The sequence below is a fragment of the Pseudonocardia adelaidensis genome (genome assembly GCF_039543345.1).
Lineage (GTDB): Bacteria > Actinomycetota > Actinomycetes > Mycobacteriales > Pseudonocardiaceae > Pseudonocardia > Pseudonocardia adelaidensis.
The window spans coordinates 1-57671 of the sequence record NZ_BAABJO010000028.1 but is presented as its reverse complement, the minus strand read 5'-3'; the positions used below and the strand labels follow the sequence as shown (position 1 = coordinate 57671).

General features: G+C 71.8%; 53 protein-coding genes (1 of these 53 running past the window's edge). 28 read left to right on the top strand and 25 right to left on the bottom strand.

What is annotated here, in order from left to right:
- Positions 1-1399, top strand: the 3' portion of a protein-coding gene (locus tag ABEA81_RS30280; RefSeq protein WP_345609707.1) for a DUF2075 domain-containing protein. The gene continues 494 nt to the left of window position 1, outside the view; 1399 of the gene's 1893 nt are visible here — the last part of the coding sequence; its start codon lies beyond the left edge, outside the window; it ends in the stop codon at positions 1397-1399.
- Positions 1400-1413: 14 nt separating this feature from the next.
- Complete coding sequence (locus ABEA81_RS30275; protein ID WP_345609705.1) at positions 1414-1746, top strand: nucleotide pyrophosphohydrolase; 333 nt, start codon at positions 1414-1416, stop codon at positions 1744-1746.
- 383 nt (positions 1747-2129) lie between these two features.
- Here the strand turns inward: ABEA81_RS30275 and ABEA81_RS30270 are convergent, their stop codons facing one another.
- The gene (locus tag ABEA81_RS30270; protein WP_345609703.1) at positions 2130-2897 is read right to left on the bottom strand and encodes a hypothetical protein; all 768 of its coding nucleotides are present in this window, start codon (positions 2895-2897) and stop codon (positions 2130-2132) included.
- Positions 2898-2949: 52 nt separating this feature from the next.
- Here ABEA81_RS30270 and ABEA81_RS30265 point away from each other — a divergent pair, with 52 nt between their 5' ends.
- Positions 2950-3330: a hypothetical protein gene (locus tag ABEA81_RS30265; RefSeq protein WP_345609701.1), complete on the top strand. Its 381-nt coding sequence runs from the start codon at positions 2950-2952 to the stop codon at positions 3328-3330.
- On the opposite strand, the gene ABEA81_RS30260 is transcribed toward ABEA81_RS30265, so the two are convergent.
- From ABEA81_RS30260 to ABEA81_RS30230, 7 genes are all read right to left on the bottom strand, one after another.
- A complete protein-coding gene (locus ABEA81_RS30260; RefSeq protein WP_345609699.1) occupies positions 3302-6502 on the bottom strand; it encodes an ATP-binding protein in 3201 nt (1066 codons plus the stop codon). The genes ABEA81_RS30265 and ABEA81_RS30260 overlap by 29 nt on opposite strands.
- Positions 6499-7107 (bottom strand): hypothetical protein, encoded by a 609-nt coding sequence (locus ABEA81_RS30255; protein WP_345609696.1) that lies wholly within the window; start codon positions 7105-7107, stop codon positions 6499-6501. Before ABEA81_RS30255 ends, ABEA81_RS30260 begins: the two co-directional genes overlap by 4 nt.
- Before the next feature lie 14 nt (positions 7108-7121).
- Positions 7122-8138 (bottom strand): hypothetical protein, encoded by a 1017-nt coding sequence (locus ABEA81_RS30250; protein WP_345609694.1) that lies wholly within the window; start codon positions 8136-8138, stop codon positions 7122-7124.
- The gene (locus ABEA81_RS30245) at positions 8135-8644 is read right to left on the bottom strand and encodes a DUF4365 domain-containing protein (RefSeq protein WP_345609692.1); all 510 of its coding nucleotides are present in this window, start codon (positions 8642-8644) and stop codon (positions 8135-8137) included. Before ABEA81_RS30245 ends, ABEA81_RS30250 begins: the two co-directional genes overlap by 4 nt.
- A 331-nt stretch (positions 8645-8975) precedes the next feature.
- Entirely contained in the window at positions 8976-9311 is a 336-nt protein-coding gene (locus ABEA81_RS30240; protein WP_345609690.1) for a hypothetical protein, read from the bottom strand.
- 122 nt (positions 9312-9433) lie between these two features.
- Positions 9434-10465 carry a hypothetical protein gene (locus ABEA81_RS30235; protein ID WP_345609688.1) on the bottom strand — a complete coding sequence of 344 codons (1032 nt, stop codon included), beginning with the start codon at positions 10463-10465 and terminating at the stop codon, positions 9434-9436.
- A 251-nt stretch (positions 10466-10716) separates the two neighbouring features.
- On the bottom strand, positions 10717-11202 hold the full coding sequence (locus ABEA81_RS30230; protein WP_345609686.1) for a hypothetical protein: 486 nt from the start codon (positions 11200-11202) through the stop codon (positions 10717-10719).
- 773 nt (positions 11203-11975) lie between these two features.
- Here ABEA81_RS30230 and ABEA81_RS30225 point away from each other — a divergent pair.
- From ABEA81_RS30225 to ABEA81_RS30210, 4 genes are read left to right on the top strand one after another with little or no spacing between them, the layout of a single operon-like run.
- Entirely contained in the window at positions 11976-13514 is a 1539-nt protein-coding gene (locus tag ABEA81_RS30225) for a TIGR02677 family protein (protein WP_345609684.1), read from the top strand.
- Positions 13511-14704 carry a TIGR02678 family protein gene (locus ABEA81_RS30220; RefSeq protein ID WP_345609682.1) on the top strand — a complete coding sequence of 398 codons (1194 nt, stop codon included), beginning with the start codon at positions 13511-13513 and terminating at the stop codon, positions 14702-14704. Before ABEA81_RS30225 ends, ABEA81_RS30220 begins: the two co-directional genes overlap by 4 nt.
- Positions 14701-18927, top strand: a complete 4227-nt coding sequence (locus ABEA81_RS30215) for a TIGR02680 family protein (protein ID WP_345609680.1) — start codon at positions 14701-14703, stop codon at positions 18925-18927. Before ABEA81_RS30220 ends, ABEA81_RS30215 begins: the two co-directional genes overlap by 4 nt.
- A complete protein-coding gene (locus ABEA81_RS30210) occupies positions 18924-20162 on the top strand; it encodes a TIGR02679 family protein (protein ID WP_345609765.1) in 1239 nt (412 codons plus the stop codon). The genes ABEA81_RS30215 and ABEA81_RS30210 overlap by 4 nt, the downstream gene beginning before the upstream one ends.
- Before the next feature lie 43 nt (positions 20163-20205).
- Here ABEA81_RS30210 and ABEA81_RS30205 read toward each other — a convergent pair whose 3' ends face one another.
- Positions 20206-20553 (bottom strand): hypothetical protein, encoded by a 348-nt coding sequence (locus ABEA81_RS30205; protein ID WP_345609678.1) that lies wholly within the window; start codon positions 20551-20553, stop codon positions 20206-20208.
- 634 nt (positions 20554-21187) lie between these two features.
- On the opposite strand from ABEA81_RS30205, the gene ABEA81_RS30200 reads away from it, so the two are divergent.
- The gene (locus ABEA81_RS30200; protein WP_345609676.1) at positions 21188-21361 is read left to right on the top strand and encodes a hypothetical protein; all 174 of its coding nucleotides are present in this window, start codon (positions 21188-21190) and stop codon (positions 21359-21361) included.
- Positions 21362-22001: 640 nt separating this feature from the next.
- On the opposite strand, the gene ABEA81_RS30195 is transcribed toward ABEA81_RS30200, so the two are convergent.
- Positions 22002-22268, bottom strand: coding sequence for a hypothetical protein (locus ABEA81_RS30195; RefSeq protein WP_345609674.1), 267 nt, complete (start codon positions 22266-22268; stop codon positions 22002-22004).
- Positions 22269-22807: 539 nt separating this feature from the next.
- Here ABEA81_RS30195 and ABEA81_RS30190 point away from each other — a divergent pair.
- Entirely contained in the window at positions 22808-23908 is a 1101-nt protein-coding gene (locus ABEA81_RS30190) for a thermonuclease family protein (protein ID WP_345609672.1), read from the top strand.
- Positions 23909-24205: 297 nt separating this feature from the next.
- Here the strand turns inward: ABEA81_RS30190 and ABEA81_RS30185 are convergent, their stop codons facing one another.
- Positions 24206-24835 carry a helix-turn-helix domain-containing protein gene (locus ABEA81_RS30185; RefSeq protein WP_345609670.1) on the bottom strand — a complete coding sequence of 210 codons (630 nt, stop codon included), beginning with the start codon at positions 24833-24835 and terminating at the stop codon, positions 24206-24208.
- A 150-nt stretch (positions 24836-24985) separates the two neighbouring features.
- Here ABEA81_RS30185 and ABEA81_RS30180 point away from each other — a divergent pair, with 150 nt between their 5' ends.
- The gene (locus ABEA81_RS30180) at positions 24986-25603 is read left to right on the top strand and encodes a GntR family transcriptional regulator (protein ID WP_345609764.1); all 618 of its coding nucleotides are present in this window, start codon (positions 24986-24988) and stop codon (positions 25601-25603) included.
- Between the two features lie 48 nt (positions 25604-25651).
- Here the strand turns inward: ABEA81_RS30180 and ABEA81_RS30175 are convergent, their stop codons facing one another.
- The gene (locus ABEA81_RS30175; protein WP_345609668.1) at positions 25652-26464 is read right to left on the bottom strand and encodes an SDR family NAD(P)-dependent oxidoreductase; all 813 of its coding nucleotides are present in this window, start codon (positions 26462-26464) and stop codon (positions 25652-25654) included.
- An 82-nt stretch (positions 26465-26546) separates the two neighbouring features.
- Between ABEA81_RS30175 and ABEA81_RS30170 the strand changes: the two genes are divergently transcribed.
- From ABEA81_RS30170 to ABEA81_RS30150, 5 genes are all read left to right on the top strand, one after another.
- Positions 26547-26987 (top strand): MarR family winged helix-turn-helix transcriptional regulator, encoded by a 441-nt coding sequence (locus ABEA81_RS30170; protein WP_345609666.1) that lies wholly within the window; start codon positions 26547-26549, stop codon positions 26985-26987.
- 253 nt (positions 26988-27240) lie between these two features.
- Positions 27241-28518, top strand: coding sequence for an FAD-binding oxidoreductase (locus ABEA81_RS30165; protein WP_345609664.1), 1278 nt, complete (start codon positions 27241-27243; stop codon positions 28516-28518).
- Positions 28519-28527: 9 nt separating this feature from the next.
- Positions 28528-29514 (top strand): ABC transporter substrate-binding protein, encoded by a 987-nt coding sequence (locus tag ABEA81_RS30160; protein ID WP_345609662.1) that lies wholly within the window; start codon positions 28528-28530, stop codon positions 29512-29514.
- A gap of 19 nt (positions 29515-29533) precedes the next feature.
- Positions 29534-30436 carry a TIGR03564 family F420-dependent LLM class oxidoreductase gene (locus ABEA81_RS30155; protein WP_345609660.1) on the top strand — a complete coding sequence of 301 codons (903 nt, stop codon included), beginning with the start codon at positions 29534-29536 and terminating at the stop codon, positions 30434-30436.
- A 10-nt stretch (positions 30437-30446) separates the two neighbouring features.
- Positions 30447-31220, top strand: a complete 774-nt coding sequence (locus ABEA81_RS30150; protein WP_345609658.1) for an aminotransferase class IV — start codon at positions 30447-30449, stop codon at positions 31218-31220.
- 36 nt (positions 31221-31256) lie between these two features.
- Here the strand turns inward: ABEA81_RS30150 and ABEA81_RS30145 are convergent, their stop codons facing one another.
- From ABEA81_RS30145 to ABEA81_RS30125, 5 genes are all read right to left on the bottom strand, one after another.
- Positions 31257-32174: an NAD(P)/FAD-dependent oxidoreductase gene (locus ABEA81_RS30145; protein WP_345609656.1), complete on the bottom strand. Its 918-nt coding sequence runs from the start codon at positions 32172-32174 to the stop codon at positions 31257-31259.
- 42 nt (positions 32175-32216) lie between these two features.
- A complete protein-coding gene (locus tag ABEA81_RS30140; RefSeq protein WP_345609654.1) occupies positions 32217-32585 on the bottom strand; it encodes a TfoX/Sxy family protein in 369 nt (122 codons plus the stop codon).
- Between the two features lie 83 nt (positions 32586-32668).
- Entirely contained in the window at positions 32669-32878 is a 210-nt protein-coding gene (locus ABEA81_RS30135) for a dodecin (RefSeq protein ID WP_345609652.1), read from the bottom strand.
- Between the two features lie 47 nt (positions 32879-32925).
- A complete protein-coding gene (locus tag ABEA81_RS30130) occupies positions 32926-34290 on the bottom strand; it encodes a Rieske 2Fe-2S domain-containing protein (RefSeq protein WP_345609650.1) in 1365 nt (454 codons plus the stop codon).
- A gap of 88 nt (positions 34291-34378) precedes the next feature.
- A complete protein-coding gene (locus tag ABEA81_RS30125) occupies positions 34379-35983 on the bottom strand; it encodes an ABC transporter substrate-binding protein (protein WP_345609648.1) in 1605 nt (534 codons plus the stop codon).
- A 178-nt stretch (positions 35984-36161) separates the two neighbouring features.
- Here ABEA81_RS30125 and ABEA81_RS30120 point away from each other — a divergent pair, with 178 nt between their 5' ends.
- Positions 36162-36605, top strand: a complete 444-nt coding sequence (locus ABEA81_RS30120) for a pyridoxamine 5'-phosphate oxidase family protein (RefSeq protein WP_345609646.1) — start codon at positions 36162-36164, stop codon at positions 36603-36605.
- 12 nt (positions 36606-36617) lie between these two features.
- Here ABEA81_RS30120 and ABEA81_RS30115 read toward each other — a convergent pair whose 3' ends face one another.
- Entirely contained in the window at positions 36618-36833 is a 216-nt protein-coding gene (locus ABEA81_RS30115; RefSeq protein ID WP_345609644.1) for a hypothetical protein, read from the bottom strand.
- A gap of 196 nt (positions 36834-37029) precedes the next feature.
- Here ABEA81_RS30115 and ABEA81_RS30110 point away from each other — a divergent pair, with 196 nt between their 5' ends.
- Together ABEA81_RS30110 and ABEA81_RS30105 are read left to right on the top strand one after the other, a co-directional pair.
- On the top strand, positions 37030-37653 hold the full coding sequence (locus ABEA81_RS30110) for a hypothetical protein (RefSeq protein ID WP_345609642.1): 624 nt from the start codon (positions 37030-37032) through the stop codon (positions 37651-37653).
- A 118-nt stretch (positions 37654-37771) separates the two neighbouring features.
- Positions 37772-38611, top strand: coding sequence for a class I fructose-bisphosphate aldolase (locus ABEA81_RS30105; RefSeq protein ID WP_345609640.1), 840 nt, complete (start codon positions 37772-37774; stop codon positions 38609-38611).
- Here the strand turns inward: ABEA81_RS30105 and ABEA81_RS30100 are convergent.
- Entirely contained in the window at positions 38593-41415 is a 2823-nt protein-coding gene (locus ABEA81_RS30100; protein ID WP_345609638.1) for an SUMF1/EgtB/PvdO family nonheme iron enzyme, read from the bottom strand. The genes ABEA81_RS30105 and ABEA81_RS30100 overlap by 19 nt on opposite strands.
- Positions 41416-41734: 319 nt before the next feature.
- Between ABEA81_RS30100 and ABEA81_RS30095 the strand changes: the two genes are divergently transcribed.
- From ABEA81_RS30095 to asnB, 3 genes are all read left to right on the top strand, one after another.
- Entirely contained in the window at positions 41735-43696 is a 1962-nt protein-coding gene (locus ABEA81_RS30095; protein ID WP_345609636.1) for a M13 family metallopeptidase, read from the top strand.
- Complete coding sequence (locus tag ABEA81_RS30090; RefSeq protein WP_345609634.1) at positions 43693-44067, top strand: hypothetical protein; 375 nt, start codon at positions 43693-43695, stop codon at positions 44065-44067. The genes ABEA81_RS30095 and ABEA81_RS30090 overlap by 4 nt, the downstream gene beginning before the upstream one ends.
- Positions 44068-44147: 80 nt before the next feature.
- The gene (gene asnB, locus ABEA81_RS30085; RefSeq protein ID WP_345609632.1) at positions 44148-45989 is read left to right on the top strand and encodes an asparagine synthase (glutamine-hydrolyzing); all 1842 of its coding nucleotides are present in this window, start codon (positions 44148-44150) and stop codon (positions 45987-45989) included.
- A gap of 7 nt (positions 45990-45996) precedes the next feature.
- Here asnB and ABEA81_RS30080 read toward each other — a convergent pair whose 3' ends face one another.
- Genes ABEA81_RS30080 through ABEA81_RS30060 form a run of 5 tightly spaced genes read right to left on the bottom strand, consistent with a single transcriptional unit; the run spans position 45997 to position 49883 of the window.
- Positions 45997-46485, bottom strand: a complete 489-nt coding sequence (locus ABEA81_RS30080) for a SixA phosphatase family protein (protein WP_345609630.1) — start codon at positions 46483-46485, stop codon at positions 45997-45999.
- A complete protein-coding gene (locus ABEA81_RS30075) occupies positions 46482-46895 on the bottom strand; it encodes a guanyl-specific ribonuclease (protein WP_345609763.1) in 414 nt (137 codons plus the stop codon). The genes ABEA81_RS30080 and ABEA81_RS30075 overlap by 4 nt, the downstream gene beginning before the upstream one ends.
- A 5-nt stretch (positions 46896-46900) precedes the next feature.
- On the bottom strand, positions 46901-47371 hold the full coding sequence (locus tag ABEA81_RS30070; RefSeq protein ID WP_345609628.1) for a barstar family protein: 471 nt from the start codon (positions 47369-47371) through the stop codon (positions 46901-46903).
- A gap of 12 nt (positions 47372-47383) precedes the next feature.
- Positions 47384-48208, bottom strand: a complete 825-nt coding sequence (locus tag ABEA81_RS30065) for an IclR family transcriptional regulator domain-containing protein (RefSeq protein WP_345609626.1) — start codon at positions 48206-48208, stop codon at positions 47384-47386.
- Positions 48209-48227: 19 nt separating this feature from the next.
- A complete protein-coding gene (locus tag ABEA81_RS30060; RefSeq protein ID WP_345609624.1) occupies positions 48228-49883 on the bottom strand; it encodes a flavin-containing monooxygenase in 1656 nt (551 codons plus the stop codon).
- A 207-nt stretch (positions 49884-50090) separates the two neighbouring features.
- On the opposite strand from ABEA81_RS30060, the gene ABEA81_RS30055 reads away from it, so the two are divergent.
- From ABEA81_RS30055 to ABEA81_RS30025, 7 genes are all read left to right on the top strand, one after another.
- Positions 50091-50648, top strand: coding sequence for a flavin reductase family protein (locus ABEA81_RS30055; protein WP_345609622.1), 558 nt, complete (start codon positions 50091-50093; stop codon positions 50646-50648).
- Positions 50649-50678: 30 nt separating this feature from the next.
- Entirely contained in the window at positions 50679-52229 is a 1551-nt protein-coding gene (locus tag ABEA81_RS30050) for a 4-hydroxyphenylacetate 3-hydroxylase family protein (RefSeq protein ID WP_345609621.1), read from the top strand.
- Between the two features lie 10 nt (positions 52230-52239).
- Positions 52240-53094 carry a catechol 1,2-dioxygenase gene (gene catA, locus ABEA81_RS30045; protein WP_345609619.1) on the top strand — a complete coding sequence of 285 codons (855 nt, stop codon included), beginning with the start codon at positions 52240-52242 and terminating at the stop codon, positions 53092-53094.
- A gap of 27 nt (positions 53095-53121) precedes the next feature.
- Positions 53122-54243 (top strand): muconate/chloromuconate family cycloisomerase, encoded by a 1122-nt coding sequence (locus ABEA81_RS30040; protein ID WP_345609617.1) that lies wholly within the window; start codon positions 53122-53124, stop codon positions 54241-54243.
- Between the two features lie 2 nt (positions 54244-54245).
- Positions 54246-54533 (top strand): muconolactone Delta-isomerase, encoded by a 288-nt coding sequence (gene catC / locus ABEA81_RS30035; protein WP_345609615.1) that lies wholly within the window; start codon positions 54246-54248, stop codon positions 54531-54533.
- A complete protein-coding gene (locus ABEA81_RS30030) occupies positions 54530-55276 on the top strand; it encodes a cytidyltransferase (protein ID WP_345609613.1) in 747 nt (248 codons plus the stop codon). Before catC ends, ABEA81_RS30030 begins: the two co-directional genes overlap by 4 nt.
- 319 nt (positions 55277-55595) lie before the next feature.
- Positions 55596-56513 (top strand): NADP-dependent oxidoreductase, encoded by a 918-nt coding sequence (locus ABEA81_RS30025; RefSeq protein WP_345609611.1) that lies wholly within the window; start codon positions 55596-55598, stop codon positions 56511-56513.
- A gap of 85 nt (positions 56514-56598) precedes the next feature.
- On the opposite strand, the gene ABEA81_RS30020 is transcribed toward ABEA81_RS30025, so the two are convergent.
- The coding region (locus ABEA81_RS30020) for an HNH endonuclease signature motif containing protein (RefSeq protein WP_345609609.1) at positions 56599-57671 on the bottom strand (1073 nt) is incomplete at its 5' end.

The following is a 57671-nucleotide window of genomic DNA, read 5'->3' as shown; positions in this document are numbered from 1 at the left end:
AATGCGCCGGTACCAGCTGGACGAGTACGGCCGGCTCTATACGCGGGACGAGCGCCAGGAGCTGCTCGACGAGCTGGTCCGACTGCTCAGCACGGACGCGGATACTCGATCGGACGCCCGGCGGGCAGCGGACGATCTGCTCCGCGCACGCACCGAGCCATCCAAGCAGCTACTCGACCATGTCGCTGATGAGGTCAAGCACCGGCAGCAGTTCGTTCTCCTGGACGAGCAGCAGGTCGCATTCAAGATCGTCGAGCAGGCCGTCGAGCTCGCGGGGGACGAGAACACCAAGACCGTGGTGATCATCCTCGGCGGTCCGGGCTCTGGAAAGAGCGTGGTTGCCCTGAGCCTCCTGGGCGAGCTCTCCCGATCGAGCCGCAGGGTGCTGCACGCTACCGGCTCCAGCTCATTCACGAACACCCTGCGCAAGATCGTTGTCGGGTCGCGCAGCACCCGTGCCCAGGAGATGTTCAAGTATTTCAATAGCTTCATCGGAGAGCGAAAGAACGCGCTCGATGTCCTCATTTGCGACGAGGCGCACCGCATTCGCGAGACCAGCGTCAACCGGTTCACGAGGGCCGACAAGCGAGCAGCGGCGAAACGCCAAGTCGAGGAGCTGATCGATGTCGCCCGCGTGCCGGTCTTCCTCCTCGACGAGCACCAGGTCGTACGACCGGGCGAGATGGGGACCGAGGCGGAGATTCGCTCTGCTGCGGAAGCTGCCGGGTGCCAGGTGCGCGTCGTGCGGCTGCATGGTCAGTACCGCTGCGGCGGTTCCGAGCTCTATGACCAGTGGGTGCTGCGGCTGCTCGGCCTCTCGTCCCTGCCACCGGTTCAGTGGTCGACGCTCATCGCGGATACCGACGAGACGTACCGCGTTGCAGCGCTGCCGTCGCCGGAGGCCCTCGAGTCCTGGCTCACTATGCAGAATCCGGGCGGAGGCGACACTGCGCGCATCGCGGCGGGTTACTGCTGGCCGTGGAGCGATCCCGTCCGGACGGCCACCGGCAAGGCTCTCGTCGACGACGTCGCCATCGGTACCTGGCGTCGACCGTGGAATGCCAAGCCTGAGAAGCCGGTGCCGGACGTCCCAGCGTCGCACTTCTGGGCCAGCGACCCACGCGGCTTCGGCCAAGTCGGCTGCATCTACACCGCACAGGGTTTCGAGTACGACTGGTCGGGCGTGATCTTCGGCGACGACTTCGTCCGCCGTGGCGACGAGTGGGTCGCTCGCCGCGATCGATCACATGACGGCCAAGTCAAGCGGGCGTCGCAGGAGGAGTTCCCAGCGCTGGTGCGCAACACCTACAAGGTGCTGCTCACGCGCGGGATGAAGGCCACGGCGGTGTACTCCACCGATCCGGAGACCCAGCGGTTTCTCGAGCGTATGTGCAGCTGACGTAGCGTGTTCGGGTGTCCGACGTCGATGACCTGGCTGAGCGGCTTCGCACCTTCGCCGACTCGCGCGACTGGCAGCGGTACCACACCCCGAAGAACCTGCTCATGGCGCTCTCCGGCGAGGTCGGCGAACTGGTGTCGGAACTGCAGTGGCTCTCCGACGTCGAAGCTGATCCCGCGGCCTGGGACAACGGGTTACGCGAGCGCGTCGCGGATGAGGTCGCTGATGTGATGATCTACCTCGTCCGATTCGCGGACGTGTGCGCTATCGACCTGGTTGCTGCGGCGAATGCCAAGATCGTTCGGAACGAACAGAGGTTCCCGCCAGCTGCCTCCGGGTCTAGCTGACCAGAACGAGCACAGACGCGCCGTACCGGCACTCTCGGTCACGCCCGCGGCACATGCGAGCGCAGCAATCGCTGCCAGACAAGCGAGTCTCCATCGACGAGGACACGAGCAAATGGGCTCATCCACGAGCCGGCACACCGGCGTTTCAGGTACTCATCACGCACAACACTGCGACCCGCACAACCGTGCGGGTTCGGCCGACGGCAGCGATGACCCATTCCGGATCGAATGCGGCAACGACCTCAGGCCCCGTCCCCGACTGGACGGGCGCCGATCGAGGGCGATGCGCCAGCCGATCGGTTCGGGTCACGGACCGATGCTGGCATACAGAGACGGCCGGTCACAGTCCGGGCGAGATCCAGAATCGGACGGATCACGCCCCTTCAATCCCGGACCTTCTTACGATCGGTCGGAAATCTAACCTCGCGTGGATCAAGGATGTCAACAAGATCAATGAGCGCGTGTTGCAGATGCCGCAAGCGGCCACACATGATGCCGGTGCGGGCGACGCTGGTGGCGTCCTCCTGGAGGTAGGAGAACCAGCTGCTGATCTCACTGCTCGGATCATCGAGTGCCGCGCGAAAGGCGGCAAACCCCATGCAGGACGTCCGGGTGCGCCCTTCCGCGTCGTGCCCCTCGACGATAACGAGTTCACCGAGCGCGCGCTGCTCAGAGCGAAGAACCTGGAAGAGGCCGCTTCCGAAGCTGTCCGTCGAGCAGACATGAGCAACCTTCCCGATCACTGCTTCCAGCTTAGGATTCGGATCGTCTTCTCCGGCGGGAACAAATTGGATCTCCCGTCGCACGATCTCGACCCAGCCGAAATACTGCGCAAACAGCCAGACAGTGCTGTCACGTGCGTACAGCCAGTGGCGGCCCTTCGGATCGCTCGGGTCGAGGAAGCTGCCTCGGAGAATATTCCAAAGCCTCGACTGAAGATCGTAGGCAGCCCTGGCCAGCGGCTCCCGGTAACGCTGCACAAGCGCCCGCTGCCGACCTTCGTCCGCCAGCCTGTGCCGCAACTCCTCCAACTGCTGAGCGCTGCGCTTTTGCGCCTGGTTGTTGAGAATCGCAACAACAAACGCAAGAATTCCCGGAACCGCAGCCAACCCGAGTGGGATCCACATCGCCGCCCCATCTGCCATTGTCACGGCCGGCCTTCTCGTGGTGCAAGCGGCCGCACTTCCTGCAAATGCCCCGGCGGTGCGGATCCACCAGGAGTACGGCCTGGACCTGACGTTCCTCTGGCCCCGGCTGTGGCTGCTGCTGCCCGAGAGCTCCCGCACCCCGCTGGTGGACGCCCGGCAGCAACTGGACGACGCCGCCCGGCTCGGCGGCTGGGCGCTGCTCTACCTGGCGCTCGGCGCGGTGTGGTGGCCGTCGGCGATCATCGGCGTGGTCGCCGGGCTCGTGGGACGGCAACGGTACCGAACCGCAGCGGACGTCTACGCCGGCCTGGTCGAGGCCGCCGTGGACGTGCACCGCGAGGAGCTGGTCGACCGGTTCAGCGACGGTCAGGGGGTACCGCCCACCAGCCGGAACCTGGGCCGGGAGATCACCGAACGGTTCCGCAAAGGGATCTGACGAGGTCGCTGCCACCGGCCGTCCACGGCTCCTGCGAGATCGCCGCGCTATTCCGACCCGCCCTCGCCCGCCGGACCACCTCCTCCTCTGTGAGCGCGCTGGACGGGTGGTGGCTCAGGCACATCGGCATCCGCGCCTTGTCGAACCGCATCCCGTCACTCGCCGCGTAGAACAACCCCGAGGTCAGGCGGGCGATGTCGTCGACCTCGCCACCTTTGCGCCTGGCCAGCTCGGCGGCGGCGTTGATCTGGACACCCGAGTTCAGCCGCCCGAAGAACTGCGTGGCCGCGTTGCCGGGGATTCGGTTGTGCAGCCCGCGAGGGGCCTGGGTGGCGAACATCAGGCCGAGCCCGTACTTGCGGGCCTGGGCCGAGAGCTTGAGCGTGCTCTCGGTGCAGGCCGTCGCCGCGCCGGACGGGGCGAAGTCCTGGGCCTCGTCCATCACCAGCAGGCCACCGAGCGGACGGTCCCCGGCCGGGTTCTTCTTGATCCAGGAGAACAGCGCGAGCTGGAGCTGGTTGACGAACGTCTGCCGCTGCGCGTCGGTCGGCAGGCCGATGAAGCTGATCACCGAGACGCGGGCTCGCTTGCCTGGTGGCGGCGTCAGCAGGGCGCCGGGATCCAGCGGCGTGCCCTCACCGTCGAACAGCGGATCGACGATCATCGCCGCCTTCAGCCGCTCCCCCATGTCGGCGGCGAGCTTGGCGGCGCCGCGGAAGTCGCTGACGTCGTCCGGCAGGTCCAGCAGGAGCTCGACGAAGCCGGCCAGATCGCTGGCGCCGTCCTGCGCGTAGTACGCCAACGACTGCTTGAGGACCGCGGTGCCGACGTCGAGCTTGCCGGCAGTCAGCCTCACCCTCGGCACGAGCCCGGCGACCGCCGCTTCGACCGCCTGCTCGAGCTCCTCGCGGTCGTCGAGCACATCGGCGAACGCGGGCAGCGGACGCAGCACCAGCGGGCGGCCGGCCTGCCTGCGCGGCGTCCACACGACGACGTCGGTGTTCGCGAGGTACTCCTCGGAACGGGCCGCGTCGCCCGGGTTCCAGCCGGCAGGAGGAGTCGGCCACGGGTCGCCGAGGCGGGCCAGGTCGTTGTTCGGGTCGAGCACGATCGACGAGACGCCGTGCAGCGCGCACTCCTCGATCAGCCGGCGCAGGAGCACCGTCTTGCCGGAGCCGGAGCCTGCGAAGACCACCGAGTGCTGGCGCAGGGTCCGCAACGGCACCGCGACCTGCGTGTTCGTCGCGGTGGTGCGGCCGGTCGGCACCATCGGTTCGGTCGGGTCGCCTCGGCCATCGGTCTCAGGTGCCTCGCCCCGCTCGGCCGGGGCATCCGCCACCGGCGCGGGCGCCGGGTCGGCCGGTCGGGGATCAGTCGCCGGGCCGGTCGACCGCCACGTGTCCGGTCCCTCGCCGAACACCTTCCGGAACAGCTCGGTGCTGCCCGCGGGCCTGCGGCTGACCAGCCATGGCAGGAGCGCCGGGTCGTGCTTGTCCAGCATCACCTCGAGGGCGCTGAACGTGCGGATGTCGGCGTCGCTGATCGTCGACGACATCCCGCCTGCTTCCTCGAAGTCGGCGACCGTCCGGGTCGTCACCTTCCCCGCGGACATCTGGATGTTGCGCAGCAGCCAGAGCTTGCGCTTGTCGACCCCCGCGAGCCCGGCCTCCGTGCGCGCGCTGCGGAGGCGGCTCAGGACCGCGTTGGGGTGGGTCGCCGCGATGGCCCGGAAGCTCCAGTGGACCTGGTCCTCGGTCCGCTCGTCGAGGGTCAGCCGCAGTCGCGCGTGCAACGCGGGCTTCGCTCCCGGAGGCGGATCCAGCTCGACGCCCTGGGCGCGGCTGCCGAGTTCGAAGAGGTATGCCTTGAGCCCGGCGGCGAGGATGCGGGGCATCACCTCGTCCTCCGTGCCGGCCGACACCGGAGCCGTCACGTCCGCCGCTGCGCGCAGTTCCTCGAACGTCTCGTCGAGTGCCGCGAGCTCGCCGTCGGCTGCGGGTCGCGGTGGGACAGGTGGGGCCGCGTCCTCGTCGAACGACGGCAGCTCGACGACCTGGCCGGACTCGAGGCACATCCGCACGTGGTCGCCGACCTTCGCGAGCAAGCGGCGAGGCGTGTGGTGCCGGGCGCTCCCGAAGGCGGACGGCAGAACGGGCCAGGTCGGGTACGGCGGGGTGAACCCGATCTCGTCGTAGCGGCTGGCCAGGTGCATGCCGACCAGCTGCTCGGCGATCTCCGCCCCGGGAAGGGACCCCTTCATCTGGACCTGGCTGAACCGGTCTGCGGCGGAGGCGGCGGCGCGGGTCGAGATCAGCTGCCACGTGGCCGGCAGGCAGGCCACGACGGTGAGGGTCCTGCGGGTCAGCTCGCGCATCTCCATCAGCCCGTCCGCAACCTGGTTCACCAGGCTGATCGGCACGTCATCCGCCGGCCGGGACTGCACCATCAGGGAGTCGAGCTGGTCGACGGCCAGGACCGATGGCCCGGCGAGGGCGATGAGCCGGGAGAGGTCCCGGAAGATCTCCTGCGGGAGGCGAGCCCCGCGGCGGAGCCCCCACGCGGTGCGCTGATCGGGTTCGAGATCGCCGTCGAGGTCGAAGAACGTCCGCCCCGCATCCCCGGCCGCACCACGCGACCGGTACAGCACGAGCGCTCGCGCGGTGTCCTCGCACTCGATCGCCACCTGCCGATTGGCCTCGAACAGGCCGTCGACGAAGGCATCGAGGTCGGACCGGGCCACCGGGATCGTTCCGCACAACCGCTGGCGCCGTTCGCTGTCCATGCCGGCCAGCTCGCACAGGCTCCGCAGAATGGGGGTCAACTGGTCGTTCTGCCCGCGGAAGAAGCCCTGGACGACGCTGTGCAGGACGCCGTGCCAGAACTCGCCACCCTCGAGGAACTTGACCAGGAAGAAGAACCCGCCGCGGCCCTGCACCTCCTGGCGGACCCAGCGGAGCATGTGTGTCTTGCCGACACCCTTCTCGCCTTCGAGGACGACGCCGATCGGCTTCTCCCGGCCGCGCTCGGCAACGTCGAACCGCGCCAGCACCTCGCGCGCGACGTTCGCGTGCAGCTCGGAGACGTGGTGTTCGAGCGGGCTCCACACGTCGTCATCGCTGACGGCCAGGTTCAGCTGCACCCGGCTGAGGGCGAGCCGTTCCTCCTCGGTCACAGCGCCTCGATCTGCACGTTGTGCCGATCCTCACCGCCAAGGCGCACTGCGGCCTCGCGATCGGCGTCGGTCAGGGTCTGCTGGTTCATCTCGGCCCGCAGGTGCACATCGGGCAGGTCGGCCATCCGGACCAGCTCCGCGTCGAGTTCCTTGCGGCTCAGCTGCCCGTCGACCCGCTCCCGCAACGCGCTGAGCCGCACGGGCGCCGCCGGGCCGCTGGCGAGGTTCGCGTACGCCTGCCGGACCAGCAGCTCGGCGTCCGGCTTGAACAGCTCGGACGGCTGGGGCCCGCCGCGGTCCATCGAGCGGCGCACAGAGGCCAGGACGGCGTGCAGGACCCCGCCGTACGCCCCGGCCCGCGGGGGACGGGGGGCGGCGAACTCCTCGACGCACCGGGCCCAACCGGGCTCGGTGAGCTCGTGGACGTAGGACCGGCCCTGCTTCTCGCTCGTCACCAGCTTCAGCTCGTTGAGCCGCCGCCGCCGTTCGCCGGTCAGCTCGATACCGGCCTCGGCCTTCAGCTCGGCGTTGGTGACCCTGCGCGCCACCGCCATCAACCCCACGAGGGCAAGGCGTTCCTGCGAGGTGAGCTGTTCTTCAGACACGTGCTGTCCTTCGTTCAGAGAATTTCCAGGCCGTCCGGCGGTACGGCGAGGTCTTGTCGCGTGGAGCCTTTGCGAAAGCCTGTGACGCGAACACGGCGCCCGGCTTGATGCGCTTCGATGGCGAGGTCGTACAGCCGTTTGCCTGGCAAGCGAACCCAAACCCCGCGCGATCTGCTGGTCCCGCGATCGGTGTGCAGCTCGCCGCGGATTCGCACGCGCCATCGCGCGCCGTCCTGGCTGTCGTGCAGGCTCTCGACCCGGCCGACGACGCTCGCGGGTCCTGACAGGTCGAGCTCGCGCAGCCGCCGAGCTACTTGATGAATCCGCTCGCCTGCCTCCGGTGGAAATTCCAGGGTCCGGGTGGGCAGACCGGTGGGCACGCCGTGCGCCCATCGGAAGTCGAGCTCGAAGGAGTCCTGGCCGAGGCCGCGCAGAGCGTCGCAGAAGCCGGCCGAGACACCGGCCGCTGCCACGCCGTCGAGCACCGCGTCGTCTGGCTGTTCGATCGACTCCTGGACCGCGCTCGTCGCGTCGAAGAGCTGGACAGCGACGTCTCGACCGATGCCCGATGCGACGTCGAGCGACAGCTTCACGCTGAACCCGGGGAGGTGACCGGTGGCGAAACCCGTCGAGCCGAGCAGCCCGGCCACCTTCGCGGGTGGCCGCCCGACGAATGAACGCCGTGGACCTTCGACCACGATGCGGGCCGCGGTGAGGACCATCCGGTGGAGCCCGGACACGACGTCGGCTCCCGCAGCCAGGGAGAGCGGACCCGTCCGGAAGGTGGTTCTGTCGGCGAACGGGGAGCCGATGTCCCTGGCGATGTCCGCGGCGTCCCGCGCCTCGACCGCGGCGAGCCCGGCGAGCAGCTCGCGGATGCGCAAGTCCGCGTCCCCCAGGTCGTCGGACGGCGGGACCAGGACCTCGGTCTGGCCGGCTGACCAGATCGCGGCACCACGCCACGTCTCGGGGGTGCGGTGCCAACCGGTGGCATCCAGATAGCTCGAGATGTCGGCGACACGGAGGATCATCGGGCCGCCTCGACGAGATCCCGCAGCCGCGGCACGGTGAGGACGTGGGCCGTCGGCACCTTGACCCGGACGCTCGCCCGGCCTTCCGGCACCGTCTCGCGCCCATGCAGCGAGGTCCAGTAACCGATGTGCCTGAGCAGCAGGCCGTGGTGATTGAGGTCGGCGTATCGCGCCGCCTCCCGCGGCACCGTCACGAGGAACAAGTAGCGCGGCACCATGAAGCCGGGCCCGGCGAGCTTGTTGAACTGCCAGCCGTTGAGGCCGTCGTAGCGGAAGAGGCCGTCGACCGGCCGGAGTCGAGAAACGGTCTTGACCTGAACCTCGATGCGCGGGGAGCGCACCGACCCCACGTCGTCCGGCAGGGTGAGCTGCAGGTCGATCCCATCGACGTCGAGGTCGCACTTCGACACGGTGAGCCCGGCCGCGGTGGCCAGCACGCGGATGTAGTCCTCTCCGAACTGGCCCTGCTGAGCGCGCCAAGAAATCCCGCTCATGCTGGTGCGCACGTCAGGACGTTCGCACCCACTCGGCAGACGACGTACTCGTGGACGTGGTCGACGTGATCACCTTGGTCCCCCCGGCAGCCCGCCCGTCGCTCATGCCGCGAGCCGCCCCGATCGAGACGGGACGGCCGGCAGCGAGCTGGATACCGTTTACCGGACCTCGAGCGTTACACGTCGACGGCTCCGACACGCGAACGGTCTAGCGTCGCCATCCGAGTGGCCCGGGAAGGTCACGCTCCGTGGTGTCGAGCCTCGCGGAGGTGGTACCGCTCGAAGCGCGAAGAGCCTGCGCGACGACTCGGGGTACGCGCCGGCCTCGCCGAGTACCCACGCGCTACGCCCCGTCGGGGAGAAACGACGCGGTCCAGAGCGCCCCTTGCGGCTTCTCCCCGATCGACAGGTGGTTGGTCGCCTCAGGGGAGGACGAGAACCATGCTTGCGGTGTGGGTACCAAGTGCCCCGCGAACCAGCCATTGTCAAGCCGATTCCGCACGAGCGCCTCGGCATCGTCGAGGTCGGACACCCAGCGTTCGTGGAAGTCCGGCGCCGCGTGCTGGTGGCCCGCGGCGAAAACGATCTCTTCGTAGAGGTCGACATCGTCGATGCCATCGAGGTCGTGCACCGCGTCACCGAGCCGCCGGACGAGCTCGATCAGGACCGGGCTCTTCACGGTCGAGATCGGACCCCTCCTTCCTCCGGACGGACCGCCGTCGACGGAGCCAACACGACCCTTGCCTCCGCAGTCGCTCGGAGACGCTATCCGCAACCCGGGCGGCAACGCGGTCCGGTCTGTCAGGGCGCGACCAGATCTGCCATCCGCTCCGGCGCCCGCGTCGCGGCCTCTCCCCGGACGGCCGCGTCGAAGTGCCGGTCCGCCAGCGCACCCGGCTCCGTTCGGTCACAATCGGGATCGAGCTCCGGGTCGAGGTACGTCGCGTGCAGCGCCCCGAGCGCCTGGATCCCGCGGACGAGTCCGTCGAGCAGGCAGCGGGCCGGCCGCACCGGGTCGAGCACGGTGAAGTAGGGCTCCCCGGGTTCGAGGTCGCACGGGCTCAGGATCATTCCCCGCCCCTGGAGGACCGCCGCCTGCAGGAGGGTTCGGCCGATGAGGAGCGGGGTGCGGTCGGGATCGGCAGAGGAGATCCGCAGCACGGCCCGTGGCACCGCCGGATCGAAGTAGTGCTCCTCGTGCGCCCGGTGGAGCGCCTCCTCGACGCTCGTGCCGCCGAGGCGCGCCACGACGTCCACCGCGGCGAAGAACCAGTGGATCGCCGCCACACCCGCGGCGGAGGGCTCGACCTCGGTGTAGAGCCGCGGTCCCCCTGCCGGGGCCTCGTGGAAGAGGCGATCGGCCTGCGCGATCTGCGACGGCGACGGTGTCACGCGGGTGAGCATCACCGCTTGCCGGGCCCGGCCGGTCAGGTCACCGCGATCGGCGCTGCTCGCCGCAGCCAGCTCTCGATCGACGTCGGCGATGACGGCCCGCCGCACGCCGGCGCTGCCCAGCTCCTCCAGGCCTCGGCCGACGCAGTGGGCGCTCTCCACCACCGGATGCTCCTCCACCCTGACCCGGCCGGCCTGCGGCACGTTCGGCCGACGTAGTGCCCGCCGGGCGACAGCCGCTGGGAGATCGAGCAGCTCCGGAGCGCTGTACGTCATCCAGATCGCGGTCGAGAGTCGAGTCAGCGCGTCGGCGAGGAGCAGGCCGACGCTCTGCTCGGTGGCGGCGTTCAAGCGAGCGACCGAGGCGAAGGTGGCCCCGATGCCCGTGTCCCACACGGCGACGAGCTGGTTGCTGGTGGTGTCGTACGCGTAGGTCGTCATGCGCGCAGGATCGGCCGACCGAGGCCCACGTGGTGGAGGAACGGCCGAACTCGGTTGCAACTGCAAACCATGTCTGGCCCCGCGGCCCTTGCAGAGAGACGAACGGATCCCGGTCCACCACCGGGAGCAGAATCTGAATGAGCTCGTTGCCGGCCGGGTTCGTCCTCGGCCCGGCGAGCAGTCCACTCATCGAACCGGACCGCGATCTGGTGCTGCGGGCGTCCCCGACAGCACTGCTATCGAGCCAAGGTCTACAACCCAGCCCGATCGAACCGGTCCATCAAGCTCGGCTTCCGCCCGTGCCGAACCCGCAGCTCCGCAACCCGACGCGCGAACTCCCCCGGCTCGACCAGCTCCCGAAGATCCTCCAGTAGGTCGACAGCGCGGTCGTACTCGGCAGGCTCCTTCGTGTCGATCAACGCATCGACCCGCGTCCACGCCCACTCACCGTCGGCGGGGAGCGCCGCCAGATGGCGGGTACGCTCGGCGGCCCGCTCGCGCTCGCGCTCCTCGCCGGCCCGTCGCTTCCGCTCCTCCTCGGCGCGAACCCGGTCCTTCCACCGAACCTCGGCGGCGGCCTGCAGCTGTCCCGCGGTGCGGTTCCCCGGCTGCACCGGGGTCGCGCCGCGGAACCGGCGCAACAACCCGGCCCGCAGATGCGGGTCGTCACCGCGCAGCAACGCGAGCAGTGCGGTGTCCTTCTCGGCAGCCGGCAGGCTCGCCACCCACGCGGCCATGTCCCCTGTCGGCGCCGCCGGGGTGGCGCGTGCTGGGCCGCTGCCAGCAGGTCAGGATCGATGCGTAGGAACTCGGCGACCGCCTTCAGCGACGCAGTCAGCTTTCCGAGCCCCGCCAGCACGGGCGGCTCCACCTCCTCGTCCGGGCCCTGGTGGTCCTGAACGCAGAGCAGCCAGGCGAGGTAGAGCACCCGCAGGTCGCCGACGACCAGGTCCGCGCGGACTGGCACGATGCTCGAGAGCCGGCCCTCGCCACCCCGGTCGAAGTCGTCGGACTCCTCGTCCTCGGAGACCAGGTCTATCACGTGCTCCCCGCTGACCCGAGCGCCGGCCGCATCGCCCACGCAGTAGCGCTGCGCCGTCGCGAGGTCGACCTGTCGTGCCGGTACCCGGAACGACAGCCACCGCGTGCCCCAGTTCGCCAGGTACAGGAACGCGTCGTAGTAGCGCTCCATCACCACCCGCGGGTCGCCTCGGAAATCGCCCCACTCGTAGGTGTTCACGAAGCTCGTCGGCGTGATGTCGGCCCGGGTCGACAGGGCACGGACCTCGCCGAGCTGACGTTCGTCCAACGGCCGGTCGATGGCCACGAACTCGTAGTACTGGTACTCGCTCACGCCTCGCACGCTCCCGGCACGGGCGCACGATAGCGGTCACCACCTCGTGCACTGCTGCGCCAGTGATCAGCTCATACCGCCGACGGCGAGCCGTTCCGAATCCTGTCGGACCTCCCCTCTAGCCTCGGCGCCGACGGGTGAGGAGGGGGCTCCGCGGTGCACAGCGCATTCACCTACCTGACGGTGGGCAAGTCCGAGCTCTACCGCCGGGTGATGCTCGCGTTCGTCGCCGCCAAGCGCCGCTTCACCGTGCACCTGCGCCCCGAGGACGTGCACGCGGCACTCGGCGGCACGCCGGAACTCGCGGCGGTGGCCGAGGCGCTGGCCGCGCTGGAGGGCTGGGGCAACCTGCGGTCGGATCCCGACACCAGCCGCGTCACGACCGTCGAGGACTTCCACCGCGCCCGCTTCCTCTACCAGCTGACCAGCGAGGGCGAGGCGGCTGAGGAGGCGCTGGCCGTCTACGACGAGGCGTTGGGCCGACGCGGCGCCCTGCAGGCGGTGGCGCTCACCGACATCGCCACCCAGCTGCACGCGCTGCTGGAGCTGGCCACGGCAGCGGATCCGGACCCGGCGAAGGTGAACCTGTCGCTGCGGGCACTCGTCGACCGCTTCACCGACCTGGCAGACAACGCGCAGGCGTTCATGGGATCGCTGCAGCGCTCGATCGACCTGCACGACGCCGACGCCGACGCGTTCCGCGCCTACAAGGACCGGCTGATCGACTACCTGCAGCGCTTCATCACCGACCTGGCCGCCACCGGAGCGGAGATCGCCGGACTGGTCGCGCGGGTCGAGGAGGCCGGGGTGGAGGCGCTGCTCGACATGGCGGCCCGCCGCGAGGCGTCCGACGCGGCTCCCGGGGCGGGCCCCGACGGCGACGATCCGCGCGAGGCCGAGTTCGTCCGGCGCGCCGCGCTGTGGCGGGAGCGGTGGGAGGGGTTCCGCGCCTGGTTCGTCAGCTCACCCCACCACCCGAGCCAGGCGAAGCTGCTGCGCTCGCAGGCGCGGGCGGCCATCCCGCAGCTGCTGCACGTCGTGGCCGCGCTCAACGAACGCCGCACGGGGCGGTCGGACCGCTCGGCCGACTTCCGCACGCTCGCCCTCTGGTTCGCCCAGGCGCCCGACGAGGCGGCCATGCACCGGCTGTGGCGCAGCGCGTTCGGCCTCTCCCCGGCCCGCCACCTCACGATCGACGCCGACACGCTCGCCGCCCGCTCCGACGAGCCCGTGCCGGCGAGCACCCCGTGGGCGCAGGCCCCGCCACTGCAGATCAGCCCGCGGCTGCGGCGCACCGGCAGCTACGAACGGCGCGGCAGGCCCTCACGCGTCACCGACCGGTCGGAGCAGCGCAGGCACCTCGCCGAACTGGCCGCGAAGGAGGCCTCGGCGCTGGCCGAGGCGCGGGCGGCGCTGGTCACCGACCGGCCGATCCGGCTCTCCGACATCGCCACGCTCGACGCGGAACCGTTCCGGCTGTTCCTCGGTCTGCTCGGCGACGCCCTCACCGCGCTCACACCCGGACGGCGGGAGATCGCCACCACCACCTCCGACGGGTCGATGGCCGTACAGCTCACCGTCCTCGACCACGCCCAGGAGGCCGCAATCCGCACCCCGCACGGGGTGTTCCGCGGCCCCGACCACCTGGTCCACATCCTCGACCTCACGGCCGAGCGTGCGGAGCTCTCGGCATGAGCAGCGCACTCGACGCCGTCACCGTCGGTCGGCGGTCCGAGCTGACGAAGGCAGCCCGGGCCTTGCTCCGCCGTCCGGTGCTGCGTGCCCACGGAGCGGAGTCCGAGCTGGTCGTGCTCGTCCGCCGCCACGCGAGCGAGCTGCGCACCTGGTTCGACCGCAACACCGGCTGGCGGCTGCACGTCGACAGCGAGGTGGCGCGGCTGGTCAAGACCGTGCCCGACACCGGCGACGCCACCCATCCCGCCCGCGACCCGCGCAGCCGCGTCCCCTTCTCGCGCCGCCGCTACGTCCTCACCTGCCTCGCGCTCGCCGTGCTCGAACGCGCCGACGCGCAGATCACCCTCGGGCGGCTGGCCGAGCAGATCGTGCTGGCGGCCGCCGATCCGGACCTCGCGGCTGCCGGGGTCACATTCGCGCTGGAGCGCCGCGAGGAGCGCACGGACCTGGTGTCGGTGGTCCGCCTGCTGCTCGACCTCGGCGTGCTCTCCCGGGTGGCCGGCGACGAGGACTCCTTCGTCCGGGACGAGGGCGACGCGCTCTACGACGTGGAGCGGCGCGTGCTCGCCGCGCTGCTCGCGAGCCCGCGCGGCCCGTCCACGATCAGTGCGGCGGGCCACGACGAGCGGCTCGCCGCACTCACCGAGGAGCTGCCCGCCACCACCGATGATCTGCGCAACCAGCAGATCCGCCACCGCCTCACCCGCAAGCTGCTCGACGAGCCGGTGCTCTACTACGCCGACCTCGACGAGGCCGAACTCGCGTACCTCACCAGCCAACGGTCGGCGATCACCAGCCGGATCAGCGAGCTCACCGGGCTGGTCCCCGAGGTGCGGGCGGAGGGCATCGCGATGGTCGACCCGCAGGACGACCTCACCGACGTCCGGATGCCCGAGACCGGCACCGAGGGCCACGCCACGCTGCTGCTCGCCGAGCACCTCGCGGGTTCCGACGGTCCGCTGCCGCTCACCGCGTTGCACGCCCACGTCCGCGCCCAGGCCGCGGCGCACGCCACGTACTGGCGCAGGGACGCCACCGCGCCCGGCGCGGAGATCGAGCTCACCGAGAAGGCACTGGGCCGCCTCGAAGCGCTGCGCCTGGTCCGGCGGGCAGGCAACGAGGTACACGCGTTGCCCGCGCTGGCGCGTTACGCCGTCGGCGAGGCACAGATCCAGGAGAGCCGCGGATGATCACGCTCCCGGAACCCCAGCGCGAACGCTGGCAGCCGCTGCGGGCCGGGCTCGTCGATCTCTTCTACTACGACGTCGAGGAGTTCTGGTTCCACGACGGACGGTTGCTGCTGCGCGGCAACAACGGCACCGGGAAGTCGAAGGTGCTCGCCCTGCTGCTGCCGTTCCTGCTCGACGGCGACCTGTCGCCGCACCGGGTCGAGCCCGACGCCGACCCGAAGAAGCGGATGGAGTGGAACCTGCTGCTCGGCGGGGAGCACCCGCACCCGGAGCGGCTCGGCTATACGTGGCTGGAGTTCGGCCGCCGCACCGGCGACGGCGCGGCCGAGTTCCGCACGATCGGCTGCGGGCTCAAGGCGGTGGCCGGGCGCGGGATCGCCAGGCACTGGTTCTTCGTCACCGACCAGCGGGTCGGCGCGGAGCTCCGGCTCGTCGACGCCACCCGCACCGCGCTCACGCGGGAGCGGCTCGGCGATGCGCTTGCCGGCCACGGGCAGGTGTACGACCGGCGCCAGGACTACCGGCGCGCCATCGACGAGGCCATGTTCGGGCTCGGCGAGCAGCGGTACGGCGCGCTGGTCGATCTGCTGGTGCAGCTGCGGCAGCCGCAGCTGTCGAAGCGGCCGAGTGAGCAGAAGCTGTCGGACGCGCTCACCGAGGCGCTCCCGCCCCTCGACCAGGCCGTCGTCGCCGACGTCGCCGAGGCGTTTCGCAGTCTGGAGGAGGACCGCGACGAGCTCGCCTCGATGGTCGAGGCACACGGGTCGGCACAGGCGTTCCTCGGCCACTACCGGCGCTACGCCTCCGTCGCCGCGCGGCGGCGCGCCGAGCGGCCGCGCCAGGCCGAGCACCGCTACCGCACCGCCCGCGACACGCTCACCGCAGCTGAGGAGGCGTACCGGCAGGCCGACGATGCCGCCACCGCGGCGCAGGATCGGCTCGACGACCTGGCAGAGGAGGCGGAGCGGCTCCAGGCCCGCGACCGGTCGCTGCGCACCAGCCCGGAGATGAAGAGTGCTCAAGATCTAGCGCGGCTCGCGGACGAGGCCAGGCGGCGGAGCGCCGACGCCGACGCCGCCGCCCGGCAGGAGCAGAGCGCGGCCGCTACCGTGGTGAGCCGGCAAGAACGGCGAGATGCCGCTGTCGCCCGCGCCCACGCCGCCGCCGACGCGCTCGGCACCGTCCGGGAGGGCGCCATCGCCGCGGCAGGCGACGCCCGGCTCGCCGCGGAGCACGCCGCCCGGATCGATCACCGGCTGACCGAGCAGCCTCGCCACCCGTCCGGTTCGGAGACGGACACAGGCCCGCATCCCGCGGCGAACGCCGGTGACCCCGGATCGGCCGGGGTCACCGGCGGCGGCAACCACCCGCGTAACGCCGACCCGGAGGTCGACGACCGGCTGCGCATCCTGCGCCGCACCGCCGGTGAGCTGATCGACCGTCAGGAACGGTCGATCCGCCACGTCGAGGGCCTGGTCGCCGCGGAGTCGAAGGCCACGCAGGCGCTCGTCACCGCCCGCACCGAGGTGGAGCGGCTGGCCTCCGCGCTCTCCGCCCTGGCCGAGCGACGCGCCGCCTCCGACGCGGCCGTCGGGGAGCGCGGCGCCGAGCTCGTCGCGGCGGTGCGGGCCCACCTCGACGCGGCGACCGAGCTGGTCGTCCCCGACGCCGACGCCGTCGTCACCGCGCTGGAGCTGTGGGTCACCACACTGGATGGCCCGAACCCGGGCCGCCTCGCGATCGACACCGCGGGCCGGACTGCCGTTGCGGCGCTCGCCCGGATCGGTGCCGAACTCGACCGCCGCACTGCCGATGCCGCCGGCCGCGCGGCCGAGCTCGCCACCGAGATCGCCCGGCTGGAGGCCGGCGAACACGGCGCACCGCCCGCCCCGCACACCCGCGATCCGCAGGCCCGCGCCGCACAGGCGGGGGCACCGCTGTGGCAGCTGGTCGACTTCGTCGACGGCGTGCCCGACGCCGAGCGTGCCGGGTTGGAGGCCGCGCTGGAGGCGTCCGGGATCCTCGACGCCTGGCTCCACCCGGACGGCGCGCTGCATGAGGTCAGCGGCGACGTCATCCTCGACCCTTCGGACGAGGCGCGGCCGGACGCCGCCCTGACCGCGGTCCTGCGGCCCGCCATCAATCCGGACGACGCCCATGCCGCCACCGTCTCGGAAGCCGCGGTCGCCGGGGTGCTCGCCACGATCGGCCTCGGAGAGGGCGCCGACGGCACCTGGGTCGACGCGGCGGGCCGGTTCCGGATCGGCGTGCTCACCGGCGCATGGAACAAGCCGGCCGCGGAGTACATCGGCCGCGGTGCGCGCGAGGCCGCTCGCCGGGCCCGCCTCGCCATGCTGCAGCGCGAGGCCGGGCAGGTCGCCGGCGAACAGGCCGGCATCGCCGAGGAGCAGCGCCTGCTCGGGGAGCGCCGGGGGACCCTGACAGCCGAGATCGACGGGCTGCCCGCCGACGCCGACCTGCGCGAGGCGCACGCCACCGTCGCTGCGCTCGCGGCGCAGCACGCGGAGCTGGCCCGGGAGCGGTCCGCGGCCGACGCCCGGCTGGCCGAGGCGACGGCCGACGCCGATGCCGCCGCGGAGGCGCTGGCCACCGGCGCCGCGGACGTCGGGCTCCCGGCCGACCGCTCCGGCCTCGACGGGGTCAGCGCCGGGCTCACGCGCTACCAGGTCGCGCTCGCCGGGCTGTGGCCCGCCGTCACCGCGCTCGCCACGGCGCGCCGCAGCGAGGCGGAGGACACGTCCGACCTGGAGGCGGGCGAGGCCGCGCACGCCGAGGCGGTCACCCGCGCCGCAGCCGCGGAACGCGACGCCCGCCGGGCCGCGGAGGAGCACGCCACGCTCCAGGAGACCCTCGGCGACACCGTCAAGGAGCTCGAGGCCAAGCTCGCGCTCGTCGCCGAGGAGATCACCGCGAACGGGGGCGTCCGCGCCGTCACCACCGAGGCGCACCTGCGGGCCGTGAACGATCGGGGCAAGGCCGAGGGCAGCCGAGACGCCGCCATCGGCGCGCTGGAGGACGCCGCGCGCGAGCGGGCCGAGGCCGCCGAGGCGATGCGCCGGTTCGCCGCCACCGGGCTGCTCGCCGTCGCCCTCCCCGACCTCGCCGTGCCCGACCCCGCCGAGACCTGGGCACCGGACCCGACCGTCCGGCTCGCCCGCCAGATCGACCAGGAGCTGACCGATGTCGCCGCCGACGACCCGGCGTGGGACCGCGTGCAGCGCCGCGTCACCGACGAGCTCAAGACGCTCACCGACACCCTCGCCCGGCAGGGCAACACGGCCTCGGCGCAGCTGTTGGAGGACGGGATCGTCGTCGAGGTGGTGTTCCGGGGACGTCCCGCCACCGTTCCGCAGCTCGCCGACGCGCTCGCCGTCGAGGTGGCCGACCGGCAACGGCTGCTCGACGAGCGCGAGCGGGAGATCCTGGAGAACCACCTGGTCAACGAGGTCGCGAGCACGCTGCAGGAGCTGATCGCCGAGGCCGAGCGGCAGGTGCAACGCATGAACGCAGAGCTGACCGACCGGCCCACCAGCACCGGTATGCGGCTAAGGCTCGAGTGGCGACCGCGCGACGACGGCCCGGCCGGGCTCGCCGAGGCGCGCCGCCGGTTGCTGCGCCAGAGCGCCGATGCCTGGTCGGCCGACGACCGTGCCGCGGTGGGCAGCTTCCTGCAGGAGCGCATCGCCGCGGTCCGGGCTCGGGACGAGGCAGGCACCTGGCTGGAACACCTGACCACGGCACTGGACTACCGCGGCTGGCACCGGTTCGTCATCGAGCGCCACCAGAACGGCCAGTGGCGCCCCGCCACCGGGCCCGCTTCGGGCGGCGAACGGGTGCTCGCGGCGAGCGTGCCGCTGTTCGCGGCGGCGTCCGCGCACTATGCGTCGGCCGGCAACCCGCACGCACCGCGCCTCGTCACGCTCGACGAGGCGTTCGCCGGCGTCGACGACAACGCCCGCGCGAAGTACCTCGGCCTGCTCGCCGCCTTCGACCTGGACGTCGTCATGACGAGCGAACGGGAGTGGGGCTGCTATCCCGAGGTGCCGGGGCTCGCGATCGCCCAGCTCGCCCGCACCGACGGCGTGGCAGCCGTGCTCGTCACCAACTGGCAGTGGGACGGCGAGCTGCGCAGGGCCGCACCGCGACCGGTCGCCGTGCCGGCCGGTGCCCCGGTACCCGCCGAGGAGGAGGCGCTGTTCTGACCCCGTCCGACGACCGGCTCCGCCGGCTGCTCGGTGGCGACGAGCTCGGCTGGCTGTGTGAGCGCGTCCGTCGCCGCTTGGAGCGTGGCGCACCGCTCACGGGCACGGTGACGCTGTCACGGGCCACCCCGGCGCAGCGTGACGCCGTGGCACGGTTGCTGGGGCGCCGCCCACGGGACGGCGCCACCGTGAGCGTCCGCCTCGAGGACGTCGACGCGCTGCTGCGGCGCTCGGGGGCCCATCCCGAGGGGCTGGCGGCTGGTGTCGTCGCACTCACCGGCCCGGTGCGGGACCGAGCGGCCGCCGCTTCGGAAGAAGAGGCGGCGTGGGCGGCCGCATTCGCCGTCCTGGACAGCGCTGTCGCCGAGCGGCCCGAGCTGCACGCGTGGGCCGCGGGTCTGCGGGGCACCGGCACGGTGCGCCGCATCGCACGTGACCCACTCGTCGCAGGCGAGCTGCTCACCCAGCTGACAACCGTGCTGGCCGCCCTGCCGACCGAGCCGGAACCCGTGGGGCGGTTCGCCGAACGGATCCTGGGGTCCGCACACGCGCTCGACACTGACAGGTCGCTCACCGGACTCGTGTTCGGCGCCGCGCGGGTGCTCGGCGGCGTCGGCGACGGTCAAGGGGCCGGGTGGCGTCGCGACGTCTGGGCGTCCGTCGGGCTGCTCCGTGACGAGCTGTCCAGCACGGTCCTGGTACTGAACCTCCCCACCGCACGCGACACCCCGACCGGGCGGATGCTCGCCGTGCTGCACGAGGCCGGGGAGCCGGGCGTGATCACGCTCCGGCAGCTCAGGCAACCACCGAGGCTGCGGGCCGGTTGCACGGTCTCGGTCTGCGAGAACCCGGTGGTCGTCGCAGAGGCCGCCGACCGCCTCGGCGCCGAGGCCGGCGCGCTGGTGTGCATCGGTGGGCAGCCGGGGGTCGCGGCGATCACGCTGCTCCGCAGCCTCGCGGAGGACGGGGCAGCACTGCGGTACCACGGGGACTTCGACTGGGGCGGGATGCGCATCGGCAACGTCGTGCTCGGGCGGCTCCAGGCCGCGCCGTGGCGTTTCGACGCTGCCGCCTACCGGCGATCTGCCCTCCACGGCGCCGGTCGCCCGCTCACGGGCGAACCCGTGGCCTGCGCCTGGGACCCCGAACTCACCGAGGCCATGCGCGTCACCGGCCAGGCCGTGGAGGAGGAACACGTGCTCGACGGGCTCCTCGCCGATCTGCACGCAGGCTGACCCCGCGGCCGATCACATAGGCGGCCGCGGCCCGTCGTCGAGATCATCCAGCGCTCACCCACGACGGACACCTCTCCGGCTCCCCGCCTCCCCCACCCCTGCAGAACGCCGTGATCACCCCGAACGGACGGGTGTCCGGCGCCTGCCGCGAGGGCGCGCGATCGACCACCACCCAGATCTCCGCCGTTCGCCCATCGAGGCGGATGTCCTCGATGTAGTGCAGCCTGCGTTGTTCACCGGCGATCGGCGTGGCGTTGCTCACCACCCGCGCGATCACCTCCTGGCTGACTCCGCGGTCGACCGCCGCGTGCTGCCGTCCGAACGGGCCCGGACCCGCGGCAGCGGCCCGGCCCTCTCGCAGGACGACGACCAGGCCGTTCGGGTCGGCCATCGCGAAGTGGCAGCGGAACGCCGCGTTCGGTCCCGCGTACCGCGCGGGATCATCCGTCGGGACGGGGCAGGGCGCATGCCGGGCGCCGCCGGGAACGGCGGCACCGGCGGCGGCAGGCGACCGCGACGGCCATTGCGGCGAGTACCAGCAGGATTCGAGTCGTCATGGCCGGCATGGACGATCTCGAGCGCCCGCCGGTTCCACCGCTCCCCCGCGACGGGAGTCCGGGAGATGCGACGTGGCATCGCCGACCACCTCGGCTGGGCCGCTACCGTGATCGCGTCGGCCGGCCACGAGACGTGGACCGCCGCCGGATCGAGCTGATCGGACGCGGTGCCGGCGACGCCGATCGAGCACGAGAGCCGGGGTCGCGATGTCGCGGCCACGGCTGCGCTCGTCGGAGGTGGAGGGTCGGCCATGCGGGCAGCGTCGGCCGCGCTGGACGAGATCGCGCACGCGATGCCCGAAGCGATCAGCTCGATCTCGCTCCGGACCTCGGGCGCGGACGGGGCCGTCATGGACGAAGGACCATCGGGTCGCGCTCGCCGCGACGATCATCGCCGGCTGCACCAGTCGCGCGGCGTGTCCGCTCGTTACGACGTCCGGGCGAACCGTCATCGAGTGACCGTGCGTGGTGAGCGAGGTACCTACGGTCTGCTTCGACGCCGCGCACATCGACACCGAGTCCGAGGTCGCCGAGCGGATCGCGGAGCTGCGCGAGGCGGGCGTCGACGAGTTCGTCGGGTCCACCTTCGGCACGTCCGAGCAGCGGGCCCGCAGCCGGGCGTTCCTGCTGACCTGCAGGTAGCCATCCGCGCACGCTCGACGTGCGCATGGGCAAGGCCTGGCCCGTCAGCAGGACGAGCCAGGCCAGATCGCTGCGGATCTGTGTTCGCTTTTCGTCGAAGTGCATCCTGCCCCGGTGTGGGTGCGGTGGCAGCTCCGATCGTACGTCGGTACGTCACGAACATATGTCATCGCGCCGACGACAGATCCGTATGTCGGTGTGTGGTCTCAGGTGACGCTTGACCCGGACGTCATCAGTTGATCAGTGACGAGCTGGGGTGTCGTGGACGCCGGCTCCGGTGACGTGGAGGCGAGTGATGGGTGCGGGGCTGCGTCGGGGCCGGCCGGCGATCTCTTCGCCGTTGTACAGGACGCGGAAGTGGGTGCCTCGACGATGACCGTGACGAGCTTGCCAGCATGACGTGGGCCGAGCTTGATCCGCTGACGGGCGACCGAAATCCGGCCGTTCCTGCGCGGTGAACAGCTTCCTTGTCGAGGTCGGCCAGGCGCCGGACGATGCGGCCAGAACCCGGACCGGTTCGTAACACAATCCGGAGTGCCGCCGAATGATGGGCCGGATGGATGATCGGATCTGCCATGGGGGACACGATGGGCTACGGATCTTATCTCGACGACATCGAGGACCGGCGCGACGACGACTTTCACCGGTCGGGGCACAGCACTCCGATCATGGCCAGATTCGCGGGCAGCAGCCTCCTCGGCCCGCGCGAGGCCAGCAGAACAATGGCGATACGGGCGATACCTGCACGAACGAACGGAAAGCGGCGTGTGCGCCCAGCGAAAGCGCCATCCGGAGTGGCGTCCGCGGCACCGGCGCGGAAGCCGAGCACAGAGACGACATTGCGTACCGGCGAACGCGCCGGGCGGCCGAACGTCCCGGCTTCGCGGCAGCCTGCCGGTGCGGCCACAGCAACCTGCCCTCGGTGCCACCGACGCGGTGTCGCGCTCGTAGGCCCGTCCCGCGGGTTCCGGCTCCACGAGGTACCCGGCACTGACCGGATCTGCCCGCGCCGGAAGGCCCCAGACCAACTTCACAAGATCAATTCACCCGCCACACGGCTCGCAGCGCGGCGATCTGCGGCGAAGCAGGCTGCTTCCGCCCGGAGAGCGGCGGTGCGGGAAGCCAGGCAGCGGACCGCGGTCGTGAGGAAACCAGCCGCCGAACGCAAGGCCGCCCGCTCCCGCAGCAGGGAGAGGGCACAGCCGGTGATCGGTCGGTGAGCGAGCACCACGTCCTGGGCTCCCCCTGTCCGTGTGAGAGGGCCGGCGCCAGTGCCCGCTGCCCCGACTCCAACCCCAGGTTGCAGGTCGAGCTCGCAGAGCGTCGTCAGGTGTAACGCGGGGAACCCGATCCCCGAATCCGGGCTGCGAAGGCGCACCGACCGAGTCGTCGACCGGTCCGGGGTCCCATGTGGGCACCCCCGCCGTTACCCGACTTGGAGGACTCGTGATCGGCCTGGGCAAGTTCCTGGTGGGCCTCGTCGCCGCAGCGGGCGTGTCGACGACCGCGGTCGTCGCCGTTGCGCAGGGCTCGGACGCCCTCGACCAGGCGATCGTGACGAAGCTGATCGACGGCGACACCTTCGACGCCGAGGTCGACGGCCGGACCGAGCGGATCCGGCTGCTCAACGTCGACACCCCGGAGACGAAGCACCCGAACAAGGACATCGAGTGCCTCGGGCCCGAGGCGGCGAGGTTCCTCGAAACCCTCATCCCCGTCGGATCGACGGTCTCCCTCGAGTACGACGAGGAACGCCTGGATCAACACGGCCGTACCCTCGCCGGCGTACGCAGCGGCGACGGCACCCTCGTCAACGCCGAGGTCGCACGTCAGGGCCTCGCCGCGGCCGTCGTCATCGGCCCGAACGACCGCTTCTACCCGCCGGTCCTCGAAGCACAGCAGGAGGCGGTCTCGCACGGTCGCGGGCTCTACTCCGCCGACGTCGCCTGCACCATCCCGGCACGGGTCGCGGCGGTCACCACCGCCGCCGAGAACGCGCCGGCCGCTCCAGCACAGCCTGCCGACGCGCCGTCCAGCGATCTCGACGTGACCGCAGGCGAGGTCGCATCCATCGTCGCGCAAGTGATCGCACTCGAGAACGCCTTCACCGGCGAACGGATCGGGCACGTCTGGTCCGTCCTCTCCGAGGACGATCGGAACCGACTCGCCGCGGCCGTCACCTCGGCCCGCGAAACCGCCCAGCACAAGGAAACCGAACTGCGCTCCATGGTGGAGGCCGCCAAGAGCCGAGAAGCCGCCGAGGCTGCGGCCGCCGCGGAGCGAGAGCGAGAGGCACGAGAGTGGGAAGCACGAGAAGCTGAAGCGCGGAAGGCCGAAGCACGGAAGGCCGAAGCACGGAAGGCCGAAGCCGCCGCGGAACAACGGCGCACTCGACGCGATGCCGAACCGGCGCCTGCTCCCCGTAAGCCCGCGCCGGCACCGGAGCCACGCACCCAACGGAAATCCTCGCCGGACAAGAACCCGTACCCCGGGTACAACGGACCCCGTTGCTACGAACCAGGCGGGAAGGTCTGGCACCCCTGCTGAGCTGACCCGACGACCTCTCGGTGGGAGAACTGCACCTCACGTCCAACCGCTCCCGCAGTCGTCGATCGCCGCCACCCGTCCGTAGCGGGATCAGGGTCGGGCCGGTCTGCTGCCAACGCCGCGCCGACGTCAAGAACACCTTGATGTCGATCACCGGTGATCACACGTCGAACCATGATGCCGCAGCACGTCTGACCACGGTCGCACGGTGCGCCGGGCAGCAAGATCCTCCGCGGGGTGATCTTGACGCTCGCGTTGCCGTCGTGTTCGTCCTCGACGTGCCTGAAGTGCTCAACGTCAGGCGGATTCAGCATCTGCCTCGATCTGCTGACGCAGGAACGTCAGCACCGAGTCGATCAGCTCCTCACCGGCGACGGGGATCAGCACATCGCTGGTCAGGCCCGCAGTCCGCACCGTCCCTTTGCCGCTCAAGGTCAGTTCCGGGCGGGGGGCGATGAGCACGCTCAGCCCGCCCGGCCCGTCGGAACCCGGTTCGAGGCAGGTGACCTGAATCCGGGTGCCGTGCAACCGGAACTCGATCTCCCGGGCTCCGCGCTGTGTCACCTCGTACGTCTTCGACAGCCGGTTCAGGGCTACCCGCACGGCCCCGGACCACGGGTGGTCGTCCTTCCGGCCCACCGCACGGGTGGCAAGTTCGTCCGTCAACCGGTGCACCACCGCGGCTGCCGCACCAGTCAACAGGAGCCGCGACGCATCCCGGCGCGCCGGCCGCGTCGGGCGCGGATCGTCGACGCCATCCTTCCAGCGGCGCCACACCGACGGCCGGCTCACGCCGGACGCCTGCGCGATCTCATCCCAGCTCAGGCCCGCCTTCTTGGCAGCAGCCACCTTGTGGGCAACGAGCTGATCGAGTTCGAGTTCGAGCACCGCGAGCGCCCTGAGCACGTGGACCTTGTCGACCGTCATCGACGGCGCCCCAGGGCTCGACGAGAGACAGCACGCTCGCCGTCCCGACGGCGGGTGAACGCACGGATCGTCACCGCCAGATCCCGCAGTCCGCTCGTGTCCCCGGTGGCGCGCACGACGTAGGCACAGAGCGTGTAGAACCCGAGCACGCTGATCACGTTCCAGGAGCTCCCGCCCGGAGCCTCGGTGTCGGAGTCGAGCCTGATGGAGAAGCTCGGGTACGGGCGGACCCCGGTGCGGGAGGCCGTGCAGCGGCTCGCGCGCGAGCGGATGGTGGAGATCCATCCCCATCGCGGGGTCTTCGTCGCGCCCGCATCGGTCGAGGCCCAGTTCCGGCTACTGGAGCTGCGCAGGGGGCTGGAGGAGATGGCGGTCCGGTTCGCGACCTACCGCGCGACCACCCGGCAGAAGGAGGCCATGCTCGCCCTGACCGTCGAGCTGGACGACTTCGCCGGGGAGGACGTCCGCGCCTTCGCCGCACTGCTCAAGCGCTCCCACGGGATGGTCGTCGAGGCCGCGCACAACGACTACCTGGAGCTCGCGATGACGCCGCTCCAGTCGTTGACGCGCCGGTTCTGGTTCGCCCACATCCCCGACGTGGCCGAGCACCTGCGCATCGCGGCGGACCTCCACGGTTCGGTCCTGCGCGCCGTCGCGCACGGCGACGAGTCCGAAGCCGTCTCCGCGTCGCACCGGCTCAACGACTACCTGGTCGACCTCACCTATCGCGCCCTGGGCGGGCCCGCCCCGTCGCGCACGACGAACTGACCGGGCTCGCTCACGCCGTGCCACGCAGGCGCGATCCGCGGACCTCCCTCACCCGAGGTCGACGACCTCGTGCAGGCCCTGACGGCGGTTGAAGGCGCCACTCAGCCGTGTGACCGCAGTGCGCGGCAACAGGCGTGCAGGCCAGGTCATCGCCCGTGTCGTGAATCGGCCCGGGTAGGAGGCCGCGCGCCTTCGGGCGTAGTCGTCGAGCGTCCGGGACGCGACGACCTCGGGCGCGTCGGCAGCCGGGTCGATCGTGGCCGACGTGCCGTCGAAGAATCCGGTCGCCACCGCCCCCGGGTGCGCCGCCATGACGTGAACGCCGGTACCGCGCAGCTCCTCGGCGAGCGCCTCGGTGAAGGACAGGACCAACGCCTTCGTTGCGGCATAGACGGCCTGGTACGGCATGGGCTGGAAGGCAGCCCCGGACGAGACGTTGATGATGCCCCCGGAGCCCCGCGCCACCATCTGCTCCGCAAACGCGTGGCTCAGCGCGAGCAGGCCCGTGACATTCAGATCCACGGTCGTCAGCTGTGGTTCGAGCGGGCGGCTCAGGAAGGGACCCGCGCTCCCCGCGCCGGCGTTGTTCACCAGGAGGTCGACCGTCAGACCGCGAGATCGGATCTCGCGAACGACCCGCTGCGAGCCGTCCGACGCGGCAAGGTCAACGCTGATCACCACCGCGGGCGGCGCATCGGTCCGTTCCCCGATCTCACCGGCGACTCGCCGCAGGTCCCCCTCGGAGCGCGCGACCAGGATGACGCGCGCACCGCGGCGGGCCAACTCCAGCGCATACGCCCGTCCAAGGCCCTTGGACGCACCGGTGACGAGTGCAGCGATGCCGTGGAAGCCATCTGCCATCGACCCCTCCATTCACTTCAAGACTCGAAGCATCGAACCTACCACAACACTTCAAGTCTTGAATCAACGATAGGGTGGAGGGATGGGTGCTCGCGAGCTCACCGCCGTGGTCGCCGCAACCAACGACATCTGGACGCGGACCAACGACCTCATCGGACAGGCGCTGGCCGGACACCGACTCACCCCGGCGACGTTCCAGGCGCTGTGGGTGATCGACCCCGACGAGCCGCCGCCGTCCATGAAGGTGATGGCCGAGCGGCTCTACTGCAACGCCTCCAACCTGACCTTCATCACCAACCAGCTCGTCGAGCGGGGCCTGGTGGAGAGGACGGTGGACCCGGCCAACCGCCGTTCCCGACTCCTCGTTCTCACAGCCGAGGGCCGCCGGGTCCGCGACGAGCTGCTCCGCACGGCGCTGGAGAAGACCCCGCTGGCGGTGCTGAGCGACGACGAGCTACGGCAGCTCTCGACGCTGCTGAGCCGCGTCATCCAGTCCGATCCGGCCCTGAGGCACAGGTCCTGACGGCGCACCGGTGATCTGATCACCGAGCCGGTCGCGACCCCACCGCCCGCCGAACGCCGCCCAGCCGGCTGACGTCGACGCCGGGCGTACCTCCGGCGACGTAGCGCATCGCACGGCCGTGGGCACCGCGACGTAGGCGAGGAGCCCACGCCGGACGGACGACCCGGACGCCCCCTCGGAGCAGCCTTTTCGTACCCGGCCTCCCGGCCGGCCGCCGGTCCCACCGGCGACGAGACGGCCCGAGGAGATCGCGATGAGCACCCCGACCCAGACGACGAGCGCACCGACCGTCGGCCAGGTTGCACACGAGCTGAAGAACCGGCTGACCGGCGCCCTGCTCCTGCCCGGCGACGCCGGGTACGAACGCCAACGCGACGGCTTCCACGGCGCGCCGGCCGCCGTCGTCGACGCCGAGACGGTCGCCGACGTCCAGGCCACGGTCCGCGCCGCGGGCCGGGGCGGCGTCCCACTGACCGTGCTGTCCACCGGCCACGGCACGGTCGTCGCGCCCGACGGCGGGCTGCTGTTGCGGACCTCGCGGATGGCGCAGGTGCTCGTCGACCCCGACCGCCGGATCGCCCGGGTGGGGCCCGGGGTGCGGTGGAGCGAGGTCGTCGCCGCGGCCGAGCCGTTCGGGCTCGCCCCGCTCTCCGGGGACACCCCGTCGGTCGGCGTCGTCGGCTACACCCTCGGCGGCGGGTTGTCCTGGCTGTCGCGCAAGTACGGGTTAGCCGCCGACAGCCTGCTGCGCGCCGAGCTCGTGACGGCGGACGGGCGCGTGGTCGTCGCCGACCGGCACCACCACACCGACCTCTACTGGGCGATCCGCGGCGGGAGCGGCAACTTCGGCGTCGTCACCTCGCTGGAACTGCAGCTCCACCCGGTGCCGAGCGTCTACGGCGGGAGCGCCGAGTTCCCGGTCGACGGAGCCGGGCGCGCCCTGCGCTACCTCGCCGAGCACGGCGACGAGCTGCCCGACGAGCTGTCGGTCTCGGTGGTGGTGAGCCCGGATTCGCTGGTGGTCCGCGCGGTGCACGCGGGTGGGAACGGCCGGGCCGCGCTGCAGCCGCTGCTCGACGCCGCCGGCACGCCGCTCGTGGACCGGTTCCGCGAGATGCGCTACTCCGAGGTGTCGACGATCGGGGGCACGCCGCCGATCACCTTCGCGATGTACGACGAGCTCTCGGAGGACACGATCAGGGCGGTCGTCGAGAGCGGCGTGACGGTCGAGGTCAAGCACTGGGGCGGCGCGATCGCGCGGCCCTCGCACGACGACCCCGGCCCGGTCGGCCACCGCGACGCGCGGTTCGTCATGAAGATCGCCGCGCCGGCCACCGAGGCGATCACGGCCTCGGCAACCGGCGGGTCGTTCCTCAACTTCCTGCACGACACGACGCGGACGCAGGACGCGTTCACGCCGGAGGACCACCGGCGGCTGCGGGAGGTCAAGACGGCGTACGACCCTGGGAACGTCTTCCACCGCAACCACAACATCCCACCGCTCTCGACAAGCAAGGGGAGCCTTACTTAATCTCCCGCCATGCCCTCGACCGTGCTCGACGCCACCCGCCGGGAGTTCCTCGCCATCCTGGCCACCTCCGGCCTCCTGACCGCCTGCGCCACGGCGGATCAGCCGACCGCTCCGGCCACCCGGACCGTCCGGCACCCGCTCGGCACGACCGAGGTCCCGCTGACCCCGACGCGCGTGGTCGCGCTCGACCGCCGCGCCGCGCTCCCCCACCTGCTCGCGCTCGGGGTCACGCCGGTCGGCGCCCTCACCTACGAGAGCATCATCGGCACGCCGTTCCCGCCGGGCGTGGCCGAGCAGGCGCGGGACGTCGCGATCCTGCCGGTCGCGGGCAACGCCGACGACCCGAACCTGGAGGCCGTCGCCGCCCTGCGACCCGACCTCGTGATCGGTTGGACCGGCGGGATCGAGGAGAAGTACCCGGCGCTGTCGGCGATCGCGCCGACCGTGGCGGTCGACGTGGACTTCACCGACGCTTCGGTCGGCCTCCACGCGATCGCGGCGGCGCTGGGTCGCGAGGCGGAGGCCGAAGCCGTGATCGGAGCGTTCGACGAGCGCCGCGTTGCGCGCCTGAAGGAGCTCGGCGAGATCGGGGAGGTGTCGGTGGTGCTGAGCATCGGCGGCCAACAGTTCCGGATCTACCAGCCGACCGGGTCCTCCGTCGCCCGCTGGCTGGCAGCGGCGGGCGGGCGGATCGTGCCGGACATCGCGTCCAGCACCGGCGAGCCGTACGGCGACGAGCACGTGCTGATCAGCCCGGAGAACATCGGGCAGCTCACCGGGGACACGATCGTCGTCATGCACAACACCGGGGCCGCCGGCGAGGTCGCGCTCGCCGAGCTGGAGGGCTCGCCACTCTGGCCGACGTTGCCGGCCGTGCGGGCCGGCCGCGTCGTGAAGGTGAACTCGCAGGCGTCGGTGGGCTCGTACGGGTTCCAGGGGTACGACTCCGTGCTCGACGCGCTCGTCGACCAGTGGACGGTGCTCGGGACGCGCTGAACCTTGGGAGAGTGGCGGTATGCGGATCAGCGTTTTCGGTTACCTCAGCGACGGCCGCTCCCCCGTGGACGGCTACGTCGAGCGGCTGCGTACGGTGCGCGACGAGGGCTTCACGCGCGTGTGGACCGCGCAGCTCCCGCACGACCCCGACCTGCTGACGGTCCTGGCGGTGGCGACGCGGGAGGTCGAGGGCATCGAGGTCGGCACGGGCGTGCTGCCGATCCAGGTGCAGCACCCGATGGCGCTGGCCCAGCGCGCACTGACGGTGAACCTGGTCTCCGGCGGGCGCCTGCTGCTGGGCGTCGGGATGAACCACCGCCCGGTCGTCGAGAACATGTGGGGGATGTCCTGGGACCGGCCGGTGCGGCGGATGTCGGAGTACCTCGACGGGCTGCTCCCGCTGCTGGCAGGCGACCCGGCCGACGCCGCGGGCGAGTTCACCACCACCCGGGGAAGCCTGCAGATCCCCGGCGCGCCGGCGCCGCCGGTGTACGTCGCCGCGCTCGGGCCGCAGATGCTGCGGCTCGCCGGGCGCCGCACGTCCGGCACCGTCACCTGGATGACCGGCCCCCGCACGCTCGGCGAGCACGTCGGGCCGACGCTGCGTGCGGCCGCGGGCGACCGGCGCGTCGAGGTCGTCGCGGCCCTGCCGATCTGCGTCACGGACGACGCCGCGGCGGCCCGGGCGAAGGCGGCGCGCGACTTCGCGGTCTACGGGACGCTCCCGTCCTACCGGGCGATGCTCGACCGGGAGGGCTGGGCCCGGCCGGAGGACGCCGCGCTCATCGGCACGGAGTCCGAGGTCGCGGCGCGGATCGACGAGCTGCGCGCGGCGGGCGTCGACGAGTTCACCGGTGCCCCTTTCGGGTCTTCCGAGGAACGAGCGCGCAGCCGGGCCCTGTTGCTGAGCTGCCGATCGTAGGCTTCCCGCCGTGGACGAGCTGGCTTCGGTCGACGGCACCATCGGCCCCGCCGACGAGATGACGATCCCGATCACCGACGACGGCCTGCTGCGCGGGGACGGCGTGTTCGAGGTCGCCCGCCTCTACGCCGGGCGCCCGTTCGCGTGGGACGAGCACGTCGAGCGCCTCCGGCGGTCGGCGGCGAACGTCCGCCTGGAGTTCGACCTGGACGCCGCGCTGGCCGAGGTCGACGCGCTGCTCGCGCGGGTGGGAACCGTCGACGGCGCGCTGCGGCTGCTGATCACGCGCGGCGGGCGGCGCGTGGCCGTGGTCGGCCCGCTTCCCGACCGGCCGCCCGCCGTCACGCTCGGCACCATCCAGTACGCGCCGACGCGGGTGCTCGACGCCGTCAAGTCGCTGTCGTACGCCGCGAACATGCTGGCGTCGCGGCTCGCCGGCGAGGCGGGCGCCGACGAGGCCCTGTTGGTGACGCCGCACGGTCGCGTGCTCGAGGCCCCGACCTCGGCGTTCTTCTACGTGCTCGACGGTCGCCTGCACACACCACCGCTCGCCGACCACATCCTCGACTCGATCACCCGGCGCCACGTGCTCGAGCTGACGGGGGCGACGGCGCGCGTGCTGCACTGCGACCAGCTCCTCGAGCTGGAGGAGGCCTTCCTCGCCTCGACCACGCGCGAGGTCCAGCCGGTGTCCGCGATCGACGGCCGGCCGCTCCCGAGGGCGCCCGGCCCGTGGACGACCACCGCTGCCGACGCCTTGCGGCGGTTCATCGAGGCGAGCTGACCGGCCGGTTACCCGCCCGGCGCGGCGGCGGCTCGCTCACGACCGCAGGGCCAGGGCGAGGTCCTCGTCGACGAGCGCGTCGTTGATCGCGATGGCCACCCCCGTGGCGTGCCCGGCGGACCCGGCGATCGTCAGGCTCGGATCGGTGGCGCTGCCGACCGCCCACACCCCCGGAACCGAGGTGCGACCGGCGGGATCGGTGCCGACTCCCGCCACCTCGATCAGGCACCCCAGCTCCGCGGCGAGGCCGGACGGCTGCCGGCGCGTGGTCGCGGCGAACACGACGTCGCGGGCGAGCACGGTGCCGTCGGCGAGCTCGATCCCGGCCAGGTGCCCGTCCTCGGAACGGACCCGGGCGACCGGCTGCTCCTCGACCGCGATCCCGGTGCGCCGGACGTACTCGAGCTGCTGGTCGTCGAGCCCGGCCGGTCCGTTGCCCAGCAGCGCCAGGTCCTCGGTGTAGCGCCGCATCAGCAGGACCTGGCGCCACGCACGGGGACCCGTGCCCAGCACCGCGACGGCCTTGTCCCGGGCCTCCCAGCCGTGGCAGTAGGGGCAGGACACGACGTCCCGGCCCCACAGCGCGGCCAGGCCGGCGACGGCCGGCAGGTCCTCCACCACCCCGGTGGCGAGCACGACGGCCCGGGCCCGCAGCACGTCACCGGAAGCCGTGCGGGACACCGTGTGGGCGCCATCCCGGCGCACCTCGGCCACCTCACCGGGAACGATCTCGACGCCGTACCGCGAGACGTCCTGCCTGCCCCGCGCCAGTAGCCGCCCGGGCGCGACACCCTCCTGCCCGCAGAGGTTGTGCACCGCGTCGGCGTCGCGGTTGCGCGGGCTCCCGGCGTCGATCACGACGACGGTGCGGCGTGCGCGGCCGAGCACGAGCGCGGCCTGCAGACCTGCCGGGCCACCACCGACGATCAGGACGTCAACTGCACGTTCCAGCACTCGCACAGCCAACCAAACGTCTCAGATGCTGGCCAGTGTTTCCTACATCGCGAGAAAGCCGCCATTCGCCGGCCGCCTCCGCTTCGCCGGCAGCGCGCGGGCGTAGGTGCGGCCGCGGCCGACCCACGCGGCGAGCTGCTCATCGGCGCGCAGGTCGTCCGCATCGACCCGGAGGAACCCCTTCATGGTGCGGCCGCCCATCACCGTCGGGAACGCGGCGGTGGTGGCCAGCAGGTGTTCGCGGTCGGCGGGATCGATGCGCACCAGGATCCCGCCTTCGCGGCTGGCACAGACCGCCATGTTGCCGTCGAGCAGGAACGCGAGCCCGCCGAACATCTTCTGTTCGCCGAGCTCCGGCTCGCCCAGTAGAAGGTCCCGGATCCGCTCCGCGAGCTCCTCGTCGTACGCCACGGCCGGGACGCTACGCCCGGCCACCGACACCGGCGATGTCCCACTGCGTCCCGGCCTGCGCCGCGGCATCGCGCGAACGGCCGTCAGCCCTCGTCGAGCCGGAACCCGATCTTCATGCCGACCTGGAAGTAGCTCAGGCGGTCCTCCTGCACCGCACCGCGGATCTCGGTGACCTCGAACCAGTCGACGTTGCGCAGCGTCTGGGTGGCCCGGGCGATGCCGTGCCGGATCGCCTCGTCGAGGCTGTTCGAGCTGCTGCCGACGATTTCGGTGACGCGGTAGACGTGGTCCATCGAGGTAGCGAACCACGCGGCCGAGGGGGCCGCTATCTGCGCCGGAGCTAGCTGCCGGCGATCGGCTCCCGGTCGCGCAGGCCGTGCGTGTCCATCTCGCGCACGAGCGGGTCGTCGCTGGTGCCGAGCAGGCGCCAGTCCTCGTCCGGCTCGAGGATCTTCTCGGCGGAGCGGATCTCGAAGTAGTCGTGGTCGGGTCCCGTGGCCGGGGCCTGCTCGCCCGCGGCCACCCGCTTCGCCGCGTCCAGCAGCAGCCTGCGCATGCGGATGATCGCCTTGTCGGTGGTGCCGAGCCGCTCCTGCGTGCGGTCGTAGATCGGGCCCATCGACTCGGTGGCCATGAGGTCCTGGCTGGCGAACTCCGCGATGCCGGAGAAGGTCGTGGTGCGCTGCTCCTCGCGGTCGATCCCGTACTCGTTCCCGGCGGTGTACTCGCGCGGGACGATCCCGTTCCCGTCCACCTCGGCGCGGGCGAGCTTGAACGGCGACACGGAGAACAGCGGCGCCCCACCGACGCCGCGGGAGTTGTCGATCACCCGGGTGGTGAAGCTGATCCGCCAGGTGTTGTAGTCGTCGATCGGGACGAACATGCCGTGCCGCACGCCGAACGGGACCGTCGCGATCACGGTGTGGTACGGGAAGCAGAAGGCGCTCATCCGCACGTGCTTGTTCCCGTTGGGCGTGGTGCGGATGCCGACGTACTTGAAGCCGTACCAGGTGTCCTCGACCTCGAGCCGCGGCGCGCGGTCGTGGAGCCAGAACTTCCACGACGAGGGGTTGGACGGGTAGCCGGGCTTGTCGGATCCGTCGTCCGGGAGGTCCGCGGCGCCGGCCCACTGGTGCAGCCACGAGATGTGCGAGGTGTCGAGGTTGCCCTCCATCGCCTGCACCCAGTTGCAGGTGGTGTGCATCTTCGTGGCCTGGACGTGCTCGGGCGCGAGGGTGTCGGAGCCGAAGTCGCGGAACGGGGTCAGCGAGTCGGGCGGGCCCATGTAGGTCCACACGATGCCGCCGGACTCGTGCGTGGGGTACGCCTTGGCCGTGACCCGGTTCTTGAAGGAGCTGGTGGGCGGTTCGCTCGGCATGTCGATGCACCGGCCGTCGGCGTCGAACTGCCAGCCGTGGTAGGGGCAGCGCAGCCCGCAGGTTCCGTCCGGCCCCGCCTCGTTGCGGCCGTAGAAGAGCGAGGCGCCGCGGTGCGGGCAGTTCTCCTGGATCAGCCCGACCCGGCCGTTCAGGTCGCGGAACGCGACCAGGTCCTCGCCCAGCAGGCGCACGCGGACGGGGTCGCCGCCCGGGGTGGGCGCCTCGCTGGCCAGCAGCGCGGGTGTCCAGTACCGGCGCAGCAGCTGCCCCATGGGGGTGCCGGGCCCGACGCGCGTGAGCAGTTCGTTGTCCTCGGTTGACAGCATCGTCGCCCCTCTCCGAAGCCACCACTCCTCATTAGGTTGCTATAGCTAATCAGATTGGCCTCAGTACTGTCAACAAAATTGTCGACGATCAGTGCGCCAACCATGCGGTGGCGAACCACATCGTCCCGAGCGCGTAGCGGTCGACCCCGTTGACCTCGCGGCGGGCGATCGTGGACCGGTAGGTGCGGCTGAACCACGCCACCGCGAGGTCCTGGCCGCTCAGCAGCTCGATCTGCTGGTAGGCCCTGGTCCGCTCGGCGGCGTCGGGGCTGACGCGCGCGACGTCGAGGAGCCGGTCCACCTCCGGGTTCGAGTACTCGCCGTGGTTGGCGCTCCCACCGGTGCCCAGCAGCTTGCCCACGCCCGGGTACGCCGTGTTGACCTCGCCCACCCACGTCGTGAGCTGGAAGTCGCCGCTCTGGGTCACCGTGGAGGTGAACTCCGCGAGGTCGTAGAACTTCAGCTCCACCGGGATGCCCACGGCGGCCATCTGGGCCTGCACGAACTCCGCGAACTGCACCCGGCTCGTGCTGGTGGTGAACGTGAAGCCGGGGTCGCCCCCGCCGGCCCGGTACTCCTCGACGAGCTGCCGCGCGCGCTGCGGGTCGTAGGCCGGCCACGCGGCGGACGCCGCCTCCGTGTGGTACGGGCTGTCGTCGCCGAACAGGCTCCTCGCCACAACGAGGCGGCCGTTGTACTGGCTCACGGCCAGCGCGTTCACGTCGAGCGCCCGGATCACGGCCTCGCGCATCCGGTGGTCGTCGAACGGCGGCTTCGCGAAGTTGAAGCGCAGGAACTCACCGCCGTCGCCGGGGCCGTAGTAGACCTCCAGGTTCGGGTCGGCGAGCGCGCGCACCAGCTCCTGGTTGTACCCGGCGAAGATCAGGTCGACGTCACCGTTCTGGACCGACGCGTACCGCGACTCGGTGTCCGGCAGCGGCCGGAACTCCAGGCGGTCGAGGTACGGCAGGTCCGGCTGCCAGTAGTCCTCGTTGCGGACGAGGACGGCCCGGGAGTCGCGGACCCACTCGACGAGCTCGAACGGGCCGGCGCCGACGGGATGGTTGCCGATGTCGTCGCCGTACCGCTGCAGCGCCGCAGGCGAGACGATCATGCCGAGCGCACCCTCGGTGAACGACAGCGCGAACAGCGTCGAGAACTCCGAGACCGGCTCGGTGAGCGCGAACTCCACCGTCAGCGGGTCGACCGCGCGCATCGACCGGATCACCGTGGCGCTGCCGTGGCCGGGCGAGGTGGGCTTGTCGATGTGCCGCTGGACGTTGACGATCACCGCGTTCGCGTCGAGATCGGTGCCGTCGTGGAACCGCACCCCCGGTCGCAGCCGCAGCAGCCACGTCCGGCCGCCGTCCCGGCTGTCCATCGACTGCGCCAGGTAGGGCTCGACGCCGCCGTCCGGCGTCATCCGCATGAGCGAGTCGTACACGGCGCTGGCCGCGGAGTTGCCGTTGAGGACGGTGGGATCGAAGCTCGTGGCCTCCGCCGTGGTCCCCATCACGAGCGTTCCACCGCGTTGCGGCGGGCCCTCCGCGGCCGGATCGCCCCCGTAGGGGTTGACGGCGGCGAGCGGCGGGGCATCGGCACCGGCACCGCGTCCCGGCGCGGCACCGCAGGACACCACGAGCACGACAACGGCGATCATCGCCACGACGGACAGCAATCGCCACAGCCGCATCGACCAGCACTCCCCATCGAGCCGCGAAGGTCCTTTCAGCTAAGGATCGAGGGCCGCGATTGTCAACGACATAGGCAATGGTGATACCGCGGCAGAAACAATGAGAATTTCTGTTCGGACGGACGACCCGCCTACCGTCAGGGCAACTCCGCCAGTCTACGCAAAGGACCAGGACGACGTGACGACAGGACTGGGCATCACCCTCACCGAAGAGATGGTCGAGCGGGTCGACTCGGCACTGACGAGCGGCAAGCCCGTCGTCGTGAGCTACGTGGCCGACGGCAGGCCCCGCATGTCGCTGCGCGGCTCCACCCACGTGCACGGACCCGACCAGCTCGCGCTCTGGGTCCGCAAGAGCGCGGGGCTGGTCGAGGCGATCACCCGCAACCCCGCGGTCGGCCTGTTGTACCGCGACTCGGACACGCGCACGACCTACGTGTTCTCCGGCCGCGCCCACGTCGCCGACGACGCCGAGACGCGCACCGCGGTCTACGACGCGAGCCCGCAGGCGGAACGCGACCACGACCCCGAGCGGAAGGGGTTCGCCGTGCTGATCGACCTCGACGAGGTCACCGGCGGCACGGTCGGGGGGACCATGGTTTCTATGAAGCGCGAGCCGTGACTCCGGGCCGGCTCACGGTCCACCGCGGGAGCGCGGGTCGCGGCCCGACGCCAGCAGGGCCAGCCGGTCGTTGATGAACGCGCTGAACTCGGCGAGCTCGCGCTCCCGAAGCGCCTGGCGGCGTTGTCTGGCCGCGAGAGAACGCTCGGAGACGATCAAGGTGACGGCCACGCCTGCGACGAACGCCATTCCGGCGAGCAGGACGACGAGGATCAGATTATCGGTCATGGAACCAGGGTCGGCGAGCCCCGGGTACAGTTCCAGATCGGCTGCGGCGCAGATGTGACGAGGAAGTGACGCGGCCGACATGCGGGCACAGCACGGCGCCGTGGCTAAACGTCAGAAGTGGCTCAGAACCGAAGAGTAGTAGCGATTCATCGGCCGGTCGATGAGCGCCCGCCCGGTGCCGTGCCATCATCGCACCGTGAGCGCCGACAGCGATCCGCACGGGGGTGTGACGCCTCGGATCGTGGCGGACGAGCTCGTCCGCTGCCGCCGCCGGGGCCTCGGACGCCTCGACGCCGTACTGGGATCCGAGCCGCCCGTCGAGCTCCCGGTGCTCCAACGCCTGAGCCTCAGCTGCTCCCCGGCCGGCCGCCGGGCGTCGACGGATCGCGGGGTGGCCATCGGCACCCTCATCCGGCTCGGGATCGCCGAGCTCGGCGACGATCGCCCCGAGGACGGGCGCCTGTTGACCGAGCTGTTCTTCGGCGACTCCCCGACCACGATTCCTTCGATGAGCCCGGGTGAGCTCCTGGACGCCGCGTTGCGGCGCCGGCGCGGGGTGAGCGAGGCCGCCTTCCGCCGGGAGCGCCGGCAGGCGTGCCTCCGTCTGGGCCGCGTGCTGCTGGATCTCGGTGCGCCGGCCGAGCCGCGGGCCGACCCGCTGGTCCGGACGAGCGCGTCGGCCGTGCTCGCCCTGGCGCAGGACCCGTCCGCCGACAACGGGACGATTCTCGAGCACCTGCGCGAGATGGCGCGCGAGTTCGACGTCGGCGAGGCCCTCGAGGTCATCACGACCTTCGACACCCCCGACATTCTCGGATGACGGAGCGTGGCATAACCGGACCGGATCCGGATACCCGGACGGGTGTGGCTACCCTCGGCGCGCACAAGACGGCGGCCACGATGAACGGTCGTCGATATCTCGGCACTAGGTGGCGGAAATGGATCGAAGCGACGGCCACTTCCGGGCGATGGCACGCCTCTTGCCGGCAGACGTGCCCGCCGTGTGGCACCCGGTCGACGACGCATTGATCGCCGGTCCCGAAGGGTTGTTGCGAGACCCGCGCGAGCTGTTCACCCCCGATGTGGTGACGCAACTCGACGCCGTGCTCGGCTTCGAGGGGACGCTGTCCCGGTGCCGCGACCAGCTCGTGCACACACCTCTCGTCGTCAACCTGACGGCCAGCACCCTGATGGGTGACCACACCCGCAAGGTGACCGTCATGTCGATCGCCGACGCCCTCCGGCTCGGGGCGACGGCGGTGGCCTGCCACCTCAACTTCAGCGCACCCGGCGAGAACGAGATGATCCAGCACTTCGGGAGCGTGGTCGCCGAGGCCCGCCGGTTCGGAATGCCGGTCGTCGCGATCACCTATCCGCGGGGCGTCCGCGGTGACGGCAGCGACGAGAACTACTTCGGCCTGCGGGCCGCGGATCCCGACGGGTTCGGCCGCAAGGTCGCGCACGCCGTCAGGGTGACGGCCGAGCTCGGCGCCTCGGTGATCAAAACCGTCTACACGGGCACGGCGGAATCCTTCCAGCGCGTCGTCGACGGGGCCTGCGGAGTGCCGGTCCTGATCGCCGGGGAGGAGTACGACCGGACCCCGGAGGTCCTGTACCGCGCCGAGACCGCCGTCGAGGTCGGGGCCCGGGGAGTGGCATTCGGTCGCCAGATATTCGAGCGGAAGGACCCGGCGAGCTTCCTGTACGAGCTGCGGGACCGGCTCCGCATCGCCTACGCCAAATGCTGCTCCGGTGCCGCTCATTCCCCGACGACGTAGCGAAGGCCGACGTCGTCCGTGCGGATGTTCACGTCGCCCCGGCCACGGTAGGCCGGGTGGGCCCGCCACTTCTCCTGGCGCCATGACCCGCCTTTGACGACGCGCCGGACGTGGTCGCCCGGGCGGTAGTAGTCGAACGTCCACTCGAAGCAGTTGCCCATCAGGTCTTTCGGTATCTCGACGCCGGACCGCCCGACGGCCTCGAACGCCCCCACCGGCGTCGTCCCGCCGACGCCGGACTCGATCGAGTTGATCGGCCCGTCGAGAGGTGCCCGGCCGAGCCGCCACACGCAGGCCGCTTCCCACTCGTCCTCGCTCGGCAGCCGCACGGGCGCGTCGAGCTCCCGGGACTTCCACTCGCAGAACGCGTTGGCTTCGTGCCAGGAGATCCCGATGACCGGGTGCAGCCCCGAGGTCGGCCCGCGGTACGACCAGAACCGCGGTGCCTCGATGGGGCGCCGGAAGTTCTCTCCCGCGTACCGCGCCAGGTCGTCGTCGCCGAGCTCCATGAACCGGACCAGTGCCGCGGCCTGGGCCGGACTCGCCAGTTGGTCGCGCAGGAGCCGCACGATGCGCTCGGGATGCTCGCGCAGGGTGTCCCGTTTGCGGATCCAGTTCAGCACGAACTGCTCGACCGTGTCCCGGCGCGACCTCCAGTCCCACCCGGCGTCGGTCCACAGATCCCGCTGGTGGTAACCGCCGTCGGCCACGAACTCCGCGTACTCCGCATTGGTCACCGGCACATCGGCGATCCAGAACGGTTTCAGCTCTATCGTCCGCCGCTCGCTCGCCACTTCGGGGCTGATCTTTGTCATGTCGACGTCCGGGACCGCGATGCCCGGACCCAGCTGCCACTCCCCCGCCGGGACGCGGTGCATCGCGGACGCGAGGTCGCCGCGTCGAGGCGCCGGGTACTTCCACCCCATCCCCGCGAGCGCTTCCATCGCGTCGATCGCGGCGACGACGGAGCCGGCCCGGGAGAGCAGGCCGCGCAGCGCGAGGCGGATCGAGCGGCCGGTCTCGGAATCGCCGTCGAGACGTGCGGCGGTGTGGGCGCGCGCGGCGAGCACGGGATCGGCGGCGGCCAGCTTCACCGTGAAGTCCTCACCGTGCAGCTGCGCGGCCGCCGACGCCATCCCCTCCGTGTCGCCGGCCGCGTCCCTCGGCTCGGGCCCTTCCGCGTCCCCCGCGCGGGGTTCCGTCGCGGCGTGGACCAGCTCCAGGACGCGGTCGGTGTCCATCGTCAGTGCAGCGAGGAGCTGGCGCACGATCCGGTGCGAGAAGCCGTAGGAGCGCCGCTCGTCCTCGACGAGCATGTGCAGGTCGATCGCGACCTCGAGGACCTCAGCGGGCGCCAGCTCGTCGAGACCCTCCTCGCGCAGCCCGTCCGCGATCGCGGCCCGTGCCCGGACCCGGTCGAGCTTCCCGCCCACCGTGTCGGCCGGGCGGCTCATCGTGCGGGCGAGGCCGGCGAGCACCCGGATCAGCGGCACGTCCGCGAGCAAGGGCCACGGGTCGGCTCCCGAGCGCCCCTGGGTGGCGACGAGGGCCGCGATCGCGCGCTCGGGCAACAGCCGGGGATGGAAGTGGAGCTGGTCCCGTTCGCGCAGGATCGCTGCGGCGATCGCGTTGCCGAACAGCCGGGCATCCGTCCTGGCGATGGGGGCCGTGCCCGCATCGAGGTAGGTCTGGAGCCGGAAGGGGCTGGAGTAGAACTGCGCGAGCTCGGGGTCCTCGCTGATCGCGGCGCGGACGTCGCGCGCGACGTCGACCCCGCGCCCCGCGGCGATCGCGACGATCTGGCGGGCCGTCACGGGGGCGAGCTCGACCGCCGTCGGTTCCTCTCCGCGCGCGCTGTGCAGCGGGATCAGCTGGTCGCGGGTGCGGCAGGACACGACGACGCGCCGCGCTCCGAGCTGGAAGCAGCCCGCGACGACGGCCCTCCACTCCAGCATCCACTGGGTGAGCGGCTGCGAGTGCGCTCCCACCTCGTTGTAGCCGTCGAGGATCACGGCTCCCCCGTCGGCGAGGAACTCGGGAAAGCTGCACCACGCGGTGGAGTCGACGGCGCGGTTCCAGCATTCCTCGACCCAGTCGAGGTCGATCGCCCGGCCGGGCGGGTGGTCGAACAGCGGTGCGTAGAACGTCGCGAGCGGTCTGCTGCTTTCCGGGGAACGCAGGACGTCGAGCGCGCACTGGGCGTCGAGCTGCCTGAGCTGCAGCGTCTTGCCGCTACCGGGTTCGCCGATGACCATCACGAGGCTCGTGGTCCGCGGATCCGAGAGCAGGTCGTGCAGGGAGTGGCTCATCGGAGGTGATGTGTTCGCACCCAAGCCCAGTATTCGCAGCGGCAGCTCGGCGACAATGCGACCACGGCGTTCGAACGACCAGTTCACGACCGTTCGCAGCGCGAACGCCTCACGGCTGCGGGCAGGCCGGTTGTCCCGGATATCCGCGATGAGCGCCGGGGTCGCCGCGACGAATCGGGCCGGCCCCGCCTGCAGGAGTCTGACCAGCTCGGACGAGGTGGTGCAGACGCCGCCGACGTCGGCGTCGGCAATGGGAACCACCGTCGGCACCACCGACCGTGGGAACTCCGCCAGATACGGTTCGACGTCGGCGATCCAGCGGGCCACCCGGCGGATGTCGGTGACGTCGCCGTTCCAGTCGATGCGCGGGCCGATGGGGAGGTCCGCGAGCTGTCCGTCGCGGGCGTCACCGGTGACCACGGCGACGTCGACGGCGGCGAGGTTGGCCAGCCGGAGCCACTCCGCCGCGCCGCGCGCCGTCAGGGGTTGCCGCATTACCGCGACGAGACAATCGAACCGTTGGTTTCGGGTCTGGTTTCGGGTCGCAGTGACGACTTCAGCGGACCTGTCGGCCGCGCGTAGCCGGGCGCGCAGTTCTTCGTTCGCGAGCGGGCTGTCCCCCCAGATACCGAACGTGGTGACTGGAGGCAAGAACGCCCTCCTGTCGACGTCGTCCGGGCAGCGCCGGCCTTCGCCGGCGAACGGCTCGGCAGGCATTCTTGCATTCCATCGACGGCAGGGCATCTTCCCGACGCCACCTCGGGCGGACCACGGCTCGTCCCCCCGGATCGGGGACGCAGGCATGATGGGAGCCGTGACGACCTCGGCACTCCGCTCCGGGCTCGACCTGCGCTGGGTCGATCCCGCCATCCGCCCGCAGGACGACCTGTTCTCCCACGTCAACGGCCAGTGGCTGCGCACGCACGTCATCCCCGACGACCGGGCGCAGGACGGCGCGTTCCGGGCGCTGTACGACAAGGCCGAGGAGGACGTGCGCGCGATCGTCGAGGAGGCCGACGGCGAGGCCGGCACCGATGCGCGCAAGATCGCCGACCTGTACGCGTCGTTCATGGACGTCGAGCGGATCGAGGCGCTCGGGACGGCGCCGCTGAAGCCGCTGCTCGACGAGGTCGCGGCCGCCGGGGACAAGGCCGCGCTCGCCGCCGTGCTGGGCCGCCGCCAGCGGGAGGCCCGCACGGCGCTGTTCGGCGCGTTCGTCTCCACCGACCCGAAGAACGCCACGCGGTACCTGGTGCAGCTCGAGCAGTCCGGGCTGGGCCTGCCCGACGAGTCCTACTACCGCGAGGACGCCTACGCCGAGATCCGGGCGTCGTACGTCGCCCACCTCGCGCGCCTCGCCGAGCTGGTCGGGCTGCCCGACCCGGCAGGGCTCGCCGAGCGCGTCCTGGAGCTCGAGACCGCGCTCGCGGCCTTCTCGTGGGACCGCGTCACCAACCGCGACGCCGAGAAGACCTACACGCTCATGACGCTGCCGGCGCTGCGGCAGAACGCGCCGGAGTTCGACTGGGGATCCTGGCTCACGGCGTTCGGCGCGCCGGACGGCGCCTTCGACGAGATCATCGTGCGGCAGCCGAGCTTCATCGCCGCCGCCGCGAAGCTCTGGGCCGAGCGGCCGCTGTCGCAGTGGCAGGAGTGGCTCGCGATCCACACCGCCTCCGCGTGCGCCGACTACCTCACCGAGGCGATCGTCGAGGAGGACTTCGACTTCCACGGCCGCACGCTGTCGGGCACGCCGCAGCTGCGGGAGCGGTGGAAGCGCGGCGTCGGGGTCGTCCAGGGGGCGCTCGGGGAGGCCGTCGGCGAGCTCTACGTCGAGCGGCACTTCCCCGCCGCGGCGAAGGAGCGGATGGTCGAGCTCGTCGCCAACCTCGTGGAGGCCTACCGGCAGAGCATCGGCGAGCTGGACTGGATGAGCCCGGCCACCCGTGAGCGGGCACTCGCCAAGCTCGCGAAGTTCGGGTCGAAGATCGGCTACCCGGAGAAGTGGAAGGACTACTCCGCCCTCGAGATCCGGGCCGACGACCTGCTCGGCAACGCGCTGCGCGCCGGCGCGTGGAACACCGACTTCCAGCTCGGCAAGGTCGGCAAGCCGGTGGACCGCGACGAGTGGCTGATGACGCCGCAGACCGTCAACGCCTACTACCACCCGCGCATGAACGAGGTGGTGTTCCCGGCCGCGATCCTGCAGCCGCCCTTCTTCGACGCGGACGCCGACGACGCGGCCAACTACGGCGGGATCGGCGCCGTCATCGGCCACGAGATCGGGCACGGGTTCGACGACCAGGGCTCCAAGTACGACGGCGACGGCAACATGACCGACTGGTGGGAGCCGGGCGACCGTGCGGAGTTCGAGCGCCGCGCCCAGGCGCTGATCGACCAGTACAGCGCGCTCTCCCCCGCCGGGCTGCCCGACCACAAGGTCAACGGCGCGCTCACGGTCGGGGAGAACATCGGCGACCTCGGCGGGCTGACCGTCGCGATCAAGGCGTACGAGATCGCGCTGGGCGGCGCCGAGGCACCGGTGCTCGACGGCTTCACCGGGCTGCAGCGGGTGCTCATCGGATGGGCGCAGGTGTGGCGGATCGTCACGCGCGAGGCCGAGGCGATCCGGCGGCTCGCGGTCGACCCGCACTCGCCGCCCGACCAGCGCTGCAACGCGGTCGTCTCGAACCTCGACGCGTTCCACGAGGCGTTCGGCGTGCGGGAGGGCGACGCGCTCTACCGGGCTCCGCACGAGCGGGTGCGGATCTGGTGACCGAGCGCTGGACCAGTGCCGAGTGCGCGGCCGCGTGGGGCGTGAAGCCGGCCACCTGGCTCGGCTACGTCTCGCGCGGCCAGGCACCGCAGCCGCTCTCGGCGCCCGACGCGCAGGGGCGCAGGCAGTGGGACGCCGCCGCGGTGCGCGGGTACCCGCGGCCGGGCGTCGGGCGCAGCCGGACCGGCGCCGGCCCCGAGGCGAAGGCGCTGCTCGCGCAGATGCGCGAGGTCGCCGAGCGCATGGAGGAGCTGCGCGGCCGGCAGCGGGAGCTGCTGTCCGCCGGCAAGGGGCAGGGGCTGGAGATCAGCGCCATGGCCAAGGCACTCGGGATCTCCCGGCAGACAGCCTACGGCTGGCTCGCCGACTGACCCGGCGTTCGCCTGATCGAGACCGAGCCTCTCGCATTTAGTTAGGTATGCTAAGTGGTTCCGCGACGAAGGGAGACGCCATGTGCGGGATCACCGGCTGGGTGTCGTTCGGACGCGACCTGCGCACCGAACAGGCCGGCCTGGACGCGATGACGGCGACGATGGCCTGCCGAGGCCCGGACGACGAAGGCACCTGGGTCAGCGAACACGCTGCGCTCGGCCACCGCAGGCTGGCGATCATCGACCTGCCGGGCGGCCGGCAGCCGATGAGCCTGTCGACGCCCGACGGGCCCCTCGCCCTCGTGTATTCGGGCGAGACCTACAACTTCACCGAGCTGCGGCGCGAGCTCGCCGGGCGCGGGCACCGGTTCGCCACCGACTCCGACACCGAGGTCGTGCTGCACGCCTACCTCGAGTGGGGTGCGGCGGCCGCGGAGCGGCTGAACGGCATGTACGCGTTCGCGATCTGGGACGGCCGGGTCGACGAGCTCGTGCTGGTCCGCGACCGCATGGGCATCAAGCCGCTCTACTACTACCCCACCGCGGACGGGGTCCTCTTCGGCTCCGAGCCCAAGGCGATCCTGGCCAACCCGCTCGCCGAGCACACCGTCACCCTGGACGGCCTGCGTGAGCTGTTCGCGTTCGTCAAGACCCCGGGCCACGCGGTGTGGGAGGGCATGCGCGAGGTGGAGCCGGGCACCGTCGTCACGGTGGGGGCGCGCGGGCTGCGCACCGACCGGTACTGGGCGCTGCCGACCCGCGAGCACGTCGACGACCGCGACACCTCGGTGGCGCGGGTGCGCGAGCTGCTGGAGGACATCGTCCGCCGCCAGCTGGTGTCCGACGTGCCCCGCTGCACCCTGCTCTCCGGCGGGCTCGACTCGTCGGCGCTCACCGCGATCGCGGCGGCGCAGCTGGCCGAGCGGGGCGAGGCGGTCCGCAGCTTCGCCGTGGACTTCGTCGGCCAGGCCGAGAACTTCGTGCCGGACGAGCTGCGCGCCACCCCGGACACCCCCTACGTGCACGAGGTGGCGGCGAAGTCGCGCACCGAGCACCGGGACATCGTCCTCGACCCCGACCAGCTCGCCGACCCGGATATCCGGGCCGCGGTGATCCGGGCCCGGGACCTGCCGGCCGGCCTCGGCGACGCGGACGCGTCGCTGTACCTGCTGTTCAAGGCGGTCCGGGAGCAGTCGACGGTGGCCCTGTCGGGGGAGTCCGCCGACGAGGTGTTCGGCGGCTACCAGTGGTTCTTCGACGAGGAGGCGCGCCGCGCGGCGACGTTCCCGTGGCTCACGCGGTTCCGCAGGCTCTCCGGCGGCGACGGTTCCTTCCTCCAGCCCGAGCTGACGCGGACCCTGGACCTGCCCGGCTACGTGCGCGGCGCGTACGAGACCGCGGTGGCCGCCATCGAGCGCCTCGACGGCGAGTCGGACTTCGAGTGGACGATGCGCCGGATCAGCCACCTGCACCTGACCCGCTTCGTGCGGAACCTGCTGGACCGCAAGGACCGGATGTCCATGGCCGTCGGGCTGGAGGTGCGCGTGCCGTTCTGCGACCACCGCCTCGTCGAGTACGTCTACAACGCGCCGTGGTCGCTGAAGTCCTTCGACGGCCGGGAGAAGTCGCTGCTGCGCGCCGCGTCCCGCGACCTCCTGCCGCAGTCCGTCGTGGACCGGGTGAAGTCGCCCTACCCGTCCACCCAGGACCCGCGCTACGTCGCGAACCTGCAGCGCAACGCCCGGGAGTACCTGGCCACGCCGGGTCACCCCGTGTTCGACGTCGTCGACCGGGAGTGGGTGGCCGCACAGGTGGAGCGGGAGCCGGCGCAGCTGGGCCCGGGCGGGCGCCGGGGACTCGAACGCACCCTCGACTTCGCGTTGTGGCTGGAGATGTACAGGCCGTCGCTGAAGCTGACCTGACCGCCGGTCACCCGCGGGGCGTCGCGCGGTCGGCCAGCCGCGCCCGGCCGGGCGCGGCGCCGGCCCAGGGCCCGCCGAGCTCGACGACCGCGATCGCCGACGTCTTCATCTCCGCCTCCTCGGCGGTGAGCGCGGCGACCAGCTCGGTGACGCCGGGGTTGTGGCCCAGGAGGAGCGCCGAGCCGACGTCGTCCGGCAGCGCGCGCACGACGGCGAGCAGCGTGTCGACCGCGGCCGCGTACACCCGGTCGTCGACGACCGGGTCGGGCGGCTCGTCCAGCTCGGCCGCGATCAGCCGCCACGTCTGGCGGGTGCGGGTGGCGGGCGAGCAGACCACCGCGTCGAGGTGCCCGACGTGGTCCCGGATCCACCGCCCGGCCTCCGGCGCATCCCGGCGGCCGCGCGCGTTCAGCGGCCGTTGCGGGTCGGGCACGCCGTCCGGCCACGCCGATTTCGCGTGCCGGACGACCACGAGCCGGCGGGGATCGATGGTCATGGGACGAACTCGCAGAAGCTCTCGTAGTGGTCGTCGGTGTAGTACCAGTGTTCCGGATCGCGCTCGTCCGGCCCACCCGTGACGATCCGGCGGGCGCCGCGGTCGCTCGACCCGGGCGTCTCGACGGTGAACTCCCGGTAGTAGCCGGGGTCCTCGCCGGGCAGGAGCCCCTCGCGGTTGCCGAAGGTGACGCCGTCGTTGCGCGGGTGCTCGTACGGCCCGCCCGCCTCGATCTCCTCGATCACCTCGTGCGCCTCGGGCGGCAGGTCCGCGACCGCGCAGTCGGCGATGCCGTCGTCGGGTGCGCTGCTGGTCGCGGCGGCGGCCGGGCCGGTGGCGGGCGGCGCGGTGCTCGGCGCCGACTGGCAGCCTGCCAGCGCGACCACGGCCAGCAGCACGCCGATCACCATGCGGATCACGCCGGCGCCTCCCCCAACGCCCGCACGCCGTGCCGCCGCACGAACGCGACCGTCTCGAACTGCCGGTCGCCGGGACCGCCGCCGCGCCACAGGTCGTCGCTGGCGCCGCGGAGGATCTCGGTCAGCTCGAGGAAGCCGGGGAGGTCCCCCTCCACCAGCTGCTCGGCGCCGGGCCAGAGCAGCACCACCCGCTCGGCATCGGGCCACCACGTGGCCAGGTCACGCAGCGAGTCGACCAGGGCGTCGAGGTTGCGGCCCGCCGTCTCCGGCAGCCGCAACGCCCGCGCGATCGCGGCCTGCGCCTCGCGCAGCCCGGCTGCCGGACCCGCGACCTCGGCCACGGCGAACCCGCTCCCGGCCAGTGTCCGGCGCACGCGCTCGGCGTCGATCGGTGCGGCGAGCAGCACCCCGCGCCCGCTCAGGCCGGGGAGCAGCGTCGCGATGCGCACCCGTGCGGTCCCGTTCACCGGCCCATTGGATCAGAAGAAGCCGTCCCGCCCCTCCAGCACCACCGAGCGGCGCGTCGTGCCCGCCCGGTGCCCGAGGTCGGCGCTGATCCGGTCGGCCGTCTGCACGAGGAGGGGCACCACCTCCCGGGCCAGCCGCTCCGGGTCGGACCGCCCGCTGGACGTCGACGACGCGAGCGCCGCGACGACGGCGCCGGAACGGTCGCGGACCGGCGCGGAGGCGGACAGCAGGCCCTCCTCCAGCTCCTCCGCGACGATCGCCCAGCCCTGTTCGCGGACGGCGCGCAGCGCGGCGCGCAACCGCTCCGGGTCGGTGATCGTGTGCGCGGTGAACGCCCGCAGACCGGACTCCGCCACGACCCGCTCGACGACCGCCTGCGGCGCCCATGCCAGCAGGGCCCGCCCCATGGACGTGGCGTGCGCGGGGACGCGCGTGCCGATCGCCACGTTGATGCTCATGATCCGCCGCACCGGCACCCGGGCGACGTAGACGACCTCGGTGCCGTCGAGCGCGGCGAGGGACGCCGACTCGCCGGTCCGCTCGGCCAGCGCGAGCAGGTGGGGCTGCGCGGCCTCGATCATGGCGTTGGAGCCGGAGTAGTGCTGGCCGATGGAGAGCACGCGCGGCGTGAGCCGCCACCGCGGCCCCTCGGCCTGCACGTACCCGAGCCGCTGCAGCGTCAGCAGGATCCGGCGCACCGCGGGCCGGGACAGGCCGGTGACGGCGGCGAGCTCGGCGAGCGACGGGTTGGGCAGTTCCTCGTCGAAGGCGAGCAGCACCGCGAAGCCGCGCTCGATGCTCTGGATGTAGTCGCGCTCGCTCTCCGTGCCGGTCATCCCGGCAATCCTCGCACCCTCATGCGAGGTGGGACCGCAGCTCCTCGCCGTTGCTGCTCAGTGCGAACCCTTCGTAGCCGTTCGCGGCGACCGCATCGCACCGCTCCCGGTAGGTCCCGAGGCCGCCGAGGTAGGGGTAGAGGGTGCGGCGCTTCCCCGGGATGTTCGCCCCCACCCACCAGGAGTTGGCCCTCGGCAGGAGCGTCGCGTCGCCCACCTCGGTGTGGTGGGCGACCCAGTCGTCCTCCGCCTCGGGCAACGGTTCGATCCGGTCGAGGTCGTGCTCGCGCAGGTACCGGATGCAGTCGGCGACCCAGTCGACGTGCTGCTCGATCGCGGCGGTCATGTTCGTGAGGACCGAGGGGCTCTGCGGGCCCGTGAGGGTGAACAGGTTCGGGAAGCCGTGGGTCGCGAGCCCGAGGTAGCTGCGCGGCCCCTCCGCCCACTTCTCGGTGAGCGGCACCCCGCCCCGGCCCCGGATGCCCATCCTGAACAGCGCGCCGGTCATCGCGTCGAAGCCGGTCGCGTAGATGATCGCGTCGACCTCGTACTCGCCGTCCCGCGTCCGCACACCCCGCGGGGTGATCTCCTCGATCGGGGACCGCCGGACGTCGACCAGCTCCACGTTCTCCCTGTTGAACGCCTCGTAGTAGCCGTGCTCCAGCGGGGGGCGCTTCGTGAAGAAGGGGTGGTCCTTCGGCGCGAGCAGCTCGGCGACCTCCGGGTCGTGCACGATCTCCCGGATCTTGGAACGGACGAACTCCGAGGCGGTCTCGTTCGCCTCCTCGTCGGTCAGGAGGTCGGTGAAGGTCTCCCCGCCCAGCCGGAAGCCGCCCTTCCCCCAGGCCACCTCGTAGACGCGCCTGCGCTCGTCCGGGCCGACCTCGAGCGCCGAACGCTCGGGAACGTCGTACGGCAGGCCCAGCGGTGACTCCCGCATCCGCTGCCAGAGCTGCTTGTAGGTCTCCTTGGTCGTCCGCACGTACTCCTGGTCGAGCGGCCGGTTCCACCCCGGGATGTCGTAGTTCGGCGTGCGCTGGAACACGTACAGGTGCTCCACGTCATCGGCGATCTCGGGGACGATCTGCACCGAGGTGGCGCCGGTGCCGATCACCGCCACCCGCTGGCCGGTGAAGTCGACACCCTCGTGCGGCCAGTGCCCGGTGTGGTGCGAGGCGCCCTCGAAGGTGTCGCGGCCCGGGAACTCGGGCAGGTTGGCGACCGAGAGGCAGCCGACCGCGGTGATCAGGAACCGCGCCGTCGCCCGCCCGCCACCGTCCGTGCCGATCTCCCAGCGGTTCGTCGCCTCGTCGTACACCGCCGCGGTGACGCGCGTGTCGAACCGGATGTCCTTGCGCAGGTCGAACCGGTCGGCCACGTGCTGGAGGTAGCCGAGGATCTCGGGCTGCGCGGCGTAGCGCTCGCTCCAGGTCCAGTCCTCGAGCAGTTCCTCGGAGAAGTGGTCCGAGAACACGTAGTAGATGCTCTCGCTGTCACACCGCGCTCCCGGATAGCGGTTCCAGTACCAGGTGCCCCCGACGTCGCCCGCGGCCTCGAACACCCGCACCGAGAGGCCGAGCTCGCGCAGGCGGTGCAGCATGTACAGCCCGGAGAACCCGGCGCCGACGACGACCGCATCGAACTCTTCCGTGGGCTTCCCCGACGTGACGGTCACATCCGACTCCCTTGTCCGACGATCCGGTCCGTCTCCAGCATGCGTCACCACGACCGTCCTCGGGAGGGGTGCGGGCGAAAAAGAGGTTCATCCTGCGGCGGGTTTCTCCCGGGCTTGACCCGGGGCCCGTCCTGGTGCACTCTCTCCTGCATTGAACGCAGAGCGTTCATGACGTACGCATAGCGTACTCGCACGAGGAGGTGCGTGATGGACCAGCGACGGCTGCGCGACGCGTTCGGCAGCTTCGCCACCGGGGTGACCGTCGTGACCTGCCGGAACGGGGAGGGCAGGCCGCACGGGGCCACCGTCAACGCGTTCACCGCGGTGTCGCTCGAGCCGGCCCTCTGCCAGGTGACGCTGGCGCGGAGGTCCAAGGCGTGCCAGTACCTGGACGGGGCGGGCTTCGCCGTCAACGTGCTGGCCGCGGCGCAGCTGCACACCGCGCTGCACTTCGCCGGGCGCCCGCAGGAGCCGGAGCCGGAGTGGGCCGACGGTCCGACGGCACCGGCCCTGGTGGGCAACGCCGCCACCATCTCCTGCCGGCCGTGGCGCACCTACGACGGCGGGGACCACCTCATCGTGATCGGCGAGGTCGACCACCTCGACGTCACCGACGCCGAACCGCTGGTGTTCCACGCGGGCGCGTTCCGCGAGCTGCGAGCGCCCGAGACCGGCGTGCACTGGGCCGGTTCGCTCGACTGCCCCGAGGCCGGCTGGTTCGACGCAAGTGCGGCCTTCACCCCGCTGCGGCGCCGCGCCGCCTGACCCGACTCCACCGACGCAGAAGGGCTACCGATGACCATCCAGCAGGAACGCCCCACCACCACCCGCCCGATGACGGGCGCCGACTACATCGAGTCGATCCGCGACGGCCGCGAGGTCTGGGTCTACGGCGAGCGCGTCCAGGACGTCACCACCCACCCCGCGTTCCGCAACCCGGTGCGCATGACCGCGCGGCTCTACGACGCGCTGCACGACCCCGCGCACGCCGACGCCCTGACCGTCCCGACCGACACCGGCAACGGCGGCGTCACCCACCCGTTCTTCCGCAGCCCGCACACCGTGGACGACCTGCTCGCCGACCGGCGCGCCATCGAGACCTGGGCGCGCATGACGTACGGCTGGATGGGCCGCAGCCCCGACTACAAGGCGAGCTTCCTCGGCACGCTGGGCGCGAACAGCGAGTTCTACGCGCCGTTCGAGGACAACGCGAAGCGCTGGTACCGGGAGTCGCAGGAGAAGGTCCTGTACTGGAACCACGCGATCATCAACCCGCCCGTCGACCGCAACCTGCCGCCGGACGAGGTCGGCGACGTCTTCATGAAGGTCGAGGAGGAGACCGACGCCGGGCTCGTCGTCTCGGGCGCCAAGGTCGTCGCCACCGGCTCGGCGATCACGAACTACAACTTCATCGCCCACTACGGCCTGCCCATCAAGAAGAAGGAGTTCGCGCTCATCTGCACGGTGCCGATGGACGCACCGGGCATCAAGCTGATCTGCCGCGCCTCCTACACGCAGCAGGCCGCCGTCATGGGCAGCCCGTTCGACTACCCGCTCTCGTCGCGGCTCGACGAGAACGACACGATCTTCGTGTTCGACAAGGTGCTCGTGCCGTGGGAGAACGTCTTCTGCTACGGCGACATCGAGAAGATCAACGGCTTCTTCCCGGTGTCGGGGTTCATCCCGCGGTTCACGTTCCACGGCTGCATCCGGCTCGCGACGAAGCTGGACTTCATCGCCGGGCTGCTGCTCAAGGCCCTCGAAATCACCGGGAGCAAGGACTTCCGCGGCGTCCAGTCGCGTGCGGGTGAGGTCGTCGGCTGGCGCAACACCTTCTACGCGCTCGCCGACGCGATGGCCCGCAACCCCGACGAGTGGACGAACGGGGCGCTGCTGCCCAAGCTCGACTACGGGCTGACCTACCGGATGCTGATGATCCAGGCCTACCCGCGGGTCAAGGAGATCATCGAGTCCGACGTGGCGAGCGGGCTGATCTACCTCAACTCGCACGCGATCGACTTCAAGACCCCCGAGGTGCGGCCGTACCTGGACAAGTACGTCCGCGGCTCGAACGGCTACCCGGCGGTCGAGCGCGTCAAGGTCATGAAGGCGCTCTGGGACGCCGTCGGCTCCGAGTTCGGCGGCCGCCACGAGCTCTACGAGCGCAACTACTCCGGCAACCACGAGAACGTGAAGTCCGAGCTGCTCTTCGCGGCCGAGGCCCAGGGCACCACCGCGGCGATGAAGGGCCTCGCCGAACAGTGCCTGGCCGAGTACGACCTCGACGGCTGGACCGTCCCCGACCTCATCGGCAACGACGACGTGTCGTTCCTGCGGAACCGCTAGGAGAACCGCGATGACCACCACCGAGAAGCACTCCCCGACCGCCGCCGGATCGGGAGCGTCGGCCACCGAGTCGTTCCGCCGCGCGAGCGCGGAGGGTGGAGCGGCCGTCGATCCGCAGCGGGTCGACGCCGTCGTGCGGGCCGTCCTGGAGGGCGTGCACGCCGCCATCCGCACCCACGAGGTCACCTACGCCGAGTTCCAGGCCGCCAAGAAGTGGCTGATCGAGGTCGGTGAGGGCGGCGAGTGGCCGCTGTTCCTCGACGTGTTCGTCGAGCACGTCGTCGAGGAGGTGGCCGCCGAGACCCAGCAGGGCACCAAGGGCAGCATCCTCGGCCCGTACTACCTGCCCGGCCAGCGGCGGCTGCCCTCGCCCGCGACGCTCCCGCAGCGCCCGGACGAGGGCGGCACCCCGCTCGTGTTCACCGGCCAGGTGCGGGACGTCGACGGCAACCCGGTCGCAGGCGCCGAGCTGGACATCTGGCAGGCCGACGAGCAGGGCTACTACTCCGGCTTCGCCCCGGACATCCCGGACGGCAACCTGCGCGGCGTGGTCGCCGCCGACGACACGGGCCGGTTCGAGATCACGACGGTGCGGCCGGCCCCGTACCAGATCCCGACCGACGGCCCCACCGGCGCGCTCTGCGCGGCCGCGGGATGGGAGCCGTGGCGGCCCGCCCACCTGCACCTGCTGGTCCGCGCGCCCGGCCACCGCCAGATCACCACCCAGCTGTACTTCCAGGGCGGTGAGTGGCTCGACGCCGACATCGCGGGCGCCACCAAGCCGGAGCTCGTCCTGGACCCGCAGCCGCAGGCCGACGGCCGGCTGCGCGCCGAGTACGACTTCGTGCTCGAGCCCGTCGCGTAGCAGATCGGCCCGTAGAAGAGAGGTTCTGTGAACGACCTGGTGATCGACCGCGTCGAGACGGTGCTGCTTGACATCCCGTTGCGCCGCCCGCACCGTTTCGCGCGCACGAGCATGGACGCCCAGCCGGTGCTGCTGGTGTTCGTGCGCACGGCGGGCGGCGGCGCCGGCGTCGGCGAGGGTGTCGTCCCGGCCGGCCCGTGGTGGGGCGGCGAGTCCGTCGAGACCATGCAGCTGGTGGTCGAGCGGTACATCGCGCCCCTGCTGCTGGGCCGCCGGGTCGACGACATCGCCGGCGTCCTCCGGGACGTCGGCGACGTCGTGGCGGCGAACCTGTACGCGAAGTGCGCGGTCGAGGTCGCGCTGCACGACGCGTGGGCGCGCTGCCTCGGCGTCCCGGTGCACACCCTGCTCGGCGGCGCGGCCCGCACGTCGGTCCCGGTGACGTGGGCACTGGGCACCGAGCCCGCGCCCGCCGTCGTCGAGGAGGCCCTCGGGAAGCTCGACGCGGGGCTGCACCGCAGCTTCAAGCTGAAGATGGGCGCGCAGGACCCGGCCGACGACGTGGCCCGCATCTGCGCGGTGGCGGAGAAGCTCGCGGGCGTCGCGAGCGTGCGCGTCGACCTCAACGCCCGCTGGGACCGGCTCACCTCGCTCACCCACCTGCCGACGCTGGTCGACGCCGGCGTCGACCTCGTCGAGCAGCCCGTTCCGGGCGCGGAGTTCGAGGCGCTCGCCGAGATCAACCGGGCGCTGCCCATCCCCGTGATGGCCGACGAGAGCCTCCGCACGCCCACCGACGCACTGCGCCTGGCGAAGCTCGGCGCCGCCGACGTGTACTCGCTCAAGACCACGAAGTCGGGCGGGCTGCGCGCCACGAAGGCGATCGCCGAGATCGCCGCGGCCGCCGGCATCCCGTGCCACGCCGGCACGTCGATCGAGAGCCCGATCGGCACCGCGGCGTCGCTGCACCTCGCGTGCGCCGCCCCGGCCGCGACGTGGGGCAGCGAGCTCTTCGGCCCGCTGCTCATGAGCGAGGAGCTGCTCACCACGCCGCTGCGCTACGCCGACGGCGAGCTGCACCTGCCCGACGGCCCGGGGCTCGGCGTCGAGCTCGACCCCGCCGCCGTGCATGCCCTGACCAGGAGGTAGCCGTGCTGTTCCACGTGCGGATGGACGTGGCCATCCCCCACGACCTCGAACCGGACGAGCGCGCCCGGCTCGTCGCCACCGAGAAGGAACGGGCGCTCGCGCTGCAGCGCGCCGGCACGTGGGTGCACCTGTGGCGGATCGTCGGGCAGTACTCGAACATCAGCGTCTTCGACGTCGGCTCCCCGGACGAGCTGCACGAGATCCTCTGGTCGCTACCGCTGTTCCCGTTCATGACCGTGCAGGTCACGCCGCTGGCCCGGCACCCGTCGGCGCTGGTGGCCGGGCCATGAGCGCGCCCGCGATCACGCGGCTCTGGCGGGGCGTCGAGGAGGTCCCCGCGGGCTGGGGCCCGTGCGTCGTCACGCTCGGCGTGTTCGACGGGCTGCACCGCAGCCACGCCCGGCTCGTGGAGCGGGCCGTGCGCACGGGCCGGACCCGCGGCCTGCCCGTCGTGCTCGTGACGTTCGACCCGCACCCGGCGCGCGTCGTCGGCCGCCCCCGCGACACCGCGGCGCTCACCACCGTCGAACGGCGCGCCGTGTGCGTGCTGCCGTTCACCCCCGACCTCGCGCAGCTGTCGCCGGGCGCGTTCGTCGAGCGGGTGCTGGTCGGCGCACTGCGGGCCGCCGCCGTGGTCGTCGGCGCGAACTTCACCTTCGGCCGCCGCGGCGCGGGTGACCCCGCCCTGCTGCGCGGCTTCGGCAACGGCTACGGCTTCACCGTCGAGGCCGTCGCGCTGCTCCACGAGGTCGAGGCGCTCTGCTCGTCGACGTACGTGCGGGAGCGGCTGCGGGCAGGCGACGTCCGCGCCGCATCCAGGGCACTGGGCAGGCCGCACCGCGTCGACGGCATCGCGTGCGGCCGGGCGCTCGACGTCGCCGAGGGCACCGCACTCCCCGCGCCCGGCCGGTACGTCGCCCGGGTCGACGGCGCCCGGCGCACGACGGTGGAGGTGACGCCCTGCGGCAGGGTGCTCGTGGGGGCGGAGGGACCGGCGAGCGTCGAGTTCCTCGACCTCGCGGGCCCCTCATGAGTCCAGGTCGCGCCCTCAGGATGCGGTGTCCGACACCGGTCGCCTCGACCCGCTCGAGGTCGTCGCCGGGTGCCCGTCGCCGGTGACCGCTCGATGTCCACCAGCCGTTTCGCGTCCCGGTCGCGGTAGTCGGCGACCCGGGCGCCCGACGGTGCTCGCCACCGCTTCCGGTGTGGGCCGACCTGGCCGCGCTCACCCAGCACCCCGCAAGGATGGCGAGCACCGAAAGGCGCCGAGTCCAACCGGAGCTCGACGAGGACCACACACGGTCACAGACCGGCGCACAGAGCCGGCGAGCACGAGATACGCGGAGGTACCAGTGAAGGCAATCGTCGCGACGGATCAGGCCGCGGAAGCAGCCGGGATCACGCTCGCGGAGCGGCCCGAGCCGACGCCGGCGATCAACGACGTCGTCGTCGACGTCCATGCGTCGGGCTTCGTCCCCGCAGAGTGGGAGTGGCCCTCGACGTGGGTCGATCGCTCCGGTCACGATCGAGCCCCGGCGATCATCGGCCACGAGTTCGCCGGAGTGGTCACCTCCCTCGGCTACGGCACGACGGGGCTCTCGCTGGGTCAGCGGGTGTTCGGGATCACGGACTGGCACCGCGACGGAACCCTGGCCGAGTACGCGGCCGTGGAGGCACGCAACCTTGCGCCGCTGCCGGGGAACGTCGACTTCACGGTGGGTGCCAGCCTGCCGATCTCCGGCCTGACCGCGTGGCAGGGCCTGTTCCAGCACGGTCGTCTTCAGCCGGGGCAGAGCGTCCTCGCACACGGCGCCGCCGGCGCGGTGGGGTCTGTGGTGACGCAGCTCGCCCGGGAGTTCGGTGCCTACGTCATCGGTACCGGGCGGGCGGCGGACCGCCAGGCGGCGCTCGACTTCGGCGCGAACGAGTTCCTCGACCTCGACGACGAGGATCTCGACGACGTCGGCGGGGTCGACCTGGTCTTCGATGTCATCGGCGGTGACGTCCAAAGGCGCTCGGCGAGCATCATCCGGCCTGGCGGGACGCTGGTGTCGGTGGTCGGGCCCGCTGAGGCTCGCCCTGTCGACGGCCTCGCGGTCGACTTCGTCGTCGAGTCCGTTCCGAGCCAGCTGGTGGAGATCGTCGACCGGGTCCGGGACGGGCGCCTTCGCACGCACATCGGAACCGTCGCGACCCTCGACGACGCCGTCCCTGCGCTCAACCCGACCGAGCGGCGCAAGGGCAAGACCGTCATTCGGGTGCGCCCCTGAGCGCCCCCGGAACAGGGCCAGCGAGCCGCACCCGCTCGGCATCGGGCAGCCGTGCGGCCCGCTGCGCGGACGCGCCGCAGAACGTTCAGGCTGCGGTCTTGATCCGGCGGGGTAGCAGCACGTCGAGGATGGGTTCGGGATCCAGGCGGTCGCCGTCCCAGTCCGGGGTCAGCGTGCGGTGATCGATCCGCAGCCGGGCCCGGGTGTGCATCTCGACCAGGCTTTCGGCGTTGCCGGTCAGCGGCGCCGCCACCGCCGGGACCGGTGAGCCGTCCGGGCGCAGGAACTCCCAGCGCCCGGCCAGCCGCCGGATCCGGTAGCCGTGATCGTGGATCACCGCGTGGTGGAAGGAGCACAACAGGATCAGGTTGTCGATGTCGGTGGGCCCGCCGAACAGCCAGGACAACACGTGGTGGGCGTGCAGGAACCGGGTGTGGGTACAGCCCGGGAACTGACACCGCCCACCGTCGCGCACCGTCAACGCCGCGATCTGCGCCGGGGAGGCCAGGCGCCGGTTGCGCCCGAAGTACATCCGGTTACCGGTGCGGTCATCCAGCAGGGCCTGCACCCGGGCATCACACGCCAACCGCTCCGCGGTGGCGGCGGGGATCTCCGGGCCGCCCTCGATCCGGGCCGTCCCGGTGGGAACCTCGACGTGCACCACCACCTGCGTCTCACCCCGCTCCACGACCGGGCCGCCGTCGTCGTCGGCGCGGCCGCTGACCAGGGCCAGCAGGGCGTCGGCCCGCCGCGCCTCGGTGTGGTCGGCGGCCGGGCCGGGTGCCTGTTCTTGGGCGCGTTCGTCCAGGTCCGGTGGCGCCGGTGGGGTCGGCTGGGTGGTCGGGGCCCGGGCCGGGACCAGCGCCTCGATCGCGGCGATGAACGCGGCCCCGGCATCCGGGGTGAGCCGGGCCCGCACCACCAGTGCACCGTCGTCGTCCCACCGCCAGGACAACGACCGGCGCGCGGCGCTGTCGGGTGGTGGGGTGTGGCGGCGGCGCACCGCGCGGACCAGGGTTTCGACGTGGCCAGCGGTGCCGCACAACGCGAGGGTGAGCAGCACCTGCTCGGCGGTGGCCGGGTCGGCCACGGTGGTGGTGCGCCACCGCGGTTCGCCGGCGGCGATCTCGGCACCGATCCGGGTCAACGTCGCACTGT

Excerpts from the sequence above, each read along its gene's own strand:
- ABEA81_RS30175 (WP_345609668.1), bottom strand. The coding sequence starts at position 26,464 with ATGGCAGATGGCTTCCACGGCATCGCTGCACTCGTCACCGGTGCGTCC.
- ABEA81_RS30235 (WP_345609688.1), bottom strand. The coding sequence starts at position 10,465 with ATGACGACCTACGCGTACGACACCACCAGCAACCAGCTCGTCGCCGTG.
- ABEA81_RS30055 (WP_345609622.1), top strand. The coding sequence starts at position 50,091 with ATGGACCAGCGACGGCTGCGCGACGCGTTCGGCAGCTTCGCCACCGGG.
- ABEA81_RS30185 (WP_345609670.1), bottom strand. The coding sequence starts at position 24,835 with ATGACGGTCGACAAGGTCCACGTGCTCAGGGCGCTCGCGGTGCTCGAA.
- ABEA81_RS30205 (WP_345609678.1), bottom strand. The coding sequence starts at position 20,553 with ATGGCCGACCCGAACGGCCTGGTCGTCGTCCTGCGAGAGGGCCGGGCC.
- ABEA81_RS30115 (WP_345609644.1), bottom strand. The coding sequence starts at position 36,833 with ATGACCGATAATCTGATCCTCGTCGTCCTGCTCGCCGGAATGGCGTTC.
- ABEA81_RS30125 (WP_345609648.1), bottom strand. The coding sequence starts at position 35,983 with ATGCGGCTGTGGCGATTGCTGTCCGTCGTGGCGATGATCGCCGTTGTC.
- catA (WP_345609619.1), top strand. The coding sequence starts at position 52,240 with ATGACCACCACCGAGAAGCACTCCCCGACCGCCGCCGGATCGGGAGCG.
- ABEA81_RS30135 (WP_345609652.1), bottom strand. The coding sequence starts at position 32,878 with ATGGACCACGTCTACCGCGTCACCGAAATCGTCGGCAGCAGCTCGAAC.
- ABEA81_RS30220 (WP_345609682.1), top strand. The coding sequence starts at position 13,511 with ATGAGCAGCGCACTCGACGCCGTCACCGTCGGTCGGCGGTCCGAGCTG.
- ABEA81_RS30075 (WP_345609763.1), bottom strand. The coding sequence starts at position 46,895 with ATGGTGATCGGCGTGCTGCTGGCCGTGGTCGCGCTGGCAGGCTGCCAG.
- ABEA81_RS30170 (WP_345609666.1), top strand. The coding sequence starts at position 26,547 with ATGGGTGCTCGCGAGCTCACCGCCGTGGTCGCCGCAACCAACGACATC.
- ABEA81_RS30215 (WP_345609680.1), top strand. The coding sequence starts at position 14,701 with ATGATCACGCTCCCGGAACCCCAGCGCGAACGCTGGCAGCCGCTGCGG.
- ABEA81_RS30165 (WP_345609664.1), top strand. The coding sequence starts at position 27,241 with ATGAGCACCCCGACCCAGACGACGAGCGCACCGACCGTCGGCCAGGTT.
- asnB (WP_345609632.1), top strand. The coding sequence starts at position 44,148 with ATGTGCGGGATCACCGGCTGGGTGTCGTTCGGACGCGACCTGCGCACC.
- ABEA81_RS30100 (WP_345609638.1), bottom strand. The coding sequence starts at position 41,415 with ATGCGGCAACCCCTGACGGCGCGCGGCGCGGCGGAGTGGCTCCGGCTG.
- ABEA81_RS30080 (WP_345609630.1), bottom strand. The coding sequence starts at position 46,485 with ATGACCATCGATCCCCGCCGGCTCGTGGTCGTCCGGCACGCGAAATCG.
- ABEA81_RS30160 (WP_345609662.1), top strand. The coding sequence starts at position 28,528 with ATGCCCTCGACCGTGCTCGACGCCACCCGCCGGGAGTTCCTCGCCATC.
- ABEA81_RS30155 (WP_345609660.1), top strand. The coding sequence starts at position 29,534 with ATGCGGATCAGCGTTTTCGGTTACCTCAGCGACGGCCGCTCCCCCGTG.
- ABEA81_RS30230 (WP_345609686.1), bottom strand. The coding sequence starts at position 11,202 with ATGGCCGCGTGGGTGGCGAGCCTGCCGGCTGCCGAGAAGGACACCGCA.
- ABEA81_RS30250 (WP_345609694.1), bottom strand. The coding sequence starts at position 8,138 with ATGATCCTCCGTGTCGCCGACATCTCGAGCTATCTGGATGCCACCGGT.
- ABEA81_RS30030 (WP_345609613.1), top strand. The coding sequence starts at position 54,530 with ATGAGCGCGCCCGCGATCACGCGGCTCTGGCGGGGCGTCGAGGAGGTC.
- ABEA81_RS30050 (WP_345609621.1), top strand. The coding sequence starts at position 50,679 with ATGACCATCCAGCAGGAACGCCCCACCACCACCCGCCCGATGACGGGC.
- ABEA81_RS30065 (WP_345609626.1), bottom strand. The coding sequence starts at position 48,208 with ATGACCGGCACGGAGAGCGAGCGCGACTACATCCAGAGCATCGAGCGC.
- ABEA81_RS30105 (WP_345609640.1), top strand. The coding sequence starts at position 37,772 with ATGGATCGAAGCGACGGCCACTTCCGGGCGATGGCACGCCTCTTGCCG.
- ABEA81_RS30130 (WP_345609650.1), bottom strand. The coding sequence starts at position 34,290 with ATGCTGTCAACCGAGGACAACGAACTGCTCACGCGCGTCGGGCCCGGC.